Here is a 57,671-nt window from a genome sequence, read left to right as displayed (position 1 = left end):
CATCACGCGCATCCCAATTGGTATCAATACTGTCAGTTGCAATGGTGAAGTTCATATTGGCTTTATTAGGGGCTTTGATATCGTAATTGACCACCCCTTTAACATCATTAAAGTGACCCATGGTGGTCGAAAACCCTAAGTGATTGACCGAAAATCCGACACGGGTATGTGAGTCATCTAACTGCCATTGAGTTGGCAGCGCCGCACTTGCCAGCGTTGTCATAGCAATTGCTGAGCCAAATAGAACAGCTTTTATACTGGTTTTCGCGATTGTATTTTTCATTGTCTTATCCTTATTGAATACTATTAAATTAACCTTAAAAATTAATGAGTATTGATTATATTATCTAACGCATCATTATACTCAGCTTGTCTATCTCTCTCAATACTATCGATGCTGCAGTGACAAATTAGCACTGATAACCCTCACAACTGCTGCTTGCATCAAACCCCAAAAACCGGTAAAATCGCGGTTTGATTTTCCCGCTGGGGAAAGGCTAAGCGAGCAGAGGTGTGGTATTGGGTGCTGGAATAAGCCAGTGACGCAGTTGCCAGACTGAGAATGTCCTTAGTGCCTCAGTTACGTATGTCATCGTTCGCTGAACGCATCGTTAAAAATGCTGTTTTGCAAAGTCGTTATACATACATCGGACATAGAGAGTTTATTATGCGTAAAGATATCCATCCTAATTACCAAGAAGTTTTATTCCACGACACTAACGCTGATGTGTTCTTCTTGACTCGTTCAACTGTTAAAACCAAAACCACTCGTGAATACGAAGGTTCAGAATATCCATACTACCCACTTGATATCTCAAGTGCGTCGCATCCATTCTATACTGGTGAGCAACGTAAAACTTCTACTGAAGGTCGTGTTGCAAGCTTCAACAAACGTTTTGGTGCGTTTGGTGGCCGTAAGAAAGCTGCTGATACTGACGCTGCAGAATAATTCACCCGTATTGTGTGATATTATTTTAAGCATGTGTGTTTTCAAGCATGCACAGTGATGGTATTAAGAATACAAAAAACCGCTGACTATTCAGCGGTTTTTTTGTGCTAGCTTTTGGCTAATGGGTTGATGAATCGAGTAACTCTACAATCCGCTCCGACAATTGCTGCGCCCAATAGCCATACATCAGGCTACTTGGATGAAAGCCATCGCTCGCAAACATTACCTTGATATCGATCGGCATACCGTTAGAGTGCTCAGCGATCATGCGTGGGAAATCCGTTGCCATATAAGTGACGTTATTATGAGCCATGCAGATTTGCTGCAATATTTCGTCAAGAATAGACGCTTTTGCGCCAACAAAGTTATTTAGCGGAGCAGGTATTGCTGGCATTTGTGCCATAGGCGGTAGACTTAGAAAAAGCAACTCACCCACGCCAAACTTACGCTGAGCGATGGCAATAATATCTCTGATTTGCTGTTGCCACTTGTCTACAGCCACACTCGATGTTGTATCATTGACCCCAACACTTAGTATCATCACATCGATAGGCTTGTTTGGTGCTGGCATAATGTATAGCCTGCGTAAAATATCAAAGCTGGTGTGCCCTGTTGTTGCTTGCAGTGACCATTTTAATACCGAAAACTTCTTATTAATAGTGGGCTGCTGCTGCAAAATTGGAATGAGCTTACCAACGAGCGCTGTTTGCTGCGTTTCACTACCGACTCCAGCCGCTGCTGAATCACCAACGATCATGATATGTAGTGCGGGTTTATTCTGAGCGGCTGACTTGTTACGGGCATGATCCAGTTGCACAGACCCATATCTTTCTCCATTTGGCTCAGGCAAACGGACGGTATCTCGCTTGATTTTTCGACCTTGATAAAGGTATACAGGAGCAAATAAAACATCCTTTGCAACAGCGGCTATTTTATTCTGTATTTTGCTAGTAGCTACCATCCTGCACGCTCTCTAATAATAGTTAGGCTCTCGTCTATAAGTAATTTTCCATCAATATAAACATTACGCAGTAGGTTATCGCTCTCAGCAGCAAGCTCATCAGCCTTAATCGTTTTTAGCTGTCCATTACTGTGTTTGGTTAATGCCAAACGCCCTTTTTTCGAGCGTTTTGAACGACTGGTGATCGGGTCTTTATAGATGTCCTTCCATATACCATTGATAGAGATAGCACTGGCTTTCATCGCCCAGCTCATGGTGTCGCGGTTGACTTGTTGTAGCAGTCCACCACCCATACCGAAAGTCACGTTATCAGCGCTAAAGCCTGCTCTCATGACCACATCGATAATCTTACTCAAGCTTTGTGGACTGATGCCGTCACCTTGAATAACGCGTACATAATCGGGCAGGACTTTGTAGCCTTTACTGTTGATTGTCGTACCAAACTTTACTGCCAAACGCTCCAAGGCTTCGCGCACGACTTTGGCTGGGTCGCCACTGTCTGGTCTGATAACTAAGGTACCGCCCATATTTTTTATATCGTCTTTTAGGCTGCCGCCCCAAATATTGTCAATGGCATTCCATAAGTCATAGCTGTCAGAGACCACAGAAAAGCTTTTACCTGCTCCGCCAAACTGTTCAATCATATTGGCAAAGGCAGCAGTTTCACTGTCGCGTCCCCATGCCGTCATCGTGCTATGCTCAGCGGCAGGGATAGAAAATGCTGGCATGTCTTTATCCATTTGATACCAGCGGCTGGCAGCCACCAGCGCTGTCATCGAATCGGTACCGGCAAAATTGACTAAATGTGCAAGACTACCAAGGGCGACCGATTCTTGGCTAGATGCCCCACGCGAGCCGAAATCATGCAAACGAAAGGTTAGTGATTCGGTAGTGTCTGCTGATTTGTCTAATGCTTGACGTATGATGCCTTTGCAATAATGGGAGATACTAGCGACGGTCGATGGATACCAGATGGCACGAAGCAAAGCAGTCTCGATATAGCTTGGTAGCCAATAAAACTCAGGGTCGGTATTTATGATTTGGCAGACGACGTTGGATACAGGCACGATGCTACCTTCAGGTATGGCTTCGATACGTAGTGGTAAATAACCCCCATGTTTATCAACCAAGCGCTCCCAGCCAGCACGGTTAAAGGTCAAACCATGTGCTTGAATGACCATTTCGGCTTCATCAATATCTTGATGAGTGATTGGCGTGCTTAGATATTCTTTGATAAACGCTTGTAGCCCAAAAAATACCACATCGTAGTCGCCTTTACGTGCTTCAATATAGCTCGATAGATATTCACTACCGCTTGGATATTGCACCCAATGTGAGGTCTTGTAGCTGTCGCTATTTAGGATTAAGTTATTTAAATTACTGGTGTACATCACAGAACTCCTCTGCTTTGAGATGCCGCAACTACGCTGATAAAAGATAAGCTGCGGCGGTTAGCCCTTGCTGTCTATCAGCTTGGGCATGGTAAATTATGAATACAAGACGATAAAATTCTACAAACCCACCATTTTGGTGATAATCGCATAATGATCTTCAAACATCATTTTGGCATCAAGCTCGGCGAGTGGCAACCAAAACGCTGTGGTTGCGTCATCGCCGCCTTTTACTTTTGGCAAGCCTTTTGGGTCGTTTTTTAGCTGAAAATAAAATGCTTGAGTAATCGTACGCCCACGCGCTGAGCGATACGGGTCGTCAAAAGTATGCTGACTATGACAAGAGCCACGCAATACAGGCTCAGGGACTTTGAGGCGAGTCTCCTCACGTAGCTCACGGATACAGGCGTCAAATAGTGTCTCTTTTGGGTTTAAAAACCCACCCGGCAGTGCCCACAATCCTTGTCCCGGCATACTACGGCGCTCAACCAGCAAGATATGTCCTGACTGTACGACTAAGGCGTCGGCAGTCATAAAGGTTGGCGGATAAGGAGCAGCCTCCCATTGTTTTTTATACTTATCAACAAAATCGGCTTCATCGTGCAGTTGTTGATATTCGCTTGTTTTCTTGAATTCATCCAATACGTTGCGCGTTGACTCAGGGGTGCGCTCAGGCGTTGGCGTAGCACCCATTAAGTAGCTGTCGCGTATAGGCGTTGCGGATAAATTATGATAATTAGGTACGGAGACCGATGCCCAATTGGGGAATAGTGATAAGTAATACGATGAGCTGTCTTTTGAGTGACCAATCAGCCCGATATCAGTCTGTAAATCGCCGGTGACTGATTTGACGCCTGCTTGCACGTATTGTAGCCAACGCGTGTCATTGTAGAGTGCATCATCGAGTCCAACGCAATGGATACGCGCAGCTTCCTCTGCTGAATAAGCGCCCTTAATCATCGCCGCGCGCTCATCAACACTAAATGGATTTCGCAAACTACGTGGCAGATTAGCAGAACCGATGAGCATAATCACATTGTTAGCCCGCTTTAGTGCCTCATCAATAACTGCTTTATGGCCACAATGAAAGGGCTGAAAACGCCCGATAAACACCAAATAGCGATAGTGTGTATTTTTTTTATTTGAAGTTTGCTCTGATGCTTCACTCATAAACGCCCAGCTCCTGCCGTACTGCTATCAATCATTAATGGGGATTTTTTAATTATTGGTTATTAACTAGGATTCAAAATATTATCAATTCAAAATAATTTAAAGACATCAATACTGACACAAGCTGCAACTGGCTGGCAAGTATAAAGATGTTCAAGGCTGTATCTATATTATTGAGCAATCAAGCTAGAGGTAAATATATAAAGTTAGTCGCTATGCTTGTCAATCCACGCCGCAACTGTTGGCCAAATCTCTTCGGCAGCATGACGGCTATTTAAAATGCGGCTATGCGTATAGTCGTCTAAATTACCATTGCTAAGCGAGTACTCACGAAAGGTATTCGCATGATTGTGAAAATCATTAAACAGTGCGCGACAACCCAAAGTGGGGGAGATGAACTGGTCACCTTTAGCGCTAATAGCATATATGGGTATGGTAATCTTTGGCATATGCTGTCGGTAATCAAAAGGCGCAGGATCAGCAAGTATATGTGGCGCCCTGTTCTTATTTACATTGCTTTTATTTGTATCGCCTTGTTTCATAAAGCTGCTATAAAAGTTTTGCTGTAAATTCCAGTCGTACCACTGCTTCATTATATGGTAGCTTTCATTAACGGGACCGAGTTTCAATCTTTGCGCGGGAATATAGCCTGATAAGCGATTGAGATACTTGGCAATAAATATTTTGACACGGCTAATAGGGTGTAAGGCGGCGCCATAGGCTTGGCAGGCAAATAGGCTGGCGCTGTTTATCTTATCGATATAGTCTGGGTTTTGAATCAAAAACATGGTTAAGCCAATACCACCGCCGCTGTGGGTAACGCAGTGCAGATTATCAAGTTTTAATTCTTCAAAAAGATAGTGAAAAGTCGCCTCGTAATCATAGGTTGCCACCGTTTCAAAATTAAACTTATCTTTTGGTGCTGAGCTTGCGCCATGACCGCGCCATTCCATGATATAACAGTGATGACCAAATCCAGCCAAGTATTCAGCGATTCTTATGCAGGTTTTTTTGTCTGAAAATGTACCATGAGTTAAAAATATATTTTGGGCTTTATAAGTAGAGCTATCAGATAAATAATGCTGTTTTTCACCATCAAAAATGTGCCAAATAGCGATTTGTACATTAGGGCGTGTTGAACATTCACAAATAGGCACTGCTGATCGCTAAAACTGTTCCAGACAAGGCGCAAGTCGATGATAATGTGAATACCTTAGCAAGACTTGCAACACCGTATGGGGCAGTTTTAGCATCAGCCTGAAAGGACAGGACTCTTTTTTGCCGCTTCATTGCTAAAAATAGACGTATAGAATGACTATACTTACTATTTTTACCTTCGAATCGCCTAAAAAATAGTCTTTGTCAGTGCCATGGTCGAATGTTCAACACGCCCTATCTCTTGTGCTCACAAATTTTAGATTTTCAGTCAACATACAGGGCTCTCTTAAGACTTAAGTTTTCTGAGCAAATTTCTTTAGCGGCTTTCATTGCTTGTAACAGCTTTTAACTACACTGAATACATCATAGACTTGATAAGTCAGCTTACTGTCTTTATATACAATGAAGATACGGTCAGCTCACTATAAGTGAGTATCATTACCGATAGCCACTGCTAATTCACACCGCCGCAGTCGGAATAGTCGACTAAGTGCGCTATAATGAGCCGTATAAATAGATAGCTGTCATGGTCAAAGCAACAAACGATAAGCATGATAGTCACTGACACATATTCCCTTGCATTGGCGACACAAGAAGCGGGTACACAGCACGCTGGTGTCATAACACAGATAGGACGCATTATGAGTGAACATAACCCAACGGATACTCAAGTAGAACCTGCTGCCGATTACGAGTCAGCGCTTGATACTGAGCAAACCGAAGCTAAAAGCAATATTACCATCACGGAAGCGGCGCAAGGTTACTTAGCGGATTTGCTATCGAAGCAAGACACCGATGGTATTGGCGTACGTATCTTTGTTGAACATCCGGGTACACCGCGTGCTGAGTGCTGCATGGCTTACAATCAGCCAGGCGAAGAGGATAGTGCGGACTTAAAATTCAGCTACGATAATTTCTCTGCTTTTATTGAAGCGGCGTCAGTACCTTATTTAGAAGATGCGGTAATTGACTATAATAAAGACCGTTTTGGTGGTCAGCTGACCTTCCGTGCACCAAACTCTAAAGTGCCAAAAGTGGGTGCTGATGCCAGTGTGGAAGAGCGTATCAACTATGTGTTGCAGTCTGAGATCAATCCAAGCCTAGCGGCGCATGGTGGTGATGTGCAGTTGCTTGAATTGATTGATGAAGAAGGCGTTGGTCTCACTGCGGTATTAAAGTTCGGCGGTGGTTGTCAAGGCTGTTCAGCGGTTGATATGACTTTGCGTCAAGGTGTTGAAGTGCAGCTGAAACAGCAAATACCAGAGCTGACGCAAGTGATTGATGAGACTGATCATACCCGTACTGAAAACGCTTATTATAAATAAAAGCTAATTGGTAATTATAAATACGAATAGAATACTTGTTTTTTATTGCTTATGAATTTTTGTCATTAAGCGATGGATAATTTGCTATTATTTTCATAAAGAAGTTGAGTTATGATTAACTCAGCTTTTTTTATGCCTATCGTTTAGCGATAGCTATTTTAATCAACAAGTATTTTTTGATAGCGAATAAATATATATAGTCAGGGAAAAGTAATATCGATACATCAAGTACTGCTGATATTAATTTTTCTTGCTTGCTGTGCCTACGCAGACAGAGGCTGCAAAAAATTTATACCAGCAGCACTGTAGCGTTTTTGAGATATTTTAACTATAGGAGCGCAATATGAGTGACGGACAACCAGCTAAGCAAAATAATCAACGCCTTGAGACCTTGGCGATTCATGCCGGATATACTGTAGAGCCGACCACCAAAGCGGTCGCCGTGCCCATTTATCATACCAGCTCATATGCGTTTGATAATACCCAGCATGGTGCAGACTTATTTGATTTAAAAGTCGCGGGCAACATTTATACCCGTATCATGAACCCGACCAATGCGGTATTAGAAGAGCGCGTTGCTGCACTTGAGGGTGGTATTGGCGCGCTTGCTGTGGCTTCTGGTATGGCTGCCATTACTTATGCGATTCAAACCATTTGTGAAGCAGGCGACAATATCGTTGCGGTATCGACACTATATGGTGGTACTTATAATTTATTCGCTCATGCATTGCCACGCCAAGGTATCGAAGTTCGCTTTTTCGACCACAAAAACCCTGCCGCGATTCGTGATTTAATCGATGATAAGACCAAGATGGTCTTTGCGGAAAGTATTGGTAATCCACTCGGCAATATTATTGATATCCAAGCACTCAGTGATATCGCGCATGAATATGGCGTGCCAGTCGTGATTGATAGCACCGTTGCGACACCTGCATTATGTCGTCCATTTGAGTTTGGTGCGGATATTGTCATTCATTCATTGACCAAATATATGAGCGGTACCGGTACCTCGATTGGCGGCGCCATTGTTGATAAAGGCACCTTTCCTTGGGGCGATTACCCTGAGCGTTTCCCATTATTAAATACCCCAGATGCCAGCTATCATGGCGTAAACTTCGTCAAAGACGTTGGCGCTGCGGCATTTATCGCCCGTGCTCGTGTGGCACCTCTTCGAAATACTGGCGCAGCGTTAAGCCCACTCAATGCTTTTAGTATTTTACAAGGCTTACAGACGCTGGGTTTACGTATGGAGCGTCATGTTCAAAACGCGCAAGCGGTTGCAGAGTATCTACGTGATCATGATAAAGTCGCATGGGTAAAATATGCCGGACTGCCAGATCATCCTGAACATGAACTTGCTAAGAAATATATGAAAGGCACGCCTTCTGCTATTTTGACTTTTGGGGTGAAAGGTGGACTTGAAGCCGGTGCGCGCTTTATCGATGCCTTACAGCTGATTACGCGCTTGGTCAATATCGGCGATGCCAAATCACTGGCCTGTCATCCAGCGACGACCACCCATCGCCAGCTCAATGAGCAAGAGCTCGAAAAGGCAGGCGTCAGCATTGATATGGTTCGTTTATCAATTGGTATTGAGCATATCGAAGATATCAAAGCGGATTTGGCGCAAGCATTGGCTGCGGCTTAATCAAATAATAGTTGATAAAGCAGAAAGCCCATATCAAATCGATATGGGCCTTTTTATTTTTTAAGCTATCTAAACACTGCTAAGTATTAGGCTTGATTTTTTAAGCAGTCAGTACACGTTTGGCAATATCTCTATAATCTTCTGACGCTAAACGTGGACCGAGCTGTTGAATCACTTGCGCGGCAACTGCGCTAGCAAGAAGACCACATTCTGGTAAGCTATATTGCTGCGACAAAGAATATAGAAATGCACCCGCATAGTTATCACCGGCACCATTGGTATCGATGACATGATCGATCACTGGCGTAGGGATATCATGAATTTCAATGTCAGACTCATTATTTGGCTGATGGGCAATTACCGCCCCATTTGCACCATCAGTGACTACTGCAATTTGGCAGTATTCAAGTAGCGCACGCGCCGCTGACTTGTATTCTTTTTCTTCTGTAAATAAACGTGCCTCTTCACTATTGCAGAATATCACCGCAACCTTATTGCCAAGCATATTTAGCAAACCCTCTTTGGCGAATTTTACAACGGCTGGATCAGCAAAGCTAACGGCAATCTTGGCACCATTGATAGTCGCTTGCTGACGCAATTGATCCATCGCTGGCTGAATACCTGCAGACATCGCAAGGTAGCCTTCCAAATATAACCACTCAGCTTGAGTTAACGCCCCAAAGTCAACGTTATCAGCGGTTATATCGCTTGAAGTACCTAAGAACGTCTGCATAGTACGCTCGCCATCTTCAGTCACTGCAACCACACATGAGCCAGTGACACCGCCTACATGAATGGACTGAGGTGAGGTGGCAACACCTGCTGCATGTAAGTCTTTTAAATAAAATTCACCTTGCTTGTCATCGCCGACGCGGCAGGCATAAAAAGGTTTACCGCCCAAACTTGAAAACGCATACATGGCATTGGCAGCTGAACCGCCGCCCGCCTGTTTTGATGGTTCTATTTCTGCCAGCTTAAAATACGCCAATAATTGCTGTTGTTCTTCAATACCCGCCAGCGTCATATTGCCTTTGGTCAGGTCAGTTTCTTCTAGTGCTGCATCTGATAACAGATATTCGTGGTCAACCAAGGCATTACCTATCGCCATCACATCGTACATTGCTTACCTCTCCTCAAAAAATCTATACTTGCATTTGTTTGGTTATAATATCCAAAAACTATTGTGCTTGGAGCTCAAGTAAGCGCTGATAGAGTGCATTTTTTTTGACACCGGTGAGGTCAGCACCTAGGGCAGCGGCTTTTTTCACCGACAAGTCCTCTAGCAGCCGTTGCAGCAATTTATCATGAATACTGATGTCATCATCGTCTTGGGCAACATTAGCGCCGGCGACCACTACTACGATTTCACCGCGCTGCTGGTTATCATCCGCTTTGACAAATTCAACCAAAGCGCCAAGCGTACTTTTATTGACAGTTTCAAAGGTTTTGGTTAATTCGCGGCAAAACGTCACTTCGCGCTCAGCACCAAATACCGCCGCCATATCTTCTAAACTGGCAATAATACGGTGCGGCGCTTCGTAAAATATTAAAGTCTCAGTACGAGAGTGCAGTGCTGCGAGTTGCTTTTGACGACCGTGGGTTTTTGCTGGTAGAAAACCAATAAAGCTAAAACGATCTGACGGCAGTCCTGCTACAGACAGTGCGGCAATAGCAGCAGAGGCGCCAATAATAGGGGATACGCGAACGCCAGCAGCATGTGCTGCTTGTACCAATTGGTAGCCTGGATCACTAATCAGCGGCGTGCCAGCATCACTGATCAAGGCAACGGAATGACCTTGCTCAATCATCTCAATAATTTTGGGTGTTTGAATGGCGCTGTTATGCTCATGATATGCCCACAGCTTATTGTGCCCTTTTTGCTTAACAGCTATATCAGAATCACTATCGACATCATTTTTATGAGTGTGCATCGTTACTTCTTTGTTATCGTCAGCTTTACTGCCTTTAGTATCGATACCGAAATGGGATAATAGCTTACCTGAGGTTCGTGTATCTTCACAGGCAATGATGGCAACTTGCTTTAAGACATCGATCGCATGCGGTGTCATGTCACTAAGATTGCCAATCGGCGTGGCAACGATATATAGACAAGCTGGCATCGCGGTAGGGCTAGACATGAAAACCTCGGGTCATTAAGATAATAAAAGGGATATGGCGCGCTGACTGATAAAACTGGCTAATAACATTCAACACCAAAGGCAAGATTGCCTCATCCAATAAGGCTTAAGCACAGCCTAAAAAACGACACCAGCATCTGAGCGCTAAAGTGGTTAGTTTAGCATGATGTGCTATGATAATTCTGAAATGTTGAGCAGACGGATAGATATCATGGCAAATGATAAACCTTTAATGCTAACCTCTCCAAAACAGCGCCAAGGTAGCCGATTTGAGCAGCAGGCGTGTGAGTTTTTGCAAGGAAAAGGGCTGGTTTTGATAGCGCAAAACTGGCAACAGCCCAAAGTTGGTGAGCTTGATTTGGTGATGATAGAAAAAGGACAAGCATGGTCGACACTGGTGTTTGTGGAAGTGCGGCAAAGACAGCGCTCACATTTTGGTGATGCAGCGCGCAGCGTGACAATAAGCAAACAGCGAAAAATAATTAAAGCAGCACGTTACTTTTTGCAGCAAAATCAAGAATACAGTGATTATGAATGTCGGTTTGATGTAATTGCTTATAATACGGCGCATAATAGTAAAAATAAGACAGGTATCACGTTGGATAATCAACCAAACCAAGGGTTAGACATCAGTCAGCCTGAATGGCTGCAAGGCGCATTTATTGCGTCAGCTTGGTAATAGAACTTGTTTATGATTTACTTAAGCGTGGCTAATTTTATAATGTCAAAGCATATTAAATGAAGTTGTCGTTACCAAAAGCCTAACGGTAAGACGTAAAAATTCAGTAGAGTAGCGGTCCTATAAGAATTTTATTGAATCAAGGTTCTGTCATATTTGTTAAAATAAAAACCATTAACTACTGCTTTATTTATTATGAATACTCATGTACTAAAGAGGTAAATCATGACACAGATGAATCTGCGCACTGCTATTTTTGGCTCACCGCGCCGTAACGTGATAGGCATTATAGTAATGTTGAGCATTGTCACGACTGGCTGTACCACCAATTATTTGACCAATAGTACAGAAGGTACTTATGGCGTGCCCATGACTGAGCGCACCATCCCGCAGCGTCTGCTTGATCGTAGTATTGAGCATACCGTCAAGATTAACGTTTATGGTTTGCAGGAAAATTTGCAACAGACCAGTCGCATGAGTATTGATAGTTTCAATAGCACCGTATTGTTGACGGGTGAAGTGCCGACTGAGGTCATTAAGGCGGAAATTAGCAAAGTAGTGGGTTCTATGCCAGATGTTCGTCAAGTATATAATGAGCTGACGGTTAGTGCCTCAAAAGGCTATAGCCAGACTGTCCATGACGGTTACATCACCTCAAAACTGATGGCAAAAACAGCCGCAGCTAATGGGGTAAAAGCGTCACAAATTAGAGCAGTGACCAATAGTGGCGTGGTTTATATCATGGGCCGTATGACACCGACGCAGCAAAGCCACCTGATTGATATTGCCAATAGCACGGTTGGTGTTACAGAGTTGGTGCTACTGACTACTGTCGTTGATGATAGAGGCGTCAAGCTAGGTAATGATGACATCATGTATGAGTCTAATGTGGCAAATTCAGCCAATCCGACTAGGGTAGCAGTCGTGAATAACAGAGCAATACCTAATACCAATGGTTCTGTCGCAGCAGATGCGACTATCAGTGCCACACCTATTGTAGTGACCGAAGATGGCTTACCAGTTACTGAGCCTTCATCCAGCCCTTACATTGACCTGTATCGAAACCCATAGATTGAAGTGAGCTAAATGAATGATTAAGCTTGATAAGATATTGTTATCTAATGCTAGTTTTATTCTAAAGTCGCCCAAATATCACTCACAAGAACACTTAATACCCATAACAGTAGAAGCACGATAAATCCCCTGTTATTTCGTAAAATATGTACAGTCAAAAGATATTAATCGCAAATATAGTTAATGCAGTGTAGGTGAGATAATAAATCTATAACTGACTGACATATAACAGGAATACTGCTATGAAGGCTTTAAATAATGATGTACAGCGACCTAAGGTAGGTATGTCCAAACTCGTACGTGTAGGGGTTACTATTGCGTTGGCAGTGGGCAGTATTGCGCTAGCGACGCAGCAAGCACAAGCGTTATCAGCGCTTGCTATCGTTAATGGTATTACTTCAAATGGCGGCATTGGGGTTAGTAAAGACATCCTGTATGGTGACGAGCCATTACAAGATTTGGATATTTACTATCCAAAACCTTTAGCGCAGGCTATGAAAACGAATACCACCATCAAACAAGATTATCCGATGGTGGTGTTTGTCCATGGCGGCTCTTGGGAGAGTGGTATTAAGGAGGAATATGCCTTTGTCGGGCAAAGCTTAGCTCAAGCAGGTTACGTGACGGCGGTGATTAATTATCGCAAAGCCCCTGAGCATGTCTATCCTGATTATGTCGAAGACACGGCGCAAGCGATTGCGTGGAGCTATAAAAATGCTGCGCGATTTTATGCTGACCCTGAGCGTCTAGCCGTCATTGGTCATTCTGCTGGCGCGTTTAACGCGGTTGCTGCTATCGCCAATGAGGATTTTTTAAAGCCTTATGGCGTCAAACCAACAGATATCAGTGCAGTGATTGGTATTGCTGGTCCTTATAGCTATGACTTTCGTAAATTTAGTAGCGCCACCGCTTTTGCAGCTGACGCGACCCCTGATGAGGTAATGCCAGACCGTCAGATCAAAGGGCAGCAGCCGCCATATTTATTATTGACTGCTGAAAAAGACAAAGTTGTTTATGCCACCAATACCATCAAAATGACACAGGCATTAAAAGCGGCTGGTGTTACCGTGCAGACAAGTGAAATTGCCGGTGCCAGTCATGCCACCAGTATTGGCGCGATGGCACCACCTCTACGCTGGGTCAATGATGTACGCGCACAAGTATTAAGTTATTTGGATAAAACCCTTAAATAAGGCTTGCAGTTAGTAAGTCCGACATGGGTATTGATTCTATCTTAGGCTAATGATGGTTAAGCATCGTTGTGTAAGACAGTGCTGTAAGATGGTCAAACTCTTGTTATAATGTCGTCACTTTACCTCTATCCCCTATCTAAAACCTTAAGGCAGAATATTCTATGAGCATGAACGCTGACGATTTGATTGCATTTTTACAAACGCATTTTCCAGATGCCTTTATTCAAGCTGCTAATCAAGGAACTAAGTTTGATGTGCGTGTGGTTGATGCCAGTTTTGAGGGCAAACGCGCCGTCCAACGTCAGCAAGCCGTTTATGCTTTGGTCAATGATAAAATCGCCAGTGGTGATATTCATGCGCTCAATATTCAAGCGTTAACGCCTGCTGAATGGAATGTTCAATCGCAAGGCTAGAGTAGGTTAAAGCTTTTTATTTACGACTGGATTGTTTATTACGAGCAAGTATTTTTGCCACTGATAAGCGATTCGGTTTTTCATTGTTTTTATACTTATCGTTAGGTTGTCATCTTTATGGATCAATTTTTAATCACTGGTAGTAGTCGTATCGCAGGGGAAGTCACCATTTCAGGCGCTAAAAATGCCGCGTTGCCATTGCTTGCGGCTATGATATTGGCTGAGACGCCGACGACATTGCACAATGTGCCATCGCTACAAGATGTGCGCACTTTGATTGAGTTGATCGGTGGCATGGGTATCAAAATCCAAAAGCAGGGTGATACCGTCACTTGCGATACCAAGAGTATTGATAATTTTTATGCGCCCTATGATTTAGTCAAAACCATGCGCGCCTCAATCTTAGTACTGGGTCCATTATTGGCACGTTTTGGTGAGGCAGAAGTATCCTTGCCGGGTGGTTGTGCGATTGGTTCGCGCCCCGTTGATCAGCATCTTAAAGCTTTTGAAGCAATGGGTGCTAGTATTACAGTAGAAAATGGCTATGTAATTGCGCAAGCACCAAAGGGCGGTAAGCTGTTAGGTTGTAAGTTCTCATTTGACATGGTGACGGTAGGCGGTACTGAAAACGTTATTATGGCAGCAGCACTTGCTAAAGGCACGACTGTTTTGGGCAACTGTGCGCTTGAGCCAGAAGTGGTTGATTTGGCTAACATGCTGGTCGCAATGGGTGCTAAAATCAGTGGTATTGGTACAGCAACCATGACGATTGAAGGCGTTGAGCGCTTGCATGGTTGTGAGTACTCGGTCGTGCCAGATCGTATCGAAACAGGCTCTTACCTTGCTGGCGCCTTGATGACACGCGGTGATGTATTGACTAAGAATACTTCTGCGCTACTATTAACACCTGTGCTAGAAAAATTTGAAGACATGGGTGCAATTATCACTACGGGTGATGATTGGATTCGCGCACAAATGAAAGTTCGACCAAAAGCGGTCGATATTCGTACCCAGCCACATCCAGGCTTTCCAACGGATATGCAGGCACAGGTGATGGCGATTGCTTGTTTGGCTGATGGCACCAGTACCTTTATCGAAAATATCTTTGAGAACCGTTATATGCACGTCCCTGAGCTTAACCGCCTAGGCGCCTCTATCCAAGTAGACGGTCATACCGCTGTGGTAAAAGGGGTTGAATGCTTTACCGCCGCACCTGTGATGGCGACTGATTTGCGTGCTTCGATGTCGCTGGTGATGGCAGCGGCAACGGCAGAAGGCGAGAGCTTAATTGACCGCATTTATCATATTGACCGTGGCTATGAGCACGTTGAAGCAAAACTGCGTGCGCTTGGCGTCAATATCGAGCGTATCAATAGCAACGATTAATGTGGCTTGCTAAAAGTTATAACGCTAGCATTAACACTGGCGTTATAATCGAAATAAATTTTAAGCCTAGTATAATATTATTAAGAATGCCCTTTAACGGCGACAACTTCCAGCACCATCAGCACACGGACCAGCGTCACTATGACCGAAGTAACCAACAGCTTATCAACCAGTGGTTTATTAAACGAAGTCAATGATGAATTTTCAGGCTTAACACTGGCATTATCCAAGGGTCGTATCTTAGAAGAGACGATGCCACTTTTGCGTGCCGCTGGCGTTGAATTATTGGAAGATCCTGAAGCCTCACGCAAGCTTATTTTTCCAACCTCAAACCCCAATATCCGAGTATTAATTTTACGCGCAAGCGATGTGCCAACATATGTTGAACACGGTGCAGCGGATTTTGGCGTGGCAGGTAAAGATGTGTTGCTTGAACATGGCGCCAATCATGTTTATGAATTATTAGATCTAAAGATTGCTCAGTGTAAGCTCATGACCGCTGGCGTAAAAGATGCCCCATTACCCAACCGTCGCCTACGTATTGCCACTAAATACGTGAATGTTGCCCGTGCTTATTTCGCAAGTCAAGGACAGCAAGTTGATGTGATCAAGCTGTATGGCTCGATGGAACTTGCGCCCTTGGTTGGTTTAGGTGATTTGATAGTCGACGTCGTTGATACGGGCAATACGCTACGCGCTAACGGACTCGAAGCACGAGATCATATCTGTGATGTTTCCTCTCGTCTTATCGTTAATCAAGTCAGTTATAAGCGCAAGTTTTCATTGCTTGAGCCGATACTAGATAGTTTTAAAAACAGTATCAGCAATGCTTCATAAACCCGTACATGATAGAGGCGTACCGTAGATTGATAATATCAAGTATGGTTATACAAAATTCCAAACCAGTTTAGCGCTCTAAGGAGAACATAGCGTGCTAAACTGGTTTTATTGTATTTGTATGTCAGCTAATAAAAGCATCATATAGTCTGAATGTGATTACTATAAATAAGCTGGCATCTAAGCCCCCATATTATCCTTTTTACCGCTGTATTCATGCTCAAATATAGGACAAAGCCATGCGCCAATTAAGTACGCAAGATGCCGATTTTGACCGTCAGTTGACAGAACTGCTTGCTTTTGAAACCGTTAATGATACCGATTTACTCAAAACGGTAGATGACATTATTAGCAAAGTCCGTCATGGCGGGGATAGTGTGGTGCTAGAATTGACGCAGCAGTTTGATCAACATCCAGCAACGACAATGCAGGCTTTAGAATTACCCAAAGAGGCACTCGCTGAAGCATTTGCCAATCTTGATGACGCCGTGAAAAGCGCTCTGACCACAGCAGCGACGCGCGTGCAAAGCTTTCATGAGCGCCAAGTACAAGAGTCATGGCAGTATGAAGATGAGTTCGGCAATCGTTTAGGTCAAAAGGTCACGCCGCTTGACCGTGTCGGCATTTATGTGCCGGGCGGTTTGGCATCTTATCCTTCTTCAGTATTAATGAACGCTATCCCTGCCAAAGTTGCTGGCGTCAAAGAAGTCATCATGGTCGTACCAGCACCAAAAGGTGTACTCAATCCCTTGGTATTAGCGGCGGCGCATTTGGCACAAGTTGATCGCGTCTTTACTATTGGCGGTGCACAAGCGGTAGCAGCATTGGCATATGGTACTAAAACGATTCCGGCAGTAGATAAAATCACTGGACCGGGCAATAAATATGTTGCAGCCGCCAAACGCGCGGTATTTGGTCAAGTCGGTATCGATATGATTGCTGGACCTTCTGAGGTACTGGTTTATGCAGAAGGCGAAGCAGCAGACCGTGCTGATTGGTTAGCGATGGATTTATTATCACAGGCAGAGCATGATCGTATTGCCCAAGCGATTTTTGTGACTACCAGTGAAAAACAGCTTAAAGAAGTCGCCATTGAAATTGAAAAAGCCTTGGCTGCATTACCCAAGGCAGATATCGCTCGTGATTCGCTAAAAAATCGTGGCGCGCTTATTCTAGTGAAAGACCGTGAAGAAGGGATGGCGGTGATCAATCGCGTTGCGCCTGAGCATTTGGAGCTTTCTGTTGACAATCCAGACGCATTGCTTAGTAGTATTCGTCATGCAGGTGCTATCTTTATGGGACGTCATACACCAGAGGCAATCGGTGACTACTGTGCAGGACCGAATCATGTGCTACCGACATCGGGTACAGCACGCTTTTCGTCACCGCTTGGCGTATATGATTTTCAAAAGAAATCATCCATTATTTATTGTAGTGAAGCGGGCAGTAAGCCTTTGGCTGAGACGGCAGATATTTTAGCGCAGCATGAGGACTTAGAAGCCCATGCGCGTTCGGCTCGTTATCGTTACGAGTCCTAATTTTCTCAAAAACAATTATTGGAATAACAGTTTTAGAAATAACCATTTCTGTGATTAATAGTAGGATAACTTATGAGTGAATCAAAGATAGATAACAGACTTTGGTCATCTAAAGCGCGTAATTTATCGCCGTATGTCCCTGGCGAGCAGCCCCAGCATCACAATTTATGCAAGTTGAATACCAATGAAAATCCATTTCCACCTTCACCAAAAGTGGGTGAGGCGATTATTGAAGTCTTAGCGCAGCAAGCGGATGATTTGCGCTTGTACCCTGCACCTGAGTCTGAAGAATTGCGTGGCGCATTGGCCACGCTTTATGATCTTGATATCAATCAAGTGTTTGTTGGTAATGGCTCAGATGAAGTATTGGCATTGGTATTTGCCAGCTTCTTCTTAAAAGAGCGCCCAATTTTAGCGCCTGATATTAGCTACAGCTTTTATCCCGTTTATGCCAATACCTTTGGTATAGAGCTTGTGCAAATCCCATTAGAAGCAGATTTTAGTATCAGTCCTGATGCCTATCGTCGACCTTGCAGTGGTATCGTTATTGCCAATCCAAATGCGCCAACCGGTTTATTATTGTCGCTTGCCGATATCCGTAAGCTTGCAGGCGAGCACTCAAACTCAGTGATTGTGATTGATGAGGCGTATATTGATTTTGCTCAGCCAGAAGAGAGTAGTACAGACGTAGAAGTATCAGCGGTTAGCCTTATTAATGAATTTGATAACTTGCTCGTTACCCAGACCTTTTCAAAATCGCGCTCGCTTGCCGGACTGCGTGTCGGTATGGCATTTGGTAATGCCTCATTGATTGAAGCATTAACGCGTATGAAAAACAGCTTTAATAGTTATCCACTTGATAAGTTGGCACAAGCTGGTGCAACAGCTAGCGTCTTAGATGTTGAATATTTTGAGAAAACTCGCCAGCAGGTCATCGATTTTCGTACATCATTGACGGCTGAGTTGACAGCATTAGGTTATGACGTACTGCCATCACATGCCAACTTTGTATTTGCGCGTCCTCATGATGGTGCTGCCAGTCAAGTAGCAGAAGTATTACGTGAGCAAGGTATCATTGTTCGTCATTTTGATAAGCCGCGTATTAGTGAGTATTTGCGCATTACGATTGGCACCGCTGCCCAGAACGCGCGTTTAATTGATGCGTTAAAAGCGCTACAAGCAGTGGCAGATGTTGAAGTTAATTAATATCTAGCTTAACTATAGTACTAAAACAATGTTTTATAAGTCATAAAAGAGCCTGCTAACATCATGTTAGCAGGCTCTTTTGCGCCGCTTTAAGCTGTCTTCTAACTTAAGCCTCAGTCGTTAGCAAGGACAGAGAGTAGGTTGCCGACCTTATCTAGGCATTCCTGATATTCAGCATCGCAGTCAGAGGCAACGGTAATACCTCCGCCTGCCCATAAACTGACTTGTTTACTGTTGTCTGTTGTGCTGGTTGTTTGTAGTGTGCGAATCAGTACATTCCACTGACCGCTACCATCAAAGTTCATATAGCCCATGGTGCCACAATAAGCACTACGTGGTGCCGCTTCCAGTTCTGCAATAATCTCCACCGCCCGTTTTTTTGGCGTGCCAGTAATTGATCCTGCAGGCAAACTGCCAAATAAGACGCTTAACGGATGGGTATCTGTCTTGAGCTCGGCGGTAATGGTGCTGACCATATGATGTACATTACTAAAGCTCTCAATCGCAAATAGCTGAGGCACTTTTACGCTACCGACTTTGGCGTATTTACCCAAGTCATTACGTAACAAATCCACAATCATGACGTTTTCGGCACGGTCTTTTTCGCTATTAATTAACTGCTGCTTGTAGTCATTGTCTTGTTCGGTTGTTAAGCCGCGCGGCATGGTTCCTTTGATCGGCTTGGTACGTATATGATGCTTGTCAGTCTCAATATCTTTGCTAAAGGTAAAAAACAATTCAGGCGAACAGCTTAATAATTCAAACTGGTGGTTTGATGTATTTACTTTACCTTCATGATGATAGCTATCAATGGCTATATATCCTGCAAAAGGCGCTTGAGTATTAGCGTGCAGAGCAGGTAAATAGTCAATGAGGCTTGTGATTGAATTATCTTCATAAGCGCTTAAATAGCCACTCCATGCTTGGGTTAAATTAATCTGATAACAATCGCCTTGCTGCAAATAATTTTGTGTTTGATGGAACGCCTGCTGATAGTGTCGTTTGCTCCACTGAGCTTTTAGTAATAAAGGCGGCGTTTTACAGGAGTATTTTTTAGTGACATTCTCATTTGATAGTTGATTATCCAAACTATCCAAATAAGATGTCAGTACTCTGATTAGAGCATTTGTATCCTGCTGGACTGAGCTGCTGTCAGAGTTATTATTGTTATCATTATTTACCTTTAGCTGCCAATCGTTTGGATTACTTGCATCTGCTGTGAGATAGATATCGTAATGCCCTAGCAATGCGCACGGCTGTGCTGCCATCTCAATATTGGCAGTTGGGCTTAATTCATGAGCGCTGATGTCATAACTGATAAAACCTATTAAGCCATGCTGATAATTCGGCGACTGATTATCCTGACTTATTGAGAGTGAGCTAGCACTGCTATTTTCATGAGCCCGACTGTAAGCAATTAATTCCTCTTGCCAGTCGCTATAACTCATATAGCTTGTAATAGCACTATCACTGGAATTACTATAAAGGTGAACATTCCTACGCCATGTTTTCTCGACTTTATAAAGGCTTGCCTGTTTAGTAGCATGCAGCGTGTCATTAGTCACAGGATAAACGCACCAGCTCGTCTTTGGTAATAAGCCAATGACTGGTAGCCCATCGTTATTGAGCCAAACCAGCTGCCAGTTTGCTTTACTATTTTGTTCTAACAAATATCGTTGCAGGTGCGGCATTAATTCGGCAGCAGATAAGTCACCAAAACGCCAGCTAGTTTTGCTAGCTGGCGGTAGGGCAGAATCTTTCTGTACAGTAGTATGAGAATCTATTACAACCATAGTCTAAGCGTCAAACTTTTTGATGATTAATGTGGCATTAGTACCACCAAAGCCAAAGCTATTGCTCATAAGAGTCTCAAGCTCAACATCGCGTTTTTTAGTGACGATATCAAAGCCTTTGGCAGCTGGATCTAATTCTGTAATATTGATACTTGGTGCAATAAAGCCGTCTTGTAACATCAGTAAGCAATAAATGAGCTCTTGCGCACCGACCGCACCCAAGCTATGACCTGTCATAGACTTGGTTGAGCTAATCGCAGGTACTTTACTGATATCGTTATCAAATACTTTGGCAATGGCTTTAAGCTCAGTGATGTCACCAAGTGGCGTACTGGTACCATGGCTATTGATATAATCTACGCTTTCTAAACCAGCTTCAGCAAGTGCCAGCTTCATACAGCGTACTGCGCCTTCACCGCTTGGAGCGACCATTTCTGCGCCATCAGAGCTGGCACCGTAACCGACGATTTCAGCCAAAATATTGGCACCGCGTGCTTGGGCATGTTCTAAGCTTTCAACGACTACCATCGCGCCGCCTGCAGCGATAACAAAACCATCACGGTCTTTGTCATAAGCTCTTGAGGCAAGCTCTGGGGTACCGTTGTATTGAGTGCTGACAGCGCCCATGGCATCAAACATACAAGACTGAGTCCAATGTTCTGCTTCACTACCACCAGCGAGTATCACATCTGCTTTACCCAATTGAATAAGCTCGACAGCATGACCGATACAATGCGTTGACGTCGCACAAGCCGAGGTTAATGAGTATGAGATACCTTGGATTTTTAGACCCGTAGCAAGCGCCGCCGATACTGAGCTGCCCATTGTTTTTGGTACAGCCATCGCACCAACGCCGCGTAACCCTTTTTCTCGCATGGCGTCTATTGCATTGACGATATTTTCTGTTGACGCACCGCCTGAGCTGGCGACTACGCCCACACGCGGATTATTATTGATGGTTTCTAAAGAGAGTCCAGCGTGCTTAATTGCACTTAACGCACTGACATAAGCATATAGACTTGCGTCACTAAAAAACCGTTTTAGTTTGCGGTCAATAGCTGAGGTATCAAGCTGTGATTGATCAATACTGCCGCTGACGTGTGATTTGAACTCGTGCTCAGCATAAGATTCGTTGAATGTGATACCAGAGCGTCCTTGTTTAAGAGCCTCTGTGACAGTAGCCAAATCATGTCCGATACAAGAGACAATCCCTGCTCCAGTGATAACAACGCGGCGCATACAATATTCCTTATTAGTAACGATTTTTTTGATAATTACTTTTAATCATCGTTTTAAAATATCTACTTCCACCATATCACTTCATCTCTCTCTATTTTTGATAATAAATGTGTTGTTATATCAAGGCATTTAAGTGCTAGCAGCAGACTCTAACGCTATTAGGGATTCATAGAGAGTTGAGAGAAATAGAGTGCAGGTAAATAATGGTACAAGTGTACTTTGAATTATGGCATATGATACCGTATCGAGGTGGCAAAATGTTTGAGTAAATGCAAAATAATAATAAAATAGGGCTTATCAGTAACAATGATTATTCTATAATTTTATGCCGTTTGCTATTAAAGAGCAAACAATGAAGTAGATGTATGTCATGGTACAAACGTCTTTAATACGAGCTGAAGTAATAGATATACTACGATGGTTAAGTTCTCATGGATAAATGACACTTTTGGATACAAAAGGGCTGATAGCGATAACATTGTTCGCACTGACACTCGCAATAGGGGTTCGCTAGAATGGCAAACAGCGTATTATTATAAAAAGGGTGTTATAACAATATTTGAACAATAGTAATTTAACACCTGGTTCTCTAACCACATTACTTTATAACAAACATCATACTAAGGATATCAAGATGGGAAAGCGTAGCACTTTATCGAAAGGTATTAATACGGTTGGCTCTTTTACGCGTGGCAATTTAGAGCGTATGGGCGCCATGATTGATAGCGCGAATGCAAAAACTGATAAACCGCGTCAATTTAAAGCGGTGAACTTAGGCGATGAAGATTATCAACAAGATTTGTTCCGTGAGCAAACGTTAAAAGCCACTCAGCAGCTATTGGGTACACGCTTTGCAGCTTATAGTAAATATGCCAAAAAAGTAGTGCCGAATAGCTTTTTTGAGTCGACCGTTGATGGCGCTTTTGCTCAAATTGCTAAGCTTGCCGACAACTGGAGTCAAATTGACTTACCGAATCAGCATCGCTTTGCCAATATTGCTCGCTTAGACGACGAGGAGCGTTACGCGTTAGCGACCGATATCGCCAATCAAAACCGTGCACTTGCCACGCTTGGCGGTGTTACAGGTTTGGCAGGTTTGCCGGGCTTGCTTGCGGATACATTATGGTTATTGTTGGTTTCTCTACGCACGGTTTATCAATTGGGCGCTGTATATAACAAGCCGTTAACTGGTAAGCAAGGCGTCAAAATGGCATATGAGTTACTTGCCAATGCAGATCTCAGCAAAATGCAAGAGAAGCAAGCATTGCTGGCAGGTATTGGTATTGGTAAAGGTTTATTGGATAGCGCCCAAAGCAGCGGTTTGCATAATGAGCTCAAAAACTTAGGCTTGCAGAATAAAAAAGTTAATTTTTACGCAGAGCAAGTGGACAGTATTGCCAGTCAGGTCGGTGTTGATTTGGATCAAATTAACTTAACGTGGATACGCCGATTCCTACCAGCCACTGCCGTTATCGTTGGTATGCGCTATAACAGTCAGCTGATTGATGAGGTTATTGGCGTGGCTCAAGCAACTTTTGCGCCAGAAGCTAAGCTTGCCAATCGCGCTATTACGGATGACAGTAGTAGCGAAGTAAAGGTTAGTAAGGCAACGGGCAGTACTGAGCAGAAAGAAGACAAAGCTCAAGATGCTGCACCACTGGAGAAGGAATCTAAAGAAAAAGAATCAAAAGATGCAACATCAAAAAACATAAAGTCAGACGATAATGTTACAAAAGAGGATGCAAAAGATACTCAGAAAAAAGCTGACGATAAAGAAGACGATGTTCAAAATGATGCTACAGCTGACGAAAAGAAGGCTAGTGAAAAAAAAGTCGACAGCACTAAGAATGATAAGCAGAATAGTGCAGCTAAATCTTCTGACAGCAAAACACAAAAAGCCGCTGCTAAGTCGAGTAAATAATAACCCATTAAGGTTTATTGATTATTTCGTTTTAGGATACTGAAGCTCTACGTATTTGCTATTTGTTTTTAATGTTGGCGATATCGGCTTACTGCTATTGAAAATTAAACCGATATCGCCATATAGCTCAAGTAAATGACTGTTTTTTGTCTCTAAATATCTTATCTAAATGATGTAATCATCTACTTTTGATACCGTATTTAGTTAGCTGTTTTTTTGGTTATGCCGTTAAAAACAGATAAAGTGGTATAGTAGTAGACTGAATACATATCTATCCGCTGCTGTAAAGTCCAACTACTCATAAGTGGTTGAAATAGCAGCAACAAGTCTTTATAATACACTGTCCTAAAAATGGGTGTGCCAAAATCTGTCGTTAAAGTCAGATGGATGGTGCGTTTCCCTATTTTTTTGTTTTTTACCAAACGGGAGAAGGATGCCTCATGGCAACAACTAACCAATTGATTCGTAAAGGTCGCAAAACCATCAAGGAAAAGTCAAAAGTTCCTGCGTTGGAAGCGTGCCCACAACGCCGTGGTGTATGTACTCGCGTATATACTACTACCCCTAAAAAACCTAACTCAGCCATGCGTAAAGTATGTCGTGTACGTTTGACTTCAGGTTATGAAGTATCAAGCTACATCGGCGGCGAAGGTCATAACCTACAAGAGCACAGTGTTGTTCTTATCCGTGGTGGTCGTGTAAAAGATCTACCAGGTGTACGTTATCACACCGTTCGTGGTGCACTAGATTGCGCAGGCGTTAAAGACCGTAAGCAAGGTCGTTCTAAATATGGTGCTAAGAAACCTAAAGTTTAATAACTAACTGTTATTAAATGAGTTTCTTTGTATCAAACATTAACTGTGCATGGGTCTGATGTGAGTAATTTTTGACCAAATGAGTCATTAACCTTTATCACATACCGCCATGCAGTAAGGCTGACTGACAACTCGATATAACGCCATCCAATATTAATTGGTGCGAGATTGTGAATGTCAGACACTCCTGAAGAAAAGGATATTTATTATGCCAAGACGTCGCGTCGTTGCTACCCGTGAGATCCTACCGGATCCTAAGTTTGGTAGCCAAACTGTTGCAAAATTCATCAACCATGTCATGAGTCATGGTAAAAAATCTACTGCTGAGCGTATCGTTTACGGTGCACTTGAAACAGTAAGCCAAAAGCGCAACATTGAAGATCCAGTTTCTTTCTTTGAAGAAGTATTGGAAAATGTTCGCCCAATGGTTGAAGTAAAAGCTCGCCGTGTTGGTGGTGCAACCTATCAAGTACCAATGGAAGTACGCCCCTCCCGTCGTACCGCCTTGGCTATGCGTTGGTTAGCTGAAGCTGCTGCAAAGCGTTCTGAAAAATCAATGGCTTTACGTTTAGCTGGCGAATTGAATGATGCTGCTGATGGCAAAGGTAATGCTATGAAGAAGCGTGACGAAGTTCACCGCATGGCAGATGCTAACAAAGCATTCTCTCATTATCGTTTCTAAGCTACTCTTAATTAATTTGTTTTTTAAAAGTAGTGTTGGATGACTGGTGTATGCCAGTCATCTAGATATAATTTATTCTATTGATTGTCGCCATTGTTAATAAATGATTTGCTTGTAATTATTGAAAGATAAATGACAGACACACTCATTCTCAGATGGCGGACATCTGTCAAGATGCTGTTCTGGAAAGGGATGCTATTCTGTAAAGAAAGTCTCCTGAGTTTGATGCCGCACTATTCTTATTAGTTACTCTTTTTTGCCCGTATTAGGTTCAATGATTAGTAATATTGCAGGGCTGAATGGCTTTGTCATAGAGTAGAGGTAGAGACACAACACATTAATATATACACGAATTTCCCTAGGAAAACACTATGGCTCGTAAAACTCCCCTAAAGCGCTATCGCAATATTGGTATCTCTGCGCACATTGATGCTGGTAAAACGACCACTACTGAACGTGTTTTGTTCTATACCGGTGTTAGCCACAAGATTGGTGAAGTACATGATGGCGCAGCCACTATGGACTGGATGGAGCAAGAACAAGAGCGTGGTATTACTATCACCTCAGCGGCGACAACTTGTTTTTGGTCAGGTATGGCAAAACAGTTTGACGAACACCGTATCAATATCATTGACACCCCAGGTCACGTTGACTTCACGATTGAAGTTGAACGTTCTATGCGTGTTCTTGATGGCGCTTGCATGGTTTACTGTGCAGTAGGCGGCGTTCAGCCACAGTCTGAAACCGTATGGCGTCAGGCAAACAAATATAAAGTTCCACGTCTTGCATTCATTAACAAAATGGATCGCGTTGGCGCTGATTTCTACCGCGTAGTAGAACAGATTAAAACTCGTTTAGGCGGCAAGCCAGTACCATTGGTTATCCCAATTGGTAAAGAAGACGACTTTGAAGGCGTTGTAGATCTAGTAACGATGAAAGCCGTCTATTGGGACGAAGCGTCTCAAGGTATGGAATATGATGAGCGTGAAATCCCAGCAGAACTACAAGAAAAAGCGGAAGAATATCGTGAGTATCTAGTAGAAAGTGCTGCTGAAGCGACTGAAGAATTGATGAATGAGTATCTTGAGAACGGTGAATTAACGGTTGATCAAATTAACTCTGCTATTCGCCAGTTGACTATTGATAACGAAATCATTCCACTTCTTTGTGGTACTGCCTTTAAAAATAAAGGTGTCCAGAAGATGTTGGACGCTGTTATTCAGTATCTTCCTGCACCAATGGATGTACCGGCTATTCGCGGTATCCTTGATGACAAAGATGAATCTGAAGGCACTCGTGAAGCGTCAGACGAAGCACCGTTCTCAGCTTTAGCATTCAAAATCATGAATGATAAGTTTGTTGGTAACTTAACCTTCGTTCGTGTTTATTCAGGTGTTCTAAAGCAAGGTAGCAGCGTTTATAACCCAGTTAAAATGAAACGTGAGCGTGTTGGCCGTATCGTACAGATGATGGCAAACTCTCAAGAAGAGTTGCAAGAAATCCGTACTGGTGATATCGCAGCCTTGGTTGGCATGAAAGATGTAACCACTGGTGATACGTTGTGTGACGAGCAAAATGTTATTACGCTTGAGCGTATGGAATTCCCAGATCCAGTTATCAGTCTAGCGGTTGAACCTAAAACCAAAGCTGACCAAGAAAAAATGTCAATCGCTTTAGGTCGTTTGGCGAAAGAAGATCCATCGTTCCGTGTACATACTGACGAAGAATCTGGTCAGACTATTATCAGTGGTATGGGTGAGCTGCATCTTGAGATTCTTGTTGACCGTATGAAGCGTGAGTTTGGTGTTGAAGCTAACATCGGCGCACCTCAGGTTGCTTATCGCGAAACGATTCGTAACACAGTTGAGCAAGAAGGCAAATTCGTACGTCAGACTGGTGGTCGTGGTAAATTCGGTCACGTTTGGTTACGTCTTGAGCCTATGGATCCAGCTGGCGATGTTCTTTATGAATTCAAAGAAGAAGTTGTTGGTGGTACGGTACCAAAAGAATTCCATGGTGCGGTTGATAAAGGTATTCAAGAGCGCATGAAAAATGGCGTACTTGCAGGTTATCCGATCGTTGGCGTAAAAGCGACCTTGTATGATGGTTCTTACCATGATGTTGACTCGGATGAGTTATCATTTAAAATGGCTGGTTCTATCGCATTCCGTAAAGGCTTCATGGCTGCAAACCCAACGCTACTTGAGCCAGTGATGAAAGTAGAAGTTGAAACACCTGAAGACTATATGGGCGATATCATGGGCGATCTTAATCGTCGTCGTGGTATGGTTCAAGGTATGGAAGACTTACCTGGTGGCACTAAGCAGATTCGTGCTGAAGTACCATTAGCGGAAATGTTTGGCTATGCCACACAAATGCGTTCAATGTCACAGGGCCGTGCAACTTACTCTATGGAATTCCAAAAGTACGCTGAAATTCCAAAATCAGTTGCAGAAGCTATCATCTCTAAATTCAACAATAAAGATGATGACGAATAAGTAAAAATCTATCGATCATGGCAATATAAGACATATCTTTATATTGTCAGTAGATAATCGAGCAATAATTGGTTAAAAGACTTGTTATTGCTCGTGATTTTCTTATAATATCTGCACATTAGTATGTGCACCCTTTTAACAGTTATCTTAATGTGGTCAGTATTCACTTAATTACTTCATATAAATTAAGCAGTTGACCCTAAAAAAAGAGGAAATACCCATGGCAAAGGCCAAGTTTGAACGTCTAAAACCACATGTTAACGTCGGTACCATCGGACACGTTGACCACGGTAAAACCACCCTTACCGCTGCAATCGCAACCGTAGCTGCAATCACTTCAGGTGGCGAAGCCAAAGACTACGCGTCTATTGACTCAGCACCAGAAGAAAAAGCACGTGGCATCACCATCAACACCTCACACGTAGAATATGACACCCCATCACGTCATTACGCTCACGTTGATTGCCCAGGTCACGCCGATTATGTTAAAAACATGATCACCGGTGCAGCCCAGATGGACGGCGCAATCCTAGTCGTATCTGCAACTGACGGCCCTATGCCACAAACTCGTGAGCACATCCTGCTTTCACGTCAGGTTGGCGTACCGTACATCGTTGTATTCATGAACAAGTGCGACGTTGTTGATGACGAAGAATTGTTAGAGCTAGTAGAAATGGAAGTTCGTGAATTATTGAGCGACTATGACTTCCCAGGTGATGACACCCCAATCATCCATGGTTCTGCGACTGAAGCCCTAAAAGGCTCACAAGAAAAATATGGTCAACCAGCGGTTGTAGAACTATTACACGTTCTTGACACCTACATCCCAGAGCCAGAGCGTGACATCGACAAAGCATTCCTAATGCCAATCGAAGACGTATTCTCAATCTCAGGTCGTGGTACTGTTGTCACTGGCCGTGTTGAATCTGGTATCGTACGCGTTGGCGACGAAATCGAAATCGTTGGTATCCGTGACACTCAAAAAACCACCTGTACTGGTGTAGAGATGTTCCGTAAACTGCTTGACGAAGGTCGTGCAGGCGAAAACTGTGGCGTACTACTACGTGGTACTAAGCGTGAAGACGTACAACGTGGCCAAGTACTAGCTAAGCCAGGTTCAATCACGCCGCATACCAAGTTTGACGCTGAAGTCTATGTATTGTCAAAAGAAGAGGGTGGTCGTCACACACCATTCCTAAACGGCTATCGTCCACAGTTCTACTTCCGTACCACTGACGTAACTGGCGCAATCCAATTACAAGAAGGTACTGAAATGGTTATGCCTGGTGATAACGTTGAGATGGGCGTAGAGCTTATCCACCCAATCGCTATGGACAAAGGTCTTCGCTTTGCTATTCGTGAAGGCGGCCGTACAGTAGGCGCTGGTGTTGTTGCTAACGTATTAAACTAATAATTAACGCTGTCAGAGTAATCTGATCTTCGTTAATAAGTTAGTCAAAGGCCATCCTTGAAAGAGGGTGGCTTTTTTGTGGGTGAATGGTTTGCTAAATCGCAGAAATGCTAATCAATTCAGTATTTATTAAAATAAGGTCTGTATGTTTAAAAGTTTAAAGCAATAAATCCATCTCTGATTTTGACTTCTATTTTTAATTTTAAATAGAATTTTCTGACTTTTCTCTATTAAAGTAATGATTCATTGCATTAAGTAAATAAAATATCGTCTTAAAACTTGCATTCTTAGTAAAACCTTGTATAATTATCAGCCTTAACACCCCTAGGCGATTGGCTCAATTGGTAGAGCATCGGTCTCCAAAACCGAGGGTTGTAGGTTCGAGTCCTACATCGCCTGCCATCTTCTTATCACATCTTTGTCATACCCCACCATCTCCGAAGTGAGTTCTTTATGAGCAATAATCAAGATAACCTCGAGACTAAGTTATCTGATGCTAAGGCAGTTGCTGGTGGAATGCTGTCCAAAGATAAGCATACTTCAGCAGGTAATAAAACGACTGCTGTTGAGATTGCTAAGACGGGTTCAGTAAAAGATGTGATTTTGTGGCTACTGGCCGCAGTTGTTTTAATTGGTGCAACGTTAGTTAATCAATATTTGCCCGGCTATTGGCAACCTGCCAATGACCTTTGGGTACGTATTGGTATTATCGTTGCGCTTTTTATATTTGCGCTGTTATGTCTTGCAATGACGAATCAGGGCCGTGCATTTAAAACTTTATTAAAAGACGCTGCTGTAGAACTACGTCGCGTTACTTGGCCTGGTAAAGACGAAACCTTCCAATATACATGGCAAACGATAGCTATGATTGCGGTGGTTGGTTTATTAGTTTGGCTATTAGATAACTTTTTTAATTGGTTCGTTGGCATATTTATTGGTTAATGACGCGTATTAGCGACTGTTTAGCCAAGATTTATGGATAACGACTTACTTATAATGATCAGGAGCGTGATATGCGTTGGTATATTGTCCAAGCATTTTCAGGATATGAAAAGCAAGTACAACGTTCATTAACTGATCGTATTAATCGTAGTGAATTTGCTGAGTTTTTCGGCGATGTATTGGTACCTACTGAAGAAGTCGTCGAAATGAAAGACGGCAAAAAACGTAAAAGTGAGCGTAAGTTCTTTCCGGGTTATGTATTGATCCAGATGGACATGAACGACAATACTTGGCACATCGTTAAAGATTGCCCACGTATTATGGGCTTTGTTGGCGGTACGCCAGAGACGCCTGCGCCGATTACGGAAGTAGAAGCTAATCGTATTTTAAATCGTTTGAATCAGACTGAAACTGACCCGCGTCCTAAGACTCTATTTGAGCCGGGTGAAGAGTTATTGGTTATCGATGGTCCATTCACTGACTTTAAAGGGTTGGTTGAAAAAGTGGATTACGAAAAGTCTAAATTACATTTAACAGTGAACGTATTTAATCGACCGACTCAGGTTGAGCTTGAATTTAGTAAAGTTGAGAAGCTAGATTAAATCAGCAAAAAAGTTCATCAACCGGGGAGCTGTTAATCAATAAGGTTTATACCACATTGATTTGGCGCTATCACCCATTTAGGAGAGTATCATGGCTAAGAAGATTGATGGTTACATCAAACTGCAAGTGCCTGCAGGCAAAGCAAATCCTTCACCACCGATTGGTCCAGCATTGGGTCAAAAAGGCGTGAACATTATGGCGTTCTGTAAAGAATTTAATGCTGCGACCTCAAACCAAGAGCCGGGTTTACCGATTCCTACTGAGATCACTGTATATAGCGATAAGTCTTTTACTTTCATCATGAAATCACCACCAGCGGCGTATTTGCTACGTAAGGCTGCTGGTATTGCTAAAGGTTCTGGTACACCTAACACCGCTAAAGTCGGTAAGGTTGACCGTGCTCAGTTAGAAGACATCGTTAAGACCAAAGATGCAGATTTGACTGCGGCTGATCTTGATGCTGCTGTTCGTACCATCGCTGGTACTGCACGTTCAATGGGTATTACCGTGGAGGGTGTGTAAATGAGTAAACTTACTAAGCGTCAAAAAGAAATCAATAGCCGTATTGAGCACGAAAAACAATACACGATTGAAGAAGCGGTTCAAATCCTAAACGATTTACCAGCTCTTAAATTCAAAGAGTCTATTGATATCGCTGTAAACTTGGGCGTTGACCCACGTAAATCTGATCAAGTGGTACGTGGCGCAACCAACCTACCTGCGGGTACTGGTAAAACCAAACGCGTTGCTGTATTTGCTCAAGGTGCGGCTGCTGAAGCTGCCAAAGAAGCTGGTGCTGACATCGTTGGTTTTGAAGACCTAGCAGAATCAATCAAAGCCGGTAACATGGACTTTGACGTGGTTATCGCTGCTCCTGATGCGATGCGCGTTGTTGGTCAATTAGGTACTATCTTAGGCCCACGCGGTCTAATGCCTAACCCTAAAGTCGGTACGGTTACGCCTAACGTTGCTGAAGCAGTTCTTAACGCTAAAGCCGGTCAAGCACAGTATCGTGTAGACAAAGCAGGTATTATCCACACGACTATCGGTCAAGTTGGTTTTACTGCTGAGCAAGTAATCCAGAATGCTGAAGCACTGATTGCAGATTTAAGACGTGCTAAGCCTGCTACTTCTAAAGGTACTTTCATTAAGAGAATTACCTTGTCTAGCACTATGGGTCCTGGTCTAAGTATCGATCCAGTTCCATACCGTACAGCGAAATAATTGAGTATGATCTGTTATTCAACAATTTTGAATAATGAGACAAAATATTTTAAAGAATTAGGTCAGCGTAGCAAACGCTATGCTGTCTAAGACCGTAGGTAGACAGCGGTTTGGTAAAATGGATTATGACTCTTGTAGATCAAAGTTCATTACATTGAGCTGCTGTTGTTAATCGATGAAAGATGAAAATCTTAATTGTCCTACGCAGACGGTGGCCCACCCAGTTGTTGATAAGAGCCGATAGGGCAACCTGTCACTTGATGTCATTCTGATAACGGTGCCGTAATCAGTCGTTATGAGTATGTTTGTTTTTAATAAATACATTCGTAACGTGTCGTATCAAGTCAATCTTAGTTTGTGATTTAGATTACAGGATGATTGATTAGATTAAAGGAGTCAACTTATGGCATTAACGCTAGAGCAAAAACAACAAGTTGTGGCTGAAGTGTCTGAAGTTGCTGCTAATGCTTACTCAGCAGTAGCTGCCGAATATCATGGTATTGGTGTTGCAAAGCTTACTAAGCTACGCGAACAAGCCCGTGAAAAAGGCGTCGTTTTGAAAGTGGTAAAAAATACCCTAGCAAAACGTGCGTTTGAAGGCACTAAGTTTGAGAGCATGTCAGACCGTATGACTGGTCCATTACTTTTGGCTTTCTCTATGGAAGATTTGGGATCTGCTGCTCGAGTCATTTTTGACTTCAGTAAAGATCACAAAGCTTTAGAGACCAAATTGGTATCAGTTGGTGGTGTTGTTTATGGTCCAGAAGAGCTAGAGCGCGTATCGAAGCTACCAACTCGCGACGAAGCACTCTCTATCTTGATGGCTACTATGAATGCACCAGTGACCAAGCTTGTCCAGACTATGAACGCAGTTCCTGGCAAGTTCGTTCGCACTGTTGCAGCAATCAAAGACGCAAAAGAAGCTGCTTAATTGCTTGTTTTAACGTAACTTTGACATCGCTGATTGCACTTTATTGCCAACACTATTTGAAAATTTGGCAAGCAATCTAAGCGATTTTAAAATCAATTAATTTTTATCAGATAACGGAGAGTTCTCATGGCACTATCTAAAGATGACGTGTTAAACGCAATCGCTGAAATGTCAGTAATGGATATCGTTGAATTAATCAGCGCTATGGAAGAAAAATTCGGCGTAACAGCTGCTGTTGCTGCTGCACCTGCTGCTGCTGGTCCTGCTGTTGCTGCTGCTGAAGAAAAAGACGAGTTTGACGTAGTTCTTGCCAGCTTTGGCGAGAAGAAAGTTGGCGTAATTAAAGCCGTACGTGAAGCGACTGGTCTTGGTCTGAAAGAAGCGAAAGATTTGGTTGAAAGCGCTCCAGCTCCAATCAAAGAAGGCGTTAACAAAGCTGAAGCTGAAGAGTTGAAAAAGAAACTTGAAGAAGCTGGTGCAACTGTTGAACTAAAATAGTTTAACGGCAGTACGAAAAAAAGCTGGTAATGCCTTGCATTATCAGCTTTTTTTTACTATAATTCGTATCTTGACCTTTTGTGTCTGCCAACAGTCGTAAGCAACAACACGGTGGATACCCATCAAAAGGACAGACGATATACATGCAAGCACACTTAGTAGTTATTGAAATCAGATAATGTGGCTAAACGTCAATAGATGTTTGGCATTTTTTTGTGTCTGCACGTTTTCTATTAATATTATCACTTATATTGACTCTGAATATTATTATTTATAAGCATTATAATTGTCCTACTTATTACTAATCAAAAACTATTGAATAAGCTTTCTAGCGTGATTTTACTGTCAGTATATAGGCTCGTAGACGGTATACATCACCGACGATATTGATTTTGGCAGTGGCCAGTTTGGATGTTAAATCGTTTATACACTATGCTAGTCGCGTTTATATTTAGATAAAGTAACTGTCACTTAAGCTTTAAAAGTGACATATTGCCAACACTTTAAGATTGAAGTTTTTGCTCTGAGCAGTCATATAGGCTGACTCAAATGACGATAGCAAGATCGTATTTAGAGTGCAAAGCAAGCACTGATTGTTAAGATAGTAATTGATACAACGCCCTAAAAAGATTAACTGTGCTTTAAAAAGAACACCTGTTTTATATTGTCGTTTACGTCGCTTAGTTTGCATAATATTTATGCACGCCAGCCGCGATTTTAATTTGTTTCCACGTTTACTGTAAGGACTCTCGATGGCATATTCTTATACTGAAAAAAAGCGTATTCGCAAAAGTTTTGCTGAATTGCCTACTGTAATGGACATTCCCTATTTACTGTCTATTCAAGTAGATTCTTATGAGCAATTTTTGCAAGAGCATAAAAAGCCAAAAGCTCGTGAGAATACTGGCTTGCAAGCTGCATACTCTTCTATTTTCCCAATTGAGAGTCACTCTGGTAATGCAGAGCTACAATTCGTTGAGTACTATTTAGGTACGCCTGAATTTGATGAGCGTGAGTGTATCTTACGTGGTTCGACGTTTGCTGCGCCTATGCGTGTCAAAATTCGCTTAATCATCAAAGACAAAGACAGCAAAGATAAAGACAGCAAAGCAGCTATTAAAGATATTCGTGAGCAAAGTGTCTATATGGGCGAGATGCCACTGATGACTGCTAACGGTACCTTTATTATTAATGGTACTGAGCGTGTTATCGTATCTCAGCTACATCGTTCACCTGGTGTGTTCTTTGACCATGATAAAGGTAAGTCGCATTCAAGTGGTAAGGTGCTTTATAACGCCCGTATTATCCCTTACCGTGGTTCATGGTTAGATTTTGAATTTGATGCTAAAGACTTGGTTTTTGCTCGTATTGATCGTCGTCGTAAGTTATTAGCGTCTATTATTTTACGCGCTTTAGGCTTAAGCACTTCTGAGATCTTAGATTTATTCTTTGATAAAGTGCGAGTTTATAAAGGCGAAGAGCAGTTCGAGATTGATCTGGTTGCTGATCGCTTACGTGGCGAGATGGCACAGTTCGATATCGTCACGCCTGCAGGTGACGTGGTTGTTGAGCAGGGCAAACGTATTAATGCTCGCCGTATCCGTCAGCTTGAAGAAGCAGGTATGACGAAAATCTCGATTCCTGATGAATATTTATATGAGCGTATTCTAGCCGAAGATATCATCGTTAATGATGAAGTTATTGCTCGTGCTAACACGCTGATTGACCATGAACTCTTGGTTAAATTGAGTGCGTTTGAAGCCAGTGAATCTATTAAAGAATTTAGTATTCTGTTTACTAACGATATCGATCAAGGCAGTTATATTGCCGATACGCTACGTGCAGATAGTACGTCAAGCCGCGAAGAAGCTTTGATTGAGATTTATAAAGTCATGCGCCCAGGTGAGCCACCAACGGTTGAGACTGCTGAGAAACTTTTTGACAGCATGTTCTTTAACGCGGATCGTTATGACTTATCGAATGTCGGTCGTATGAAGTTTAACCGTCGTTTAGGTCTTGATTTTGTAGATACCGATGACGCTGATATCCAGCGTGAACGTAGCGTCTTGACCAATGCCGATATCGTTAACGTTCTAAAAGAGCTTATCGAGATTCGTAATGGTCGCGGCGAAGTTGATGATATCGACCATTTAGGTAACCGTCGTATTCGTTCGGTTGGCGAGATGGCAGAAAATCAATTCCGTGTTGGTCTAGTACGTGTTGAGCGTGCGGTCAAAGAGCGTTTAAGCTCAGCTGAATCTGATAATTTATCACCACAAGATTTGATTAACTCAAAACCTGTTGCGGCGGCGGTCAAAGAATTCTTTGGCTCGAGCCAGTTATCACAGTTTATGGATCAAAATAATCCATTGTCTGAAGTCACGCATAAACGCCGTGTATCTGCACTAGGACCCGGTGGTCTGACCCGTGAACGTGCAGGCTTTGAAGTACGTGACGTACATGATACCCATTATGGTCGCGTATGTCCGATTGAGACTCCTGAAGGTCCAAACATTGGTTTGATTAACTCATTAGCGACCTTTGCAAAGACGAACAGCTTTGGCTTCTTAGAAACGCCTTATCGCCGTGTGGTTGATGGTAAAGTAACGGATGTCATTGAGTATCTATCAGCAATTGAAGAAGTCGGTACGGTCATTGCACAGGCTGATTCACCAGTAACCGCAGAAGGCGCGTTATCTGATGAGATGGTCAGTGTGCGTAGCTACGGTGAATTCGTGCGTATGCCGCCAGAAAAAGTGACGCATATGGATGTGTCGCCAAGTCAGGTAGTATCGGTAGCCGCTGGTCTGATTCCATTCTTAGAGCATGATGACGCTAACCGTGCCTTGATGGGTTCAAACATGCAGCGTCAGGCAGTTCCTACACTACGTGCTGATAAGCCATTAGTAGGTACCGGTATGGAGCGTCACGTTGCGCGTGACTCAGGTGTTTGTGTGATCGCTAAGCGTGGCGGTGTGATCGAAGACGTTGATGCCTCACGTGTTGTTGTTCGTGTAAATGAAGATGAGATGATTGCTGGTGAAGCCGGTATTGATATCTATAACTTAGTTAAATATACGCGTTCTAACCAAAACACTTGTATTAACCAACGTATTATCGTAAACCAAGGCGATGAAATTGCTGTAGGTGATATCTTGGCTGATGGTCCTTCAACGGATCTTGGTGAGCTTGCCTTGGGTCAGAACATCCGTATCGCATTTATGCCGTGGAATGGTTATAACTTCGAAGATTCAATCTTGCTCTCTGAAAAAGTCGTAAAAGAAGATCGTTTTACTACTATTCATATTCAAGAATTGACCTGTGTGGCACGTGATACCAAGCTAGGTACTGAAGAGATTACTGCAGATATTCCAAACGTCGGTGAAGCGGCGCTATCAAGCCTCGATGAAGCAGGTATCGTCTATATCGGTGCTGAAGTTGATGCTGGTGATATTCTAGTTGGTAAAGTGACGCCAAAAGGTGAAACGCAACTAACGCCAGAAGAAAAACTACTCAGAGCTATCTTTGGTGAAAAAGCGGCTGATGTTAAAGACACCTCATTACGTGTACCAACATCAAGCAAAGGCACAGTTATTGACGTTCAAGTCTTTACCCGTGATGGTGTTGAAAAAGATGCACGTGCAAGAGCGATTGAAAAATCACAGCTTGATAGCTATCGTAAAGATTTAAAAGAAGAGCTACGTATCTTTGAAGAAGCGGCTCGTGGTCGTATTGGTAATCTATTAGACGGTCAAAAAGTCAGTGGTGGTTCAGGTCTGAAAGCCGGTACAGTGATGGCATTGGCTGATATGAAAGATATGAGCCTTGAGACCTTGCTTGACATCCAGCCTGTTGAAGAAGAAATCTCTGAGCGTCTAACACAAATCGCTGAGTACTTAGTTGATAAGCAAAAAGACATCGATGTGAAGTTTGCTGAGAAGAAACGCAAACTAACTGCTGGTGATGACTTGCAGCATGGCGTACAAAAAATCGTTAAGGTATATCTTGCGGTTAAGCGTCGTATTCAGCCTGGTGATAAAATGGCGGGTCGCCATGGTAACAAAGGTGTTGTCTCGCGCATTATGCCAGTTGAAGATATGCCTTATGATGAAAATGGTAATACCGTTGACATCGTCTTGAATCCGCTTGGTGTACCATCTCGTATGAACATCGGTCAGGTGCTAGAGACGCATTTGGGTATGGCAGCGAAAGGCTTGGGTGAGAAGATCGATGGTATGCTCAAATCGCAAGCAGCGATTAAAGATTTACGTGACTTCTTAGACAAAATCTATAACCAAGTCGGCGGTGAGCAAGTTGATCTTGATAGCTTGAGTGATGATGACATCATGGCGCTAGCAGACAACTTGCGCGCTGGTGTACCAATGGGCACAGCAGTATTTGACGGTGCAAGAGAAAGCCAAGTTAAAGATCTGTTAGAGCTTGCTGGTATGGATCGTGATGGTCAACAGACATTGTATGATGGTCGTACTGGTCAGAAGTTTGACCGTAAAGTGACGGTTGGCTATATGTATATGCTGAAACTTAACCATTTGGTCGATGACAAAATGCATGCGCGTTCAACAGGCTCTTACTCACTAGTGACGCAGCAGCCACTCGGCGGTAAAGCGCAGTTTGGTGGTCAGCGCTTTGGTGAGATGGAAGTTTGGGCACTAGAAGCTTACGGCGCAACATATACACTACAAGAGATGCTGACTGTGAAGTCGGATGATGTTGAAGGCCGTACGCGTATGTACAAAAATATCGTCGATGGTGAGCAATATATGGATCCAGGTATGCCTGAATCGTTTAACGTATTGACCAAAGAAATCAAATCACTGGGTATCAATATTGAGTTAAAACAAAGCAACTAAATCCGTTGTTTAACTTAGTTGTCAACTAAAGGCAGTATGCTCATTGCTGCTGCTTTTGGTGATTTGTCTCAACCCTATTCATTGCCTTCATTCATCGTGGCCACGCTCATAATACGCTGTCAGATGATTATAAAGATAACGGAGAAGCAACTTGAAAGATTTACTCGATATCATGCAAAGCCCTACCAGCAATGGTAACCATGAGTTTGATAGCATCCAAATTACCTTGGCATCGCCTGACGTTATTAAGTCATGGTCGCATGGTGAAGTAAAAAAACCTGAAACCATTAACTACCGTACGTTCAAACCTGAACGTGATGGTCTTTTTTGTGCCAAAATTTTTGGTCCAGTAAAAGATTTTGAATGTTTATGTGGTAAGTATAAGCGTCGTAAGTTTCAAGGCGTTATCTGTGAAAAATGTGGCGTTGAAGTCACGACTGCAAAAGTTCGTCGTGACCGCATGGGTCATATCGATTTAGCGAGCCCTGTTGCGCATATTTGGTTTTTAAAATCATTACCAAGCCGCATCGGTCTATTGCTAGACATGACGCTTCGTGATATCGAGCGCGTTCTGTATTTTGAAAGCTACATCGTGACTGAGCCAGGTCTGACTTCTTTAGAGAAGTATCAGCTGCTTGATGACGAAGATTATTATAAAGCCCTTGAAGAATTTGGCGATGAATTCACTGCCAAAATGGGTGCTGAAGCCGTTCAAGACCTTTTAAAAGATATCGATTTAGATTTAGAGATTGATGAGCTGCGTGAAGCGATTCCGCAAACGGGTTCTGAAACCAAGCTTAAAAAAATGTCTAAGCGTCTTAAATTATTAGAAGCATTCCGTGATTCTAATAACAAGCCTGAGTGGATGGTAATGAATATCTTACCAGTACTACCACCAGATTTGCGTCCGCTAGTACCACTAGAAGGCGGTCGTTTTGCAACATCAGATTTGAACGATTTATATCGCCGCGTTATTAACCGTAATAACCGTTTAAAGCGTCTGCTTGAGCTGAGCGCTCCTGATATCATCGTACGTAACGAAAAACGTATGTTGCAAGAGTCAGTAGATGCCTTGCTTGATAACGGTCGCCGCGGTCGAGCTATTACTGGTAGTAACAAGCGTCCATTGAAATCTTTGGCTGATATGATCAAAGGTAAGCAAGGTCGTTTCCGTCAGAACTTACTAGGTAAACGTGTTGATTATTCTGGTCGTTCGGTGATCGTTGTTGGTCCAACCCTACGTCTACATCAGTGTGGTCTACCAAAGAAAATGGCACTTGAATTGTTCAAGCCATTTACTTATAACAAACTATTGTCTCATGGTTTGGCGACAACGATTAAAGCTGCCAAAAAGATGGTAGAGCGTGAAGAGCCACAAGTGTGGGATATGCTGGCCATGGTTATCCGTGAGCATCCAGTGCTTCTTAACCGTGCACCAACGCTTCACCGTTTGGGCTTGCAAGCATTTGAGCCAGTACTAATCGAAGGTAAAGCAATTCAATTGCATCCGCTCGTTTGTACCGCATTCAACGCCGACTTTGATGGTGACCAAATGGCGGTTCACGTGCCATTGACGCTAGAAGCTCAGCTTGAATCACGTGCGCTGATGATGTCGACCAACAATATCTTGTCTCCTGCTAACGGTGAGCCAATCATCGTACCATCACAGGATGTTGTATTGGGCTTGTATTACATCAGCCGCTCGTCAGTAAATGCCAAAGGCGAGGGCATGATTTTTGCCACCGTTAATGAAGCATTGCGTGCAATTGGTTCAAACGATTTACATGTTAACGCCAAGATTAAAGTTCGTGTCACTGAAACGCATATTGATGATGATGGCAATCGTACTAAAGAGACGAGTATCAAAGATACCGTTGCTGGTCGTTTGTTAATCTGGAACATCATGCCTGTTGGTATGTCGTTTGACGAATGTAATGAAGAGATGACTAAGAAGAATATCTCTAAATTGATCAACTCTTGCTACCGTAAAGTGGGCGTAAAAGAAAGTGTTATGTTTGCTGACCAATTGATGTATCTTGGTTTTGCACAAGCGACACTATCTGGTGTGTCTATCGGTATCGATGATATGGTTATTCCACCACTGAAAAAGCAAATCATCGAAGTCGCTGAAGCTGAAGTGCGTGAAATTGAAGACCAGTTTGAGCAAGGCTTTGTAACGGCTGGTGAGCGTTATAATAAAGTGGTCGATATCTGGTCACGTACTAATGACAAAGTCGCTAAAGCGATGATGGACAACTTAGCGACTGATAAAATTATCAATGCTAAAGGTATCGAGGAAGAGCAGAAGTCATTTAACTCTATCTTTATCATGTCAGATTCTGGTGCTCGTGGTAGCGCGGCACAGATTCGTCAGCTTGCTGGTATGCGTGGTTTGATGGCCAAGCCAGATGGCTCAATCATTGAAACACCGATTAAAGCTAACTTCCGTGAAGGTTTGACTGTACTTCAGTACTTTATCTCAACGCATGGTGCGCGTAAAGGTCTTGCGGATACGGCATTGAAAACAGCTAACTCAGGTTACTTGACGCGTCGTTTGGTTGATGTGGCACAAGATTTGGTTATCACTAGTGATGACTGCGGTACTGAGCAAGGCTTGCTTATGAAACCGCATATTCAAGGTGGCGAGATCATCGAGAAGTTGGGTGAGCTTGTACTGGGCCGTGTAACGGCACGTGATGTCACTTATAACGATAATGCTGAAAAAATCTTGATTCCAGCGGGTACGTTGATTGATGAGCATTGGGTTAAAGTACTAGATAACAATGCAATCGACGATATATGGGTACGTTCGGTGATTACTTGTGATATCGAACATGGCGTTTGTTCACAATGTTATGGTCGTGACCTTGCTCGTGGTCATAAAGTGAATATCGGCGAGTCTGTCGGTGTTATGGCAGCGCAGTCTATCGGTGAGCCTGGTACTCAGTTGACTATGCGTACTTTCCACGTTGGTGGAGCGGCAAGTTCTGCTTCTGTGGACAACAGCATTTCAGTCCGTAGTGCTGGTCAAGCGCATTTTGAAAACATGAAAACTGTACAGCATACCGATGGTCATTTGGTTATCGTATCGCGTTCAGCTGAAATCGCCTTGACCGATGAGCTTGGTCGTGAGCGTGAACGCTATAAAGTCCCTTATGGTTCAAGCGTTCTTGTGAAAAATGAAGAGCAAGTTGAAGGCGGTCAAACCATCGCTAAATGGGATCCGCACACGCATCCTATTATTACAGAATTCGCGGGTACCGCACGTTTCAGTGAAATCACTGATGGCTTAACTGCTACCGTAAAAGTTGATGATGCGACTGGTATGAGCTCGTTTGAGATCCTAGCCACTCGTGATCGTTCAAGCTCAGCAAAAGATTTACGTCCGGCGATTATCTTGAACACAGATGAAGGTAAAGAAGTCGTTTACTTCTTACCTGCTGAAACCATCATTCGTGTCAGCGATGGTGAAAAAGTTGCAGCCGGTTCAATTCTAGGTCGTGTACCACAAGCGTCTTCAGGTACTAAAGATATTACCGGTGGTCTGCCACGTGTAGCTGATTTGTTCGAAGCGCGTCGTCCAAAAGATCACGCTATCATGGCTGAAATGACGGGTGTTGTTAGCTTTGGTAAAGAAACCAAAGGTAAAAATCGCTTCATTATTACCAATGAAGATGGCGAGATTCATGAAGAGCTGATCCCGAAATGGCGTCAGATCAACGTCTTTGAAAACGAAACTGTTGCTCGTGGTGAGGTTATTGCTGATGGTCCACAGAATCCGCATGATATCTTACGTCTGAAAGGACAAACCGCGCTTGCTGACTACATTGTTAACGAAGTACAGGACGTTTATCGTCTGCAGGGCGTAAAAATCAACGATAAACACATCGAAGTTATCATTCGTCAGATGTTGCGTAAAGTTGAAATTACTGATGGCGGCGATTCAAACCACTTTAAAGGTGATCAAGTAGAATATGCTGATATCAAAGCATTGAATGCCAAGCTAGAAGCGGAAGACAAATTTCCAGTTCAATTTGAACGTCAATTACTTGGTATTACCAAAGCAAGCTTGGCAACCGAAAGCTTTATCTCAGCCGCATCGTTCCAGGAAACGACTCGTGTCCTAACGGCTGCTGCGGTCACTGGTAAAGTGGATGAATTACGTGGTCTGAAAGAAAACGTAGTTGTTGGTCGCTTGATTCCAGCTGGTACTGGTCTTGCTTATCATAAAGCTCGTAAAGAAAAAGCAGAGCAAAAACTGCAAGATAAAGACTTAAATGCGGCGTTTGATATGTCAGCAACGACTGATGCGACAGACTTTGCAAGCTTCGATGAAGCCTTTGCTCAAGAGTTGAATCAAGGTAATCATTAAACTAGATAGCGTTTAGTTATTTGAATAGATAAAAAAGCCAGCCTAAGTTGCTGGCTTTTTTTGCTTTAAAATTCCATCACAACAGGTTTTTTCTTGGGAAATGATGAGATAAAATAGTACACTGCATAATTTAAATATAGTCAGGGAAAAGTAATATCGATACATCAAGTACTGCTGATATTAATTTTTCTTGCTTGCTGTGCCTACGCAGACAGAGGCTGCAAAAAATTTATACCAGCAGCACTGTAGCGTTTTTGAAATATTTTAACTATAGTCAGAGATTTTGGCTCTAGTATTCATAAGTATTCGTAATTTCCGATTATTTTTAGCAGTACTCACTAAAAAGGATAAGCGCATGGCAGATAAAACTCGCGTTGCCAAATATCAAGCTGACCGTACCAATCAAAAGCTATATTTTTGCCGCCTTGCCTGTCAAGCTGCTGCAGAAACGACTGACAAGCAGTTATATCAAGCACATTGTGAGACCGCTATTTTTCATCTATACGGTACGTTTTTAGCTTTTTTACAAGAGCTTGGTCACTTTTATAACATAACACTGACGACGCCGACGTTGCTAGATATCGAAGAAGCACTGATCGAGCGTACGCAAGTATCACCTGAAGTGCAGCGTCTAAAGCAGTTACAGCAGCAAGGATTTCTAGCTGATATAGAACATGCCTATCAGCGTTGTCTATATGCCGTGATATCTGAGCATTCAGTCAATAAAGCGGCTGATGACAAAAAAAAAGTGTCTGATTTGATTGTCAATGTAGTAACACTGTCCAATCAATGGTTGCCAGATGATGTAACCATACGTGAATGGCGCCAACAGTTTTTGGAGCTGATTGAGCAGCTACGTGCTGGTATGGTGGAATTTTAGTTCCTATGGCTTAGATTATATTTTCAAAGCTTCGTTATGAGTGCTTAATGATTAGCTGCTATTTTTAAACTGAGTAGAGCACAAAATTAAATCCAATTGAAATGTGCCTTATAAAAAAGGCTGGCTCAGTGTTTACTGAACCAGCCTTTTTAAATGTATCAATATAAAAAGCAGACGCTCTAAGCAGTCTATTACTCAGGCATCGTTGGCATACGTTCTACAGGCTCGACTACTAACGGTTTTGGTTTCTGCGCTGGGCTATTGGTAATACCATTATTAGCAGGTTTAACAGCGGTCGTAACTGCCGGCGTTTCAACAGGTTTTGGCGCAGGTGGCTGGCGCTTTTGAATAGATGTCTTGACCGGTTTTTCCGATTTGCCTGTATCAGTATTTTCGCCATCAAGTTCAGTGACCCCTTCATCCATCATCTCTATAATGTTTTGCTGTTTTTTCTTGGACTTGGCACGGTTATTGATAGAGACCCATTGGCTAGGCGTGTCGTTAAGTTGGGCTTTCATAAAATCCATCCAAACGGGTAGGGCTGCCACACCACCATATTCGCGACGACCCATGGTTGATGGTTGGTCAAATCCCATCCAGACAACGGTTGCATTGGTAGGATGGAAGCCTGCAAACCAAGCATCTTTCGCTTCATTGGTGGTTCCTGTCTTGCCGCCAATATCATCACGTCCCAAAGATCTTGCTTTAAACGCTGTACCACGCTGTATTACATCACGTAAGATATCTGCCATCTCATAAGCGACTTTAGGCTTTAAAATACGCGGAGCTTGTTCAGCGCGTACGTACTGTACAACAGGTGCTTTTAGGCGATCTGATTCTGGACTGGCATCGTAAATACTCAAATCAATCTTGTTACTATCTGTAGTAGGGCTGTTGCTCTTGTCAGCCTCTATATCAGTTTCTGTATTTTTACTTGCCGGCGATTCTTTAGCGTCGCCTGTTTTATCGTCTTCAGCTACTTTTTTACTATCCTCTATTTTTGCATCATATTCTTCAGTTAGTTTTTTATTGACATCGTCGAGCTGCTCATTAAAACATAGGGCGCAAGCTTGCTGGGGATTGGCTTGAAACAAAAGCTTATTATCATAGTTATAAATTTGTTCAATAAAATAAGGTTGAATGCGATGCCCGCCATTGGCAAAGGTGGCGTAAGCGGTTGCCATTTGTAATGGGGTTGCTTGACCTGTACCCAATGCTAAAGACAAAGTAGTTGGCAGCTTCTCTTTATCAAGACCAAATTCATCTAATAAGTTGCGAGCGTCAGAGATACCAATTGCTTGCAGCAAGCGAATAGATACTAGGTTACGTGACAAATAAAGTCCGCGGCTTAACGTGATATCACCTAAGAATCGACCATCAGAGTTTTTTGGTTTCCAGTCACCTACTTGCAGCGGGCGATCCGAAACTACACTATCTGGACGATAGCCTTTTTCTAATGCTGCTGTATAGACAAGGGGTTTAATGGTGGAACCCGGTTGACGCCAGCCCTGCAGAGCGCGGTTAAATTTACTATGGTTAAAATCAAAGCCACCGACCAAGGCACGAACACCACCGGTATCAGGATTCAGAGAAACCAAACTACCTTGTATCTCAGGTATTTGACCAAGCTGCCAGCCACCACTAGCAGTCGGTATCAGGCGAATAATATCGTTCTTACTCACTATTTGGCTGGCATTACTTGGAAAATAACCAATGCGATCAGCAGAGATGTATTTACGTGCCCAGCGCATACCAGACCAATTAACGGTCACGCTTTCTCCTGAAAGCATGGTTGCCTCAAAACTACTGGTATTTACTTTAGTCACTTTGGCAGGCGACATATTGCTATAGCGACTGAAATTCTTTAGCGGTTCATCATTTGCTTCGGCGCCGCGCCAGCCATGGCGATGCTCGTAAGCAACCAAGCCAGATAAAATTGCCTTTTCTGCATCTATTTGTGCTTGACTATCAACCGTCAAGCGTACACGCCAGCCGCCATGCATAACTTGCTCACCATAACGATCAACCAAAGCTGCGCGCGTCATTTCTGCCAAATACGGCATATTAACATCCAGCTTTTCTTGATAAAGCTTAATACCGATGGGCGCATTAATGGCTTCGTCATATTGGGCTTTGTCGATGTAATCCAATTCATGCATTCGACCAATAATCCAGTTACGGCGCGTGAGTGCACGGCTTGGATTGGCAACAGGATTGTATTTAGAGGGCGCTTTCGGCAAACCTGCAAGCATTGCCATCTCAGCAATGGTGAGATTTTCTAACGATTTACTATAATATTTTTTGGCAGCCGCACGAATGCCGTAAGCGCCTTCACCTAAGTAAATTTTATTGACATAAAGGGTAAGAATATCGTTTTTACTCAGCTCGTCTTCAATCTTACGGGCTAAAAACAATTCCGTTAGTTTGCGATTTAACGTGCGATCTGAGCTTAGAAAATAGTTTTTGGCGACCTGCATGGTGATGGTCGAGCCACCTGTTTGACTTTCATCATCCGTCACCACTTCGGTGACCGCGCGCCCTAATCCTTTAATACTAATACCACTGTGCTGAAAAAATGAAGAATCTTCTGCCGCCAAAAAAGCATGGGTCAAGTCTTCCGGTATCTCCTCAAAGGTAATAGGCAATGATAAACGGTTGCCATATTGCCCAATCAATTTATCATCACTACTATATATCTGTAATGGCATCTCTAAAGTTGCTGTTTTAATCTCTTGCGTGCTTGGCAACGTTGGCGATAAATACATCGCCATACCATAAAAGCCAATAGGGACGGCAAGCGCTAATACAACCGCCAACGCTAGACAGGCAATAAAAAGCCCCACCAAAAAGTGAATGAGACGAACGGTGGCATTTTTTTTGGTCATAGTCAGACTTATCGATTAAGGTTTGCAACAGATAAAAAACATTATACCTTGAACAAAATAGCCAAGTAATAATAAATGTGTAAGTTAGCCTCTACAGGATATTTAAATGCTTGAATCTATCTGTTAAGTAAAGTATTGTGCTAAATTATTACAAATAACTATCAGATTGTACACTTAATATAAGGTATAGAGTTTGTGAAGCTATTTACTTCTAAAAGTCGACATTTGATTGGCGTGGATATTTGTACCACCTCAGTGAAGTTGGTTGACATACAGCGCCAACAAGGCGTTTTTCACCTAAAATCTTATGGTACTGAAATATTACCTGAAGGCGTAGTCATCGACAAACTCATTGTAGACACGGAAGTGGTGGGCAATACTATAGCAGGCTTGGCAAGGCGTTGCCAAGCGGCGGGTAGTAGTGCAGCCACAGCAGTCTCAGGGTCAGCGGTGATTACTAAAATCATCGATATGGATATGGTGCTAAGTGACGTTGAGCGTGAAGCTCAAATTCGTTTAGATGCTGACCAATACATACCTTATCCGCTAGAAGACGTCAATTTGGACTTTGAAGTATTGGGTCCCTCTCTTATTAATGATGACATGGTGCAAGTGCTGCTTGCCGCCTCTCGTTCAGAAAACGTTGACCAAAGAGTTGATGCTTTAACCTTTGGTGGTCTGCAAACCAAGGTAATGGATATTGAGTCGCATGCCATTGAGCGTGCTTTTGGCTTGATGGCAGATAGTCTGCCAAACTTGCCAGATTTGGTGGCGCTGGTTGATATCGGACACAATCAAACAACATTATATGTCGCCAAAAATGGTGAGTTTATCTACAGTCGTGAGCAGTTATTTGGAGGCAGTCAGCTGACAGAAGCCATACAAAACCGCTATGGTTTGTCTGCTGAAGAAGCTTCTATTAGTAAGCGCGAGCGTGCTCTACCTGATGATTATTATACTGATGTCTTAACACCATTTATAGAAAATACCATCCAACAAATCACTCGCTCTTTACAGTTTTATTTCTCCTCAAGTCAATATAGTAGTATCGATCATGTGGTCCTTGCTGGTGGCAGTAGCTCTATTGCAGGTCTTGCTGGTATGGCGCAGCAGCGATTGGGCGTGCCTGTGAGTATTGCAAATCCATTTATTAATATGACTATTGCGCCGCATATCGATCATGAGCAATTGGTGATTGATGCACCCAGCTTAATGGCCGCTTGCGGTCTGGCGTTAAGGAGCTTTGACTAATGGCTCGTATTAATCTACTGCCCTGGCGAGAAGAAGAGCGTGCCCGCCGCAATAAAGAGTTCATCACCTTGGTGGTGGCAGTGACACTGTTGTCTCTGCTTGCAGCATTTGCGACGTGGAGTTATTTTAATAATGAACTTGCTGAACAATTAGATGCCAATGCATTGATTGAACAAGAAAACGCTCGCTTGGATAAAGCGTTGGTTGAGATTGACAGTTTAGAGCAGCGCCGTGAAGATATCATCTCACGTATGCAAGTTATTCAAGACCTGCAAGGTCGACGTCCTGTACCTGTACGTTTATGGGATGATCTTGCTAAAGCCATTCCGCCAGCGCTTTATTTGAATAATCTAAAACGTGAAGGGGATGTATTAACATTGACAGGTCTTGCTGACAATCCAAACGTGGTATCAAGCTTGATCCGTAATCTTGATAGCAGTAAGTGGATGGGCGATTCAGCCGTAAGTAATATTCAGCAAAATATCACCGCTTATCAAGCAGCGCCCGTTTTAGAAAATACGGTCACTACGCCGGGTGAACAACCGCGTCCTATTTATCCTGAAGACAGCTATGTACAGTTTGTGATCACGACCAAAGTACAGTCTGAAACGGCTGTTCCTGTAGAAGGTGCTGATGGCGCTGTGGTACCCGGAGGCGAGTTATGAAACTGACCCGTAAAAAAAATCGCATTAAACTCAAAAAAACGGTGATAAGACAAAGAAAACAGTTTGATTTAAATGAGTTTCGCCGCAGTTTTGAGTCATTGGATTCTGAAAACTATGGCAGTTGGCCTCTTCCTGTTAAAGTCACTGTCATTGGTTTTATTATTGCTTTGATTGCTGCTTTGTCATGGGCATTGCCAATCAGCAGTAAAATTGATGAAATTACAGCAGCCGAAAGCCAACAACAAACCTTGCTTGATAGCTACCGTGAAAAAGAATCGCGTGCGCGCCATCTACAAGCTTATCAAGCTCAAGTGATTCAAATGGAAGCAGAGTTTAATACTTTGCTTGACCAGCTACCAAAAGATACCCGTGTATCAGAATTGGTGGAGGGTATCAATATGACGGGCGTGGGCAGTAACATACGTTTTCAGGATATCTCTGTTGAGCCTGAAATTGAAAATGAATTCTTTATTGAGCAGCCTATTCGTATTGCAGCGTTGGGTGATTACCATCAGTTTGGTAGCTTTATCAGTGGTTTGGCAGCTTTACCAAGGATTATCACCATGCACGACTTCGAAGTCAGTAATCCGCAGCCAACCTTGGATGTTTTACCCGAGCTGAATTTGGTATTGCAAACCAAAACCTATCGTTCAAAAGAAGCGGTCCCTGAAGGTGATGCAGCGGCGGCTGAAGCTGTACCCACCGATGCTGTTGCAGGAGGCAACTGATGACTAGCCAGAAATTGCCTAAGTTAAGGATATTGCTGTTAAGCGCTACTGTTTTATCTCTAACGGGTTGTACAGATCGTATCGGTTTAGCAGAACAGGCAATGGCTGATATCCGTAATCAGCCTGCGCAGCCGATTGAGCCTCCTCCTCAGGCCGAGTTGGTAGAAGATTTTGTCTATAGTGCCAGTGCGCAGCGTAGTCCATTTTTGCCGCCGAGTTTAATGAACGTACAAGGTCCGACAACCTCTATTGACGGGGTACGCCCTGATATAACCCGAGTCAAAGAACCGCTAGAAGAGTACGAGCTGACACAACTGATTTTTCGCGGTGTGGTTATCTCGCCTGACGGTCAACAGTATGCTTTAGTACAGCGTCCTGATGGCTCAGTTGCTAGTGTTAGAGTGGGTAATTATCTTGGATTGAATGACGGTCGTATTGTTGAAATCACGCCGACTCAGATTAACTTGATTGAAATTGTGCCAGACAGCCGTGCTGGGTTTGTTGAAAAACCCCAATCACTGGTGTCCCCTATAAGCTAAGTCGGCAGATTTTTTGAGGAATAAATAATGACAGTACGCAATAACAAGGTAATGACGATGAGCAACCGCGTAACTTCTACTTTTGCCATCTCTGCATTGGCAATGAGTATGGTAGCTGTAAGTAGCAGTGCCCATGCCGAACAGCGCATCAACAATGTCTCTGTGGTGCAGACTGCGCCAGCCGTAACGCAAATGCGTTTAGGGTTTTCAGGTGCGCCAGTATTACCAGCCGCTTATCAGCTCGACAACCCTAGCCGTTTGGTACTGGATTTTGAACAGGTGCAAAACGGTCTTGCCAGTCGCTTTAAAGAATATAATATCGGTATGGTCAATGAGGTCACCACCTTAAATAGTGACAATACCACCCGTCTTATCGTTGGGCTAAAAAAGACGGGCGACTATACCACCGCGATTGATGGCAATGAATTATTGCTAACGATTACGGACCCTAATCGTCCAGTGATTGCTCCGGTGGTCACGAAAGTCATTACCAACGACCCTGTACAAGATGTCCTAAATGGCAATTCGGCTATTACTACCACGGCTGTGGTTACCCCCATTGTTGAAACCAGTAGTGTTGCTGTTGCGCCTATTAGAACCACAATCACAAAAAACCAAGTACCTGCTGATACCATGGTCGTACGTATCAACCCTTTATTAAGCCCCCAACTCGCCTCTGCACAAGTCAGTAAGCAGTATAGCTATGATGGGCTAAGCGCTGTAAATTTTTCAGCAGGGAATGATGGCGGTGGTAACGTGAGTATCTCACTTGCCAATGAAGCGATTCCTGTAGACGTTCAGCGTCAAGGTAATAAGCTGGTTGTGCGTTTGACAGGCAGTACCGTACCTAGAAATCTGCTACGCCGCTTAAATGTTAATGGTGGTTTGGTAGACAGTATTGATACTAAAAACCAAGGTCAAAATGGTGTTATTACCATCAATATGAAAGACGATTTTGAATACCAAGCCTATCAATCAGGCAGTCAGCTAAATATTGGTATCAGACGACCTGAGCTACTACGCGAGCCGACCCTTGAAGAAAAGGTCTATACCGGTGCAGCGCTATCTATGGAGTTTCAAGATGTTGAGATCCGTAGTGTCCTAGATATCTTAGCGCAGTTTACAGAGATGAATATCGTTGCTAGTGATTCGGTCGCCGGTAATATTACCTTACGCCTTATCAACGTACCTTGGGATCAAGCACTTGATATCATTCTTAAAAGTAAAAATTTGGGCAAACGTGAAAACGGCAACGTAATTTTGGTTGCGCCTTCAACTGAGCTTGCTGAACAAGAAGCACGTGAGCTTGCAGCACAGCAAGCGGTTGAATCTTACGCACCATTACGCACTGAATATATCCGTCTAAGCTACGCAAAAGCGGCAGATGTCCTAACCCTGATCTCTCAAGGTAGTGGCGGCGCCTCTGGCGGTAGCACTACTGGCAGCGCCAATGCTAATACTAATGATAGCAATAGCTTGCTCTCTAATCGTGGGACGGTAACAGTCGATGAGCGTACCAATACTTTGATTGTTAAAGATGTGGCAGCCAGCATTGAAAATATACATAAGCTGATTGGTAAAATCGATATCCCAGTCCGTCAAGTCATGATTGAAGCGCGTATCGTTAGTGCAACTGATAGCTTTAGCAAAGAGATTGGAGTGCGTTGGGGTATCTTGTCAAACGGCGCTGCCAATAACCGGAACTTGTTAGTCGGTGGCAGTAACCAAACTTTATGGGACTTAAAAGATTTTGATGTGCAGACCACGACTATTAATGGTCAGACCGTCTCTTATCCTAAATACGATATTACTCGTCCTGACAATCTAAACGTTGATTTAGGCGTTGATAATCCAGCAGGTCGTATTGCCTTTGGTCTGCTAGGTATTTCCGATTTTATGCTCGATCTCGAATTGTCAGCCATGCAAGCAGACAACCGCGGTGAAGTGATTTCTACGCCAAAGATTTTGACCTCTGATAAGCAAACAGCAAAAGTATCTTCTGGTACGCAGATTCCTTATCAAGAAGCATCAGCAAGTGGTGCGACTACTACTAGCTTTAAAGAAGCTGCTTTGAGTTTGGAAGCCACGCCAAATATTACTCCAGACGGTAAGATTGGTTTGCAGCTGTTAATCACCAATGGCACACCGACCATTATTAACAATCAGGTTGCTATCGCTGAGGACTCGATTTCTACCAACGTCATCGTTGAAGATGGTCAAACCATTGTATTGGGCGGCGTCTTTAAAAACCGTACTAATAATGGCGTTGATAAAGTACCGTTCTTAGGTGATTTGCCTTATATCGGTCGTGCCTTCCGTAAAGATGTGCGCAGCAATACCAAAGAAGAGCTGCTGATATTTATCACGCCGAAACTGATCAATGATGGTATTAGTCGCTTAGATTAGTCAGATTTTAGTTGGTTTTGAGTCATAAAAAGCAAGCCTTAGCGCTTGCTTTTTTAATGGCTGCTTTTTAGGCTGGAAAGGATTTTACTAACAATAATCACAGCTCATTACTAGCCAGAATATCAATGACGTTGTATCATACCTAATTTAGCTGAGTGAGCACTATGGTTGAGGAATTACCGTCGGTATTTTTGGTAGGGCCGATGGGAGCAGGGAAGACCACAATCGGCAGATTACTAGCAAAGCAGCTCGGGCGCTCGTTTGTAGACAGCGATTGGTATATCGAATCGCAGACCGGTGCCGATATCGCTTGGATATTTGCCAAAGAAGGTGAAGCAGGTTTTCGCGAACGGGAAACGCGTGCAATCGATGAGCTAACACAGCAACCGCAAATTGTTTTAGCGACTGGCGGCGGTGCTGTAATGGCAGCTGAAAATCGTGAGTATTTAAAGCAGCGCGGTATCGTTATTTATCTCAATGCGCCTGTCGATGTACAGATGGCTCGTACTGCGAAAGACAAATCGCGTCCTTTATTACAGCAGCCAAACCCCAGAAAAATACTGCAAGGTTTATATAGCGCGCGAGATCCATTGTACAGGGAAGTAGCGCATATCATTATGCCAACAGGACATACGTATCCACGGCACATGGTCAATCAATTATTACAGCAGCTTAACGCATTTTGTATCTCTACGTCTGTTGATTCAGAGCCTGAAAAAGACTGATGTCAAAAAATGACTAGTATGACCAATATTATCGAATCCCTATTTAGTTAACTTTCACTCGTAAGAATTAAGGAGATTTTCATGGCCACGCCACTGTTTCATGCTGAATTGACAGTACATACGCAAAGTCATGACTATCCAATCGTCATTACTGAAAACGCAATAGCAGAAAATAGCAGTATGGCTAGCCAAGTTGCTTCTTATGTTACGGGTCAGCAGGTATTGATTGTTACCAATGACACCATTGCACCGATTTATCTACAGGCTTTACAGCAGCCATTAGAAGCACAATTTACCGTGCAGGTGTGCGTGCTGCCAGATGGTGAACAATATAAGAACCAGTCGAGTATCAATCAGATTTATGATGTGCTGATGGCAGCGCATTTTAATCGTGATGTGACTCTGATTGCGCTAGGTGGTGGTGTCATTGGTGATATGACGGGATTTGCAGCGGCAAGCTTTATGCGCGGCGTCAATTTTATTCAGATACCAACCACCTTGCTGTCTCAAGTGGATTCAAGTGTCGGCGGCAAAACCGGTATCAATCATCCGCAAGGCAAAAACATGATTGGCGCATTCTGGCAGCCGCAAATGGTATTGGCAGATATGAGTACGCTCAAAACCTTGCCAGCGCGTGAGCTGTCAGCAGGGCTTGCTGAAGTTATTAAATATGCGCTGATTATGGATGCTGAGTTTTTGACTTGGCTTGAGCACAATTTGCCTGCGATGATGGCTTTAGATCTAGCGGTACTGGGTGAAGCGGTCAAGCGCTGCTGCCAGTACAAAGCTGATGTTGTCACCCAAGATGAAAGAGAATCAGGTGTACGCGCTTTATTAAATTTTGGTCATACATTTGGTCATGTGATTGAAACTCATGAAGGTTACGGTAATTGGCTACATGGTGAGGCAGTTGCTGCGGGTATGGTACAAGCGGCTGAGCTGTCGCAAAAAATCGGCTGGTTAACGAGCGATGAGGTTACTCGTGTTAAGCGTATATTGTCATTAGCCAATTTACCGATCACGCCGCCACCTATTGAAGTTCAGACAGCTTTGGACTTAATGGGGCATGATAAAAAAGTGAAACAAGGACAAATCCGCCTTATTTTGTTAAAATCATTGGGTAAAGCAGTATTAACCAATGATTTTGACCCGCATCTGCTCACCGATGTGCTAGCCACGCATGCACCGTAAGCTATAAAAGAACATATATTATAAGTGGCTATGAGTAGTTCATTGTTTACAATATAGAAATAGCACGGCACTAAAAGCGATTCTCTTTTATTTTGACGTGAGTATAGAGCGCTTGGTTTTATTTTATCTGTATAATTTTTATGATCTTATCCTAAGCATATCTTTACCAAGGACACCTCCATGGCCGCATCTCGCTCGACGACTCGCACCCCGAGTCAATCCTATCGCCGTCAAGCGCTGATTTGGCTGATAGCGACTCTGATGTTGGGTGTGACCACCGCTTTGGTATGGATGTTTAGTCAAACGCCAGCGATGGGCGCTAAGATAGAAAACGCGCCCATAGCAACGCCGAAAACACTGAGTGCAGAGCTTGAGCAGCCATTAAAAATTGAATCGCTGCATGAGCTTGATACCGATGTACAACCGATAAGTTTTGATGAAACGGTTCGTGATTTGCGCACCTATCCTGATGAGTTTAAAGATAAGCGTTATCTGCTTGCCAACAAAGGCAAGTGGACAGTACAGGTCATGAATGTTGCTGAAAATGAGGTGATTGTCAGTTATCTAGAAGGACGTGAAGACCGTAGTAAATTTACATATTTCCGCTACCTTGATGAAAACGAGCAAGTCCGTTATATGCTGACTTATGGCTTGATGGGTAGTCCACAAGAAGCGGTCGGCGCGGCTAAGTTGATAGATTTTAAGCTGCCTACCAATGTGCGAGTATTGCCTGAAGAGATCAATCGCTACGTCAGCATCATTGATAATTATGAGCGCCCTGATCCTGTAAAAGATTTGAGTACAAAACGTACCCGTGCCGTCAATCTGCAACCCACCAAGCGTGAAGTGCCGCTACGTCAAAAAACACCGACGGTAAATAACAGTGAGCAAGCCGCAAGCAATGCGACCAGCCGTACTCCTCAAGAATCAACCAATAGTAGTGCGACTGAAAGCATTCGTCAGTCCGTTGATACCTCTGATACCTTGACAGTTAATGAGGAGCGTATTTTTGGTATAGAAGAGCAATCTCCTACTACTTCAGCCCCTAAAAATACTGATAATAACCGTAAGCCTGAGCAAGAAAGCAAAAAGCCTGTTGTGTCTGGTACTGATACTAATTCAGCGAAAAAACCAACAGTGGTTGCCACGCCTAAGGCGCCGAATAATACTGCCAATAATAGCTCTAACAATGCAGGAGCGCCAAAAGCCAAAAATGACAGTATAAAAGAGCTCATCGAAGAAAAGAAAGACTAATTTTAAGTAAGCACATACGTCAAAAAGCCCACTAAAAAATACAGTGGGCTTTTTTTTATGAATTATTTATTTATGGGTTATGATATCTTGTATAACCAATAATAATATAAACACTTACAAAATCTGACGAATGAATCGGCAGAAAAGACTAGATTTTTTGTCAATCATTCACTAATATAAGGATGGGTGACGTTCTGTATAGTTATCGTAAATAGTCATTTGTTAGCTTCTAATTTAATAAAATTTTATTATATCTAGGATAAATGATTAACAGAAAACATCATATCTCAAGCGCTGCTACTTGTTAGCTGGTTACTAGTTAATTGCTACGATCAGCATATTGCAAGTGGCGCAACTTCTCTTACTATCATCCTTATTAGGATTGTTAAGGCGCTTGAATATAGGCGTCTTATATTCACATTTGATGAATAAACTGCGTTTTTTCAGCTATTTACTCGTTTGGTCATTGAAGATTATAAAATTCATATTGAAACTTATAGCCAACACAAGATCGACAAGTAGTCACGTTGAAGTGCTGAATATTTTGATTTGCAACGATTGACATTGAATGCTTTCACCAAGTTATTCTATCAGTCCGCGTCAAATTTATGGCTCAAATGTTGCTAGCATATAGGGTGCTTTGGTAGTTTTTTTATTACACCCAGCGTAATGGCAATAATTTTTCTGCTCGCGCTTTATTAATCCGGATATGTAAATATAATCCAGCCCGTTCTGCTTGCGGAAAACGGTTTGTGCATCACATTGGTTGCATAAGCTTCCGCTTACTTAAAAGGACCAGCTATGTCAATGATTTCCTCCCATACGCATTTGGCCTCGCCAGATGACTTTTCTGACAATTGCGGTTTTGGTTTGATTGCTCATATTGAGGGTCAGGCCAGTCATGACTTGGTAAAAACAGCCATTCACAGCCTAAGTTGTATGACCCATCGTGGTGGCGTGGCAGCTGATGGCAAAACCGGCGATGGTTGTGGTTTATTGTTAGCGACGCCCGTTGCCTTTTTTAGAGACATTGCAGCAGAGCAACAGTTTGATATAACGAATAACTTCGCGGTTGGTATGGTATTCGTCAATCCAGATACGGCAACGGCTCAGCATAGCCTACAAGTATTAAATGAAGAGATTACCGCACAAGGCTTAGAAGTAGCCGGCTGGCGCGATGTACCACTTGATTTAAGCATTGTCGGTGAAATTGGGCGTCAGACACTACCAGATTTTAAGCAAGTATTTGTCAATGCGCCGGATGTTTTAGCGGCAGATGATTTTAATCGCAAGCTGTTTGTGGCGCGTAAAAAAGCTGAGCAACGCTTGGTTGATGATGAGCTGTTTTATGTCTGCTCATTGAGCTGTCAGACTATTATTTATAAAGGTTTGGTGATGCCATCAGACTTGCCTGCTTTCTTTTTAGATTTGCAAGATGCGCGTTTAGCATCGCATATCGTGGTATTCCATCAACGTTTTTCAACCAATACGCTACCACGCTGGCCACTAGCCCAGCCTTTCCGCTATTTGGCACATAATGGTGAGCTAAATACCATCACGGGCAACCGCAGCTGGTCTGAGGCGCGTACGCCAAAATTAAAATCAGATAAATTACCCAATTTGAATGAGTTAACGCCCCTAGTTAATAGTAGTGGCTCAGACTCATCTAGCTTAGACAATATGCTAGAAGTTCTGATGTCAGGGGGTATGAGCTTGTTTCATTCAATGTCGATTCTGGTACCACCTGCTTGGCAGAATGTCGATAGCATGGATATGGATCTGCGAGCGTTTTATGAGTTTTACTCACAGCATATGGAAGCATGGGACGGTCCTGCAGGGCTTGTGATTCAAGATGGTCGCTATGCGGTCTGTATGCTTGATCGGAACGGTTTACGTCCATCGCGCTGGGTGACGACCAAGAATGGTTATATTACAGTGGCCTCAGAAGTAGGTGTTTGGGATTATAAGCCAAAAGACGTGCTCTCTAAAGGCCGTGTTGGACCCGGTCAGATGCTAGTCATTGATACTCAAACCGGTCAAATAATGGATACCAAAGCCATCGCGACCTTGCTCAAAAAGGCGCATCCGTATCGTAAATGGTTACGTGACGAGGCAACTCGTATCCGTGATGATGAGCGCTTAGAAGAAGAGTTAGCAGCGCAAGCATGTCGCGGTGAGCCGCTAAAAGCATTGCAAAAAATGTATCACATCACCAATGAAGAACGCACAGAAATCATCCGTCCTAATGCCGAAAACGCGCAAGAACCAGTCGGTTCGATGG

Annotated in this window: 44 protein-coding genes and 1 tRNA gene (2 of these 45 only partly in view); 35 read left to right on the top strand and 10 right to left on the bottom strand. The window is 43.1% G+C overall.

What is annotated here, in order from left to right:
- Positions 1-283, bottom strand: the beginning of a protein-coding gene (locus AC0J5Y_RS11000; protein ID WP_475130717.1) for a YceI family protein. 323 nt of this gene lie to the left of the window's left edge; the window shows 283 of its 606 coding nt (coding positions 1-283); the start codon lies at positions 281-283; its stop codon lies beyond the left edge, outside the window.
- A 384-nt stretch (positions 284-667) separates the two neighbouring features.
- On the opposite strand from AC0J5Y_RS11000, the gene AC0J5Y_RS10995 reads away from it, so the two are divergent.
- The gene (locus tag AC0J5Y_RS10995) at positions 668-949 is read left to right on the top strand and encodes a type B 50S ribosomal protein L31 (RefSeq protein ID WP_011281173.1); all 282 of its coding nucleotides are present in this window, start codon (positions 668-670) and stop codon (positions 947-949) included.
- 118 nt (positions 950-1,067) lie between these two features.
- Here AC0J5Y_RS10995 and AC0J5Y_RS10990 read toward each other — a convergent pair whose 3' ends face one another.
- The 4 genes from AC0J5Y_RS10990 to AC0J5Y_RS10975 all read right to left on the bottom strand — a co-directional run bounded on the left by AC0J5Y_RS10990 (position 1,068) and on the right by AC0J5Y_RS10975 (position 5,628).
- A complete protein-coding gene (locus AC0J5Y_RS10990) occupies positions 1,068-1,910 on the bottom strand; it encodes an SGNH/GDSL hydrolase family protein (RefSeq protein ID WP_475130716.1) in 843 nt (280 codons plus the stop codon).
- Positions 1,904-3,301, bottom strand: coding sequence for a nicotinate phosphoribosyltransferase (locus AC0J5Y_RS10985; RefSeq protein WP_475130715.1), 1,398 nt, complete (start codon positions 3,299-3,301; stop codon positions 1,904-1,906). Before AC0J5Y_RS10985 ends, AC0J5Y_RS10990 begins: the two co-directional genes overlap by 7 nt.
- A 120-nt stretch (positions 3,302-3,421) precedes the next feature.
- Positions 3,422-4,471 (bottom strand): bifunctional nicotinamide-nucleotide adenylyltransferase/Nudix hydroxylase, encoded by a 1,050-nt coding sequence (locus tag AC0J5Y_RS10980; protein ID WP_475130714.1) that lies wholly within the window; start codon positions 4,469-4,471, stop codon positions 3,422-3,424.
- A gap of 206 nt (positions 4,472-4,677) precedes the next feature.
- Positions 4,678-5,628 carry an alpha/beta fold hydrolase gene (locus AC0J5Y_RS10975; RefSeq protein ID WP_475130713.1) on the bottom strand — a complete coding sequence of 317 codons (951 nt, stop codon included), beginning with the start codon at positions 5,626-5,628 and terminating at the stop codon, positions 4,678-4,680.
- Positions 5,629-6,270: 642 nt separating this feature from the next.
- On the opposite strand from AC0J5Y_RS10975, the gene nfuA reads away from it, so the two are divergent.
- Both nfuA and AC0J5Y_RS10965 read left to right on the top strand, forming a co-directional pair.
- Positions 6,271-6,954, top strand: coding sequence for a Fe-S biogenesis protein NfuA (gene nfuA / locus AC0J5Y_RS10970; RefSeq protein ID WP_041753256.1), 684 nt, complete (start codon positions 6,271-6,273; stop codon positions 6,952-6,954).
- A gap of 343 nt (positions 6,955-7,297) precedes the next feature.
- Complete coding sequence (locus AC0J5Y_RS10965) at positions 7,298-8,602, top strand: O-acetylhomoserine aminocarboxypropyltransferase/cysteine synthase family protein (RefSeq protein WP_475130712.1); 1,305 nt, start codon at positions 7,298-7,300, stop codon at positions 8,600-8,602.
- 100 nt (positions 8,603-8,702) lie between these two features.
- Here AC0J5Y_RS10965 and AC0J5Y_RS10960 read toward each other — a convergent pair whose 3' ends face one another.
- Together AC0J5Y_RS10960 and rsmI are read right to left on the bottom strand one after the other, a co-directional pair.
- Entirely contained in the window at positions 8,703-9,722 is a 1,020-nt protein-coding gene (locus tag AC0J5Y_RS10960; protein WP_475130711.1) for an adenosine kinase, read from the bottom strand.
- A gap of 58 nt (positions 9,723-9,780) precedes the next feature.
- A complete protein-coding gene (rsmI, locus tag AC0J5Y_RS10955; RefSeq protein WP_475130710.1) occupies positions 9,781-10,740 on the bottom strand; it encodes a 16S rRNA (cytidine(1402)-2'-O)-methyltransferase in 960 nt (319 codons plus the stop codon).
- A gap of 163 nt (positions 10,741-10,903) precedes the next feature.
- Here rsmI and AC0J5Y_RS10950 point away from each other — a divergent pair, with 163 nt between their 5' ends.
- The 8 genes from AC0J5Y_RS10950 (at position 10,904) to hisC (ending at position 19,066) form a co-directional block, all read left to right on the top strand.
- Positions 10,904-11,419, top strand: a complete 516-nt coding sequence (locus AC0J5Y_RS10950) for a YraN family protein (protein ID WP_475130709.1) — start codon at positions 10,904-10,906, stop codon at positions 11,417-11,419.
- A 225-nt stretch (positions 11,420-11,644) separates the two neighbouring features.
- A complete protein-coding gene (locus AC0J5Y_RS10945) occupies positions 11,645-12,490 on the top strand; it encodes a BON domain-containing protein (protein WP_475130708.1) in 846 nt (281 codons plus the stop codon).
- A gap of 245 nt (positions 12,491-12,735) precedes the next feature.
- A complete protein-coding gene (locus AC0J5Y_RS10940; protein ID WP_475130707.1) occupies positions 12,736-13,686 on the top strand; it encodes an alpha/beta hydrolase in 951 nt (316 codons plus the stop codon).
- A gap of 161 nt (positions 13,687-13,847) precedes the next feature.
- Positions 13,848-14,099, top strand: coding sequence for a BolA family protein (locus AC0J5Y_RS10935; protein WP_475130706.1), 252 nt, complete (start codon positions 13,848-13,850; stop codon positions 14,097-14,099).
- 117 nt (positions 14,100-14,216) lie between these two features.
- On the top strand, positions 14,217-15,485 hold the full coding sequence (murA, locus tag AC0J5Y_RS10930; RefSeq protein WP_475130705.1) for a UDP-N-acetylglucosamine 1-carboxyvinyltransferase: 1,269 nt from the start codon (positions 14,217-14,219) through the stop codon (positions 15,483-15,485).
- A 141-nt stretch (positions 15,486-15,626) separates the two neighbouring features.
- Positions 15,627-16,322 (top strand): ATP phosphoribosyltransferase, encoded by a 696-nt coding sequence (gene hisG, locus AC0J5Y_RS10925; RefSeq protein ID WP_475130704.1) that lies wholly within the window; start codon positions 15,627-15,629, stop codon positions 16,320-16,322.
- 239 nt (positions 16,323-16,561) lie between these two features.
- Complete coding sequence (gene hisD, locus AC0J5Y_RS10920) at positions 16,562-17,860, top strand: histidinol dehydrogenase (protein WP_475130703.1); 1,299 nt, start codon at positions 16,562-16,564, stop codon at positions 17,858-17,860.
- Positions 17,861-17,932: 72 nt separating this feature from the next.
- Positions 17,933-19,066, top strand: a complete 1,134-nt coding sequence (gene hisC / locus AC0J5Y_RS10915) for a histidinol-phosphate transaminase (RefSeq protein ID WP_475130702.1) — start codon at positions 17,933-17,935, stop codon at positions 19,064-19,066.
- 113 nt (positions 19,067-19,179) lie between these two features.
- Here hisC and AC0J5Y_RS10910 read toward each other — a convergent pair whose 3' ends face one another.
- Positions 19,180-20,859, bottom strand: a complete 1,680-nt coding sequence (locus tag AC0J5Y_RS10910; RefSeq protein ID WP_475130701.1) for an anthranilate synthase component I family protein — start codon at positions 20,857-20,859, stop codon at positions 19,180-19,182.
- Positions 20,860-20,862: 3 nt separating this feature from the next.
- Positions 20,863-22,098 (bottom strand): beta-ketoacyl-ACP synthase II, encoded by a 1,236-nt coding sequence (locus tag AC0J5Y_RS10905; RefSeq protein ID WP_475130700.1) that lies wholly within the window; start codon positions 22,096-22,098, stop codon positions 20,863-20,865.
- 634 nt (positions 22,099-22,732) lie between these two features.
- Here AC0J5Y_RS10905 and AC0J5Y_RS10900 point away from each other — a divergent pair.
- From AC0J5Y_RS10900 to AC0J5Y_RS10830, 15 genes are all read left to right on the top strand, one after another.
- Complete coding sequence (locus AC0J5Y_RS10900) at positions 22,733-24,019, top strand: EcsC family protein (protein WP_475130699.1); 1,287 nt, start codon at positions 22,733-22,735, stop codon at positions 24,017-24,019.
- Between the two features lie 440 nt (positions 24,020-24,459).
- A complete protein-coding gene (gene rpsL / locus AC0J5Y_RS10895; protein WP_011281154.1) occupies positions 24,460-24,834 on the top strand; it encodes a 30S ribosomal protein S12 in 375 nt (124 codons plus the stop codon).
- A 208-nt stretch (positions 24,835-25,042) separates the two neighbouring features.
- On the top strand, positions 25,043-25,516 hold the full coding sequence (rpsG, locus tag AC0J5Y_RS10890) for a 30S ribosomal protein S7 (RefSeq protein WP_011514497.1): 474 nt from the start codon (positions 25,043-25,045) through the stop codon (positions 25,514-25,516).
- Positions 25,517-25,887: 371 nt separating this feature from the next.
- The gene (gene fusA, locus AC0J5Y_RS10885; RefSeq protein WP_475130698.1) at positions 25,888-28,014 is read left to right on the top strand and encodes an elongation factor G; all 2,127 of its coding nucleotides are present in this window, start codon (positions 25,888-25,890) and stop codon (positions 28,012-28,014) included.
- Positions 28,015-28,234: 220 nt separating this feature from the next.
- A complete protein-coding gene (gene tuf, locus AC0J5Y_RS10880) occupies positions 28,235-29,425 on the top strand; it encodes an elongation factor Tu (RefSeq protein WP_475130697.1) in 1,191 nt (396 codons plus the stop codon).
- 326 nt (positions 29,426-29,751) lie between these two features.
- Positions 29,752-29,827: transfer RNA gene (locus AC0J5Y_RS10875), tRNA-Trp, on the top strand.
- 51 nt (positions 29,828-29,878) lie between these two features.
- A complete protein-coding gene (gene secE, locus AC0J5Y_RS10870) occupies positions 29,879-30,367 on the top strand; it encodes a preprotein translocase subunit SecE (protein WP_475130696.1) in 489 nt (162 codons plus the stop codon).
- Positions 30,368-30,438: 71 nt separating this feature from the next.
- The gene (gene nusG / locus AC0J5Y_RS10865; protein ID WP_475130695.1) at positions 30,439-30,969 is read left to right on the top strand and encodes a transcription termination/antitermination protein NusG; all 531 of its coding nucleotides are present in this window, start codon (positions 30,439-30,441) and stop codon (positions 30,967-30,969) included.
- Positions 30,970-31,060: 91 nt separating this feature from the next.
- Entirely contained in the window at positions 31,061-31,492 is a 432-nt protein-coding gene (gene rplK / locus AC0J5Y_RS10860; protein WP_010201717.1) for a 50S ribosomal protein L11, read from the top strand.
- Positions 31,493-32,194: a 50S ribosomal protein L1 gene (gene rplA / locus AC0J5Y_RS10855; RefSeq protein ID WP_475130694.1), complete on the top strand. Its 702-nt coding sequence runs from the start codon at positions 31,493-31,495 to the stop codon at positions 32,192-32,194.
- Between the two features lie 403 nt (positions 32,195-32,597).
- Positions 32,598-33,125 (top strand): 50S ribosomal protein L10, encoded by a 528-nt coding sequence (gene rplJ, locus AC0J5Y_RS10850; protein WP_475130693.1) that lies wholly within the window; start codon positions 32,598-32,600, stop codon positions 33,123-33,125.
- Between the two features lie 126 nt (positions 33,126-33,251).
- Positions 33,252-33,623, top strand: coding sequence for a 50S ribosomal protein L7/L12 (rplL, locus tag AC0J5Y_RS10845; RefSeq protein ID WP_475130692.1), 372 nt, complete (start codon positions 33,252-33,254; stop codon positions 33,621-33,623).
- 752 nt (positions 33,624-34,375) lie between these two features.
- Positions 34,376-38,494: a DNA-directed RNA polymerase subunit beta gene (rpoB, locus tag AC0J5Y_RS10840; RefSeq protein WP_475130691.1), complete on the top strand. Its 4,119-nt coding sequence runs from the start codon at positions 34,376-34,378 to the stop codon at positions 38,492-38,494.
- A 151-nt stretch (positions 38,495-38,645) separates the two neighbouring features.
- Positions 38,646-42,866, top strand: a complete 4,221-nt coding sequence (rpoC, locus tag AC0J5Y_RS10835; RefSeq protein WP_475130690.1) for a DNA-directed RNA polymerase subunit beta' — start codon at positions 38,646-38,648, stop codon at positions 42,864-42,866.
- 355 nt (positions 42,867-43,221) lie between these two features.
- A complete protein-coding gene (locus tag AC0J5Y_RS10830) occupies positions 43,222-43,746 on the top strand; it encodes a DUF6586 family protein (RefSeq protein WP_475130689.1) in 525 nt (174 codons plus the stop codon).
- 191 nt (positions 43,747-43,937) lie between these two features.
- Here the strand turns inward: AC0J5Y_RS10830 and AC0J5Y_RS10825 are convergent, their stop codons facing one another.
- Positions 43,938-46,631: a penicillin-binding protein 1A gene (locus AC0J5Y_RS10825; RefSeq protein ID WP_475130688.1), complete on the bottom strand. Its 2,694-nt coding sequence runs from the start codon at positions 46,629-46,631 to the stop codon at positions 43,938-43,940.
- A 195-nt stretch (positions 46,632-46,826) separates the two neighbouring features.
- On the opposite strand from AC0J5Y_RS10825, the gene pilM reads away from it, so the two are divergent.
- From pilM to gltB, 9 genes are all read left to right on the top strand, one after another.
- Entirely contained in the window at positions 46,827-47,882 is a 1,056-nt protein-coding gene (gene pilM / locus AC0J5Y_RS10820) for a type IV pilus assembly protein PilM (protein ID WP_475130687.1), read from the top strand.
- Positions 47,882-48,547, top strand: a complete 666-nt coding sequence (locus AC0J5Y_RS10815) for a PilN domain-containing protein (protein WP_475130686.1) — start codon at positions 47,882-47,884, stop codon at positions 48,545-48,547. Before pilM ends, AC0J5Y_RS10815 begins: the two co-directional genes overlap by 1 nt.
- Positions 48,544-49,275, top strand: coding sequence for a type IV pilus inner membrane component PilO (locus AC0J5Y_RS10810; protein ID WP_475130685.1), 732 nt, complete (start codon positions 48,544-48,546; stop codon positions 49,273-49,275). Before AC0J5Y_RS10815 ends, AC0J5Y_RS10810 begins: the two co-directional genes overlap by 4 nt.
- Positions 49,275-49,814, top strand: a complete 540-nt coding sequence (locus AC0J5Y_RS10805; RefSeq protein WP_475130684.1) for a pilus assembly protein PilP — start codon at positions 49,275-49,277, stop codon at positions 49,812-49,814. Before AC0J5Y_RS10810 ends, AC0J5Y_RS10805 begins: the two co-directional genes overlap by 1 nt.
- A 27-nt stretch (positions 49,815-49,841) precedes the next feature.
- Positions 49,842-52,220, top strand: a complete 2,379-nt coding sequence (locus AC0J5Y_RS10800) for a type IV pilus secretin PilQ (RefSeq protein ID WP_475130683.1) — start codon at positions 49,842-49,844, stop codon at positions 52,218-52,220.
- A gap of 164 nt (positions 52,221-52,384) precedes the next feature.
- Positions 52,385-52,945, top strand: coding sequence for a shikimate kinase AroK (aroK, locus tag AC0J5Y_RS10795; protein WP_475130682.1), 561 nt, complete (start codon positions 52,385-52,387; stop codon positions 52,943-52,945).
- An 81-nt stretch (positions 52,946-53,026) separates the two neighbouring features.
- Positions 53,027-54,136 carry a 3-dehydroquinate synthase gene (aroB, locus tag AC0J5Y_RS10790; RefSeq protein ID WP_475130681.1) on the top strand — a complete coding sequence of 370 codons (1,110 nt, stop codon included), beginning with the start codon at positions 53,027-53,029 and terminating at the stop codon, positions 54,134-54,136.
- A 180-nt stretch (positions 54,137-54,316) separates the two neighbouring features.
- Positions 54,317-55,390, top strand: coding sequence for a hypothetical protein (locus tag AC0J5Y_RS10785; protein ID WP_475130680.1), 1,074 nt, complete (start codon positions 54,317-54,319; stop codon positions 55,388-55,390).
- Positions 55,391-56,191: 801 nt separating this feature from the next.
- On the top strand, positions 56,192-57,671 hold the 5' end (the start) of the coding sequence (gene gltB, locus AC0J5Y_RS10780) for a glutamate synthase large subunit (protein ID WP_475130679.1). The gene runs 2,984 nt beyond the window's last position; 1,480 of the gene's 4,464 nt are visible here — the first part of the coding sequence; it begins with the start codon at positions 56,192-56,194; the stop codon falls past the right edge of the window.

It is taken from the genome of Psychrobacter sp. TS_SC_6, assembly GCF_056156305.1.
The sequence above is the reverse complement of the archived record's forward strand: the minus strand, read 5'-3'. Positions and strand labels throughout refer to the sequence as shown.

Excerpts from the sequence above, each read along its gene's own strand:
- AC0J5Y_RS10995 (WP_011281173.1), top strand. The coding sequence starts at position 668 with ATGCGTAAAGATATCCATCCTAATTACCAAGAAGTTTTATTCCACGAC.
- AC0J5Y_RS10990 (WP_475130716.1), bottom strand. The coding sequence starts at position 1,910 with ATGGTAGCTACTAGCAAAATACAGAATAAAATAGCCGCTGTTGCAAAG.
- AC0J5Y_RS10985 (WP_475130715.1), bottom strand. The coding sequence starts at position 3,301 with ATGTACACCAGTAATTTAAATAACTTAATCCTAAATAGCGACAGCTAC.
- AC0J5Y_RS10980 (WP_475130714.1), bottom strand. The coding sequence starts at position 4,471 with ATGAGTGAAGCATCAGAGCAAACTTCAAATAAAAAAAATACACACTAT.
- nfuA (WP_041753256.1), top strand. The coding sequence starts at position 6,271 with ATGAGTGAACATAACCCAACGGATACTCAAGTAGAACCTGCTGCCGAT.
- AC0J5Y_RS10965 (WP_475130712.1), top strand. The coding sequence starts at position 7,298 with ATGAGTGACGGACAACCAGCTAAGCAAAATAATCAACGCCTTGAGACC.
- AC0J5Y_RS10960 (WP_475130711.1), bottom strand. The coding sequence starts at position 9,722 with ATGTACGATGTGATGGCGATAGGTAATGCCTTGGTTGACCACGAATAT.
- rsmI (WP_475130710.1), bottom strand. The coding sequence starts at position 10,740 with ATGTCTAGCCCTACCGCGATGCCAGCTTGTCTATATATCGTTGCCACG.
- AC0J5Y_RS10950 (WP_475130709.1), top strand. The coding sequence starts at position 10,904 with ATGATGTGCTATGATAATTCTGAAATGTTGAGCAGACGGATAGATATC.
- AC0J5Y_RS10945 (WP_475130708.1), top strand. The coding sequence starts at position 11,645 with ATGACACAGATGAATCTGCGCACTGCTATTTTTGGCTCACCGCGCCGT.
- AC0J5Y_RS10940 (WP_475130707.1), top strand. The coding sequence starts at position 12,736 with ATGAAGGCTTTAAATAATGATGTACAGCGACCTAAGGTAGGTATGTCC.
- AC0J5Y_RS10935 (WP_475130706.1), top strand. The coding sequence starts at position 13,848 with ATGAGCATGAACGCTGACGATTTGATTGCATTTTTACAAACGCATTTT.
- murA (WP_475130705.1), top strand. The coding sequence starts at position 14,217 with ATGGATCAATTTTTAATCACTGGTAGTAGTCGTATCGCAGGGGAAGTC.
- hisG (WP_475130704.1), top strand. The coding sequence starts at position 15,627 with ATGACCGAAGTAACCAACAGCTTATCAACCAGTGGTTTATTAAACGAA.
- hisD (WP_475130703.1), top strand. The coding sequence starts at position 16,562 with ATGCGCCAATTAAGTACGCAAGATGCCGATTTTGACCGTCAGTTGACA.
- hisC (WP_475130702.1), top strand. The coding sequence starts at position 17,933 with ATGAGTGAATCAAAGATAGATAACAGACTTTGGTCATCTAAAGCGCGT.
- AC0J5Y_RS10910 (WP_475130701.1), bottom strand. The coding sequence starts at position 20,859 with ATGGTTGTAATAGATTCTCATACTACTGTACAGAAAGATTCTGCCCTA.
- AC0J5Y_RS10905 (WP_475130700.1), bottom strand. The coding sequence starts at position 22,098 with ATGCGCCGCGTTGTTATCACTGGAGCAGGGATTGTCTCTTGTATCGGA.
- AC0J5Y_RS10900 (WP_475130699.1), top strand. The coding sequence starts at position 22,733 with ATGGGAAAGCGTAGCACTTTATCGAAAGGTATTAATACGGTTGGCTCT.
- rpsL (WP_011281154.1), top strand. The coding sequence starts at position 24,460 with ATGGCAACAACTAACCAATTGATTCGTAAAGGTCGCAAAACCATCAAG.
- rpsG (WP_011514497.1), top strand. The coding sequence starts at position 25,043 with ATGCCAAGACGTCGCGTCGTTGCTACCCGTGAGATCCTACCGGATCCT.
- fusA (WP_475130698.1), top strand. The coding sequence starts at position 25,888 with ATGGCTCGTAAAACTCCCCTAAAGCGCTATCGCAATATTGGTATCTCT.
- tuf (WP_475130697.1), top strand. The coding sequence starts at position 28,235 with ATGGCAAAGGCCAAGTTTGAACGTCTAAAACCACATGTTAACGTCGGT.
- secE (WP_475130696.1), top strand. The coding sequence starts at position 29,879 with ATGAGCAATAATCAAGATAACCTCGAGACTAAGTTATCTGATGCTAAG.
- nusG (WP_475130695.1), top strand. The coding sequence starts at position 30,439 with ATGCGTTGGTATATTGTCCAAGCATTTTCAGGATATGAAAAGCAAGTA.
- rplK (WP_010201717.1), top strand. The coding sequence starts at position 31,061 with ATGGCTAAGAAGATTGATGGTTACATCAAACTGCAAGTGCCTGCAGGC.
- rplA (WP_475130694.1), top strand. The coding sequence starts at position 31,493 with ATGAGTAAACTTACTAAGCGTCAAAAAGAAATCAATAGCCGTATTGAG.
- rplJ (WP_475130693.1), top strand. The coding sequence starts at position 32,598 with ATGGCATTAACGCTAGAGCAAAAACAACAAGTTGTGGCTGAAGTGTCT.
- rplL (WP_475130692.1), top strand. The coding sequence starts at position 33,252 with ATGGCACTATCTAAAGATGACGTGTTAAACGCAATCGCTGAAATGTCA.
- rpoB (WP_475130691.1), top strand. The coding sequence starts at position 34,376 with ATGGCATATTCTTATACTGAAAAAAAGCGTATTCGCAAAAGTTTTGCT.
- AC0J5Y_RS10830 (WP_475130689.1), top strand. The coding sequence starts at position 43,222 with ATGGCAGATAAAACTCGCGTTGCCAAATATCAAGCTGACCGTACCAAT.
- AC0J5Y_RS10825 (WP_475130688.1), bottom strand. The coding sequence starts at position 46,631 with ATGACCAAAAAAAATGCCACCGTTCGTCTCATTCACTTTTTGGTGGGG.
- AC0J5Y_RS10815 (WP_475130686.1), top strand. The coding sequence starts at position 47,882 with ATGGCTCGTATTAATCTACTGCCCTGGCGAGAAGAAGAGCGTGCCCGC.
- AC0J5Y_RS10810 (WP_475130685.1), top strand. The coding sequence starts at position 48,544 with ATGAAACTGACCCGTAAAAAAAATCGCATTAAACTCAAAAAAACGGTG.
- AC0J5Y_RS10805 (WP_475130684.1), top strand. The coding sequence starts at position 49,275 with ATGACTAGCCAGAAATTGCCTAAGTTAAGGATATTGCTGTTAAGCGCT.
- AC0J5Y_RS10800 (WP_475130683.1), top strand. The coding sequence starts at position 49,842 with ATGACAGTACGCAATAACAAGGTAATGACGATGAGCAACCGCGTAACT.
- aroK (WP_475130682.1), top strand. The coding sequence starts at position 52,385 with ATGGTTGAGGAATTACCGTCGGTATTTTTGGTAGGGCCGATGGGAGCA.
- aroB (WP_475130681.1), top strand. The coding sequence starts at position 53,027 with ATGGCCACGCCACTGTTTCATGCTGAATTGACAGTACATACGCAAAGT.
- AC0J5Y_RS10785 (WP_475130680.1), top strand. The coding sequence starts at position 54,317 with ATGGCCGCATCTCGCTCGACGACTCGCACCCCGAGTCAATCCTATCGC.